Origin of the sequence: Paenibacillus sp. JJ-100 (genome assembly GCF_948329825.1) — a bacterium.
GTDB lineage: Bacteria > Bacillota > Bacilli > Paenibacillales > Paenibacillaceae > Paenibacillus.
On sequence record NZ_CAOJCM010000004.1, the window covers coordinates 173015 to 230685 of the forward strand.

The window sequence follows — 57671 nt, forward strand, 5'->3', positions numbered from 1 at the left end:
TCAGGGCTACTACGTCTATTCTACAGACGTTCGAGTGGCAGGAGAGCCGAAACCGGGAGTTATGGTGCGCAAGTCAGATGATCTGATTAACTGGACATGGGTCGGGCAGGCTCTGCCAGGTATTCCAAAAGAAGCACTGGACTGGACGGGAGCTACGAACTTGTGGGCACCGGATATTATGAAGACTGGAGATACGTACCGATTGTATTATTCAGCTTCGAGCTTTGGCAGTACACAGTCTGCCATCGGATTGCAGACCTCCAAATCCCCCGAGGGGCCGTGGAAGGATGAAGGGCTGGTGGTGAAGACGGCTGGTCAGGAGAAGGATGGTCTGAATGCCATTGATGCCAATCCGGTGTTGGATGCTGTAGGCAACCCTTGGATGGTATATGGTTCGTTTTTCGATGGAATTTACATCGCACCGCTTGACCCGGTTACAGGCAAGTTCAAAGAAGAGGGATACGGTACTCGGATCGCGGCAAGAGATCGTGCAACCGAAGAGGGCGCAGTCGAAGGGCCCTATATTGTGTATAATCCCGAGTTCAAAAAATATTACTTGTTCGTCTCGTATGATTCCCTGTTCGAAGACTATAACGTACGGGTAGCTCGTGCCGACTCGATTACAGGGCCTTATACGGATATCAATGGCAATTCCATGTTAGATACGGAACATCTCCCACAGTATGAAGTCGGCACTAAAATTCTGGGGGGATACCGATTCACTGAGGGTGAGGGCTGGGTTGCCCCGGGACATAATTCCGTGCTGAAGGATGACGACGAATATTACATCGTGCATCATGCACGGGGCGAGACTGATAAAAACTGGCCGTATCTTCATGTCCGCAAAATGCTGTGGACCAAAGATGGCTGGCCTGTCGTGTCACCTGAACGTTATGCCGGAGAGAAAGCGCAAGACATTCCGAAATCGATGATCGCCGGAACGTGGGAAGGCATGGCGTTGGATCCGGCAGTGAACGGACAGGTGCAGTCAGTACCATACACGCTAACGGCCAAAGGCAAAATCGAAAGCGAGAATGGTTCAGGCACGTGGACGTTTGATGGCAAGCAAACGTTAACGCTGACGTGGAAGGAAAGCCCATGGGGCGGTGCTTCCACGGAAGAGCTGAAGCTGCTCCCATCCTGGGATTGGGAGCGAAGTCAGCCTGCGCTGGTGGTGAGCGGCCTGAACGACCGCGGCATCGCGGTCTGGGGCAAACAGATCAGCGCAGCTGAAAAGTAGGCACTGAGCGGCGGAGGGTTGCCAGCGTGCGGGAAAATCGCGAGCAGCCCGTGCCCGGGGGCACAAGCAGTGAGGAGGAGGAAGGAGCCGCGTGTGCGAGTTTGACATCCGATTTCCACCGCTAGAGCGGTGAAGGAAGAAATCGGAGGGCAAGAAGAGCGCCAAGGCCCTGCCGTCTCCGAACGTCCGCTGTGCTTGAAGCGTTTGTGCGGGGAGAGTTGACCTGGCAGAGCGGTCAACTGCATAAGTTATCGAGCCAACCTAAAGGCACGAAGACAGATGTGTGCCAGCGAGCGGGAAAATCGTGAGCAGCCCGTGCCGGGGGCACAAGCAGTGAGGAGGAGGAAGGAGCCGCGTGTGCGAGTTTGACATCCGATTTCCACCGCTAGAGTGGTGAAGGAAGAAATCGGAGGGCAAGAAGAGCGCCAAGGCCCTACCGTCTCCGAACGTCCGCTGTGCTTGAAGCGTTTGTGCGGGGAGAGTTGACCTGGCAGAGCGGTCAACTGCATAAGTTATCGAGCCAACCTAAAGGCTCGAAGACAGATGTGTGCCAGCGAGCGGGAAAATCGCGAGCAGCCCGTGCCCGGGGGCACAAGCAGTGAGGAGGAGGAAGGAGCCGCGTGTGCGAGTTTGACATCCGATTTCCACCGCTAGAGCGGTGAAGGAAGAAATCGGAGGGCAAGAAGAGCGCCAAGGCCCTGCCGTCTCCGAACGTCCGCTGTGCCCACCGCTTCTGCTTTATTTTCCCACCCACACACATCATAAGATTCAGAGCCATACACACACATATGAAAGGGGTTCATTCTCATGACCAATACCATTACATTCACCAACCCACTACTGGAGCAGCGTGCTGATCCTTGGGTATACCGTCATACAGATGGATATTATTATTTTTCGGCTTCCGTGCCGGCTTTTGACCGGATTGAAATTCGGCGTGCCGAGACACTGGAGGGACTGAAAGAAGCTGAACCGGTTACCGCCTGGAAAAAACGGGAGACAGGACCAATGAGTGCAAACATCTGGGCACCGGAGATTCATTATATTGATGGAAAATGGTACATCTACTATGCAGCAGCACATACGAGTGAAACCAACGACGGTTTGTTCGATCATCGTATGTATGTACTCGAGAATGATTCGGCTAACCCGCTGGAAGGGAAGTGGGAGGAAAAAGGCCAGATTATAACCAAATGGGAGAGTTTTGCACTGGATGCCACAACGTTTGAACACCGAGGCGTTCGTTATCTCGTCTGGGCACAGAAAGACCCGGACATCGACGGCAATTCGAACCTTTATATCAGTGAAATGGAAAATCCATGGACCCTCCGCGGTGAACAAGTGATGATTGCTACACCGGAATACGATTGGGAGATCATCGGCTTTAAAGTCAATGAAGGTGCGGCGGTGTTACATCGAAATGGACGTCTGTTTATCAGTTACTCCGCCAGCGCCACCGATCATCATTACTGCATGGGACTGCTCACAGCAGATGAAGATGCAGACCTGCTCGATCCAGCAAGCTGGGTGAAGTCACCCGAGCCGGTCTTCCAGACCTGTGAAGAACATGGACAATATGGTCCAGGACATAACAGCTTTACCGTATCCCCGGATGGCACAACAGATATTCTGATCTATCATGCACGTAACTATAAAGAGATTGAGGGTGATCCGCTGTATGACCCGAATCGTCATGCTCGTGCTCAAGTGATTCATTGGAATGAGGGTGGAACACCTGACTTCGGTATTCCCGTTCCGGATGGTCAAGCGGTGGCAGAAGTGAAGTAGTATCTTGGAATGCATATAAGAGTCTTTTGTTAGCGAATAATGCTAATGAGAGGCTCTTTTTTGATATGATGCTGAAATAAAGCAACCGATACACTAATTTTACGTATGAAAATAAGGTCAATCCAAATGACAATCGTACTACAACCTATAGGAGGATCACATATGGAATCACGCGAGACACTGGATGGAGAACTTGAGTTAATCCTAAAATGGGAGAAGGAACAGAAGGATCTGTTCATCTGGGACAAGATTGGGCGTCTGCCATTTGCCATGCTGGATAAAGTAATGCCTAAAGCAATAAAGCAGAAGATCGGTGACGCTTTGAACGAAGTGGGTCAGTATTTGCAAACGGGTGGCAAGTTTCTTGTACAGAAGAAAAAAGTAGCCAAGCTCTTGCAAGAGGAAGCCGAGCGTTCGGGGTACCCCATGACAAAAGATCACATCTACCGCTTGGAAGAGGATGCGGAAACGGAGAAAACCGCCAAAATTCATAGTGTGGAAAAATTACCGCTTGAGGTGCTGGACCGTGTGGCGGATAGTATCACCGAGAGTCGGAGCAAATTCGCTGCGGCACAAGGGGCCGCGACTGGATTTGGGGGCATCGTCACGATTGCAGCAGACATTCCGCTGGTGATGGGGCTTTCGCTAAAAGTATTGCAAGAGATGGCACTGTGCTATGGATATGACCCGGATGACCCGCTCGAACGTATCTTTATTGTAAAATGTCTGCAATTCTCTTCAGCTGATATTGTGGGCAAAAAAGCCATTATTGAAGAGCTAGCGGACTACGATAATCCCGATAAGCAAATTGAGGTGGTCTCTCAAATGCAGGGATGGCGTGAAGTGTTCAACTCTTACAGTGAATCGTTTGGCTGGAAAAAGCTATTTCAGTTGGTGCCGATTGCAGGTATGATCTTTGGATCTGTCAGCAACAAAAATACAATTCAGGATGTAGCCGAGGCCGGTAAAATGCTGTACAAAAAACGTCTGATCCTGCATCGTTTGAAATAGATCTTTCCTTGCACATATATCTCATAAAAAGGCTCCTGCCAATCTGGATGACCAGATTCGGACAGGAGCTTCTTTTGTTTTGGGAGATGTCTCCACCGCTGCTCTAGACTAGAGAAAAACTACCAGTGAAACCACTGACCATGATGAAGAACCTCCTATGTGTCCAAAGAGTCAGAGAACATCTACCTGATAATAACCTGAATTATTAGGATTACTCCTCACTACCGTTTTCTTGTGCCCAGCGATGCAGCAATTTGTCAGATGGCAGTAGGAAGGTAAAGATGCCGATCAGCGGCAAGAAGCTGCAAATCTGCATAACCGGTGAAACTCCGAAAACATCAATCCAGTTGCCGAGAACCAGTGCCCCAAGACCGCCCATGCCAAAGGCAAGGCCCGTGATCAGCCCGGAGACCGTTCCGATTTTACCCGGAATGAGCATCTGTGCGTACACAACTGTTACCGAGAAGCTGGACAACATGATAAAGCCGATAATCGTCAGCAGTACACCCGTCCAGAACAGGTTGGCATACGGTAAAACCAACGCGAGCGGTGCGGCACCAGCCATGGATAAAAAGATCATATTACGCTTGCCGAACCGATCTGCGAGCGGGCCGCCAAAGAACGTCCCGAGTGCGCCAGCGGCAAGAAACAGGAAAATATAAATTTGTGCGTCTTCCGTGGACAAGCCAAAGGTATCTTTCAGGTTAAAGGCGTAGAAGCTGCCGATGGAAGCGACATACCATGACCGGACAAACACAAGCAGGATCAGTATCGTAATCGCGGCAGCAATCTTCTGGCGCAGTGCTGGATTAGGAGCACGACGCGCAGCCGCCTGTTTGCGCAGGTATGCCCCTGATTGGAGCATACGCCCATACCATCGTGCAACGTAGAGCTGCACAGCGATCCCCATGGCGGCAATGCCCGTAAAGCCGATCGCACCAAACAGCCCAAACGGGATGAAAATCCAGCGCGTTAGCAGTGGCGCAAGCGACTGTCCAGCATTACCCCCCACCTGAAAAATAGATTGTGCCAGTCCCCGACGCTGCCCTGCGGCCATATGAGATACCCTAGAGCCCTCCGGATGGAAAGCAGCGGACCCGAGTCCGACAAAGATAACAGAAATAAGCACCATCACATAACTGTCGGCAAATGCGAGCAGCAGCATGCCCGTAAACGTGAAACCCATGCCGATCGGCAGAATCGACGGGGTTGGTTTTTTATCCGCAAACCAGCCCACAACGGGCTGCATAATGGATGCGGTGAAGTTGATAGCAAAGGCGATCCACCCAATCTGGGTGTACGTTAGTTGCATGGAATCTTTTAAGATAGGAAAGATCGCCGGAATGACAGACTGAATGGAATCATTGAATAGATGCACCAGACTGATGGCAATAAGTATCCGGTATACGGTGCCTTGGGCATCCAATCCGGGTGGGGTTTTCGAACGCGTAGCAGCGTCCTTGGCGTATGTAGTTTGTACCGACATGGACATTTCTCCTTTGGTCGCGGTCACGAGGGATCAGCGCCTAATGTTAGATTTTATGCATTTAAGCATATTGTTACATAATAGGGCAGAATGCATGGAGCGACAAGGGGAACAGGGGAGAATGATGAATAAAGGGGATAAAATCGTATAATTATACACATCAGATGATCAGTAGCGGATATTCTGTTCAGTTATAAAATTGTGGGAACATACATTCTTATTTTGGTGTCAAATAGATGTCCACAGGTTAGGACATATGGTATAATATGTTATAACAACAGAATGGCTTGAATGGGCGGTCGGCTAGTCTCCTGTGTAAGGAGGTGATGCCTGTGGAGATAAAAGATGTATTGACGTTAATGATCAGTTTTGCTGGGTTCACAGTAACCTTAATTGGACTGATTGTAACCATCGTCATTGCATTGAATAATCAAAGCAAAAAGAAATAGGCCGCCCTCGGTAAGGTAGCAGCCTATTTCGATTACCTGTCCACAGCCACCGCCCTTGAAAGCGGCTGTTGTAGAAGAGTGAGGATGTTGACGCATCCTTGCTCTTTTTTATGTTATCCTAGTTGACTACAGTTTATCACAACATTTCCCAAAACTCCACCTTTGCAAGGTTGACTTTTGATCAGTTACACGAGGTGAGTCCTGTGGGAACACTAGCGATTATCAATCGTCTCCGGGTTCATGTCATGATTCATCATGCGATGCTCAGCCATTTGCTCGTATTTCGTTCCCGGTTTGCCGTAGTTGGTATACGGGTCGATGGAGATACCACCGCGCGGGGTGAATTTGCCCCAGACTTCAATGAAGCGAGGGTCCATCAGCTTAATCAGGTCGTTCATAATAATGTTCACGCAGTCCTCGTGGAAATCACCATGGTTGCGGAAGCTGAACAGGTACAGTTTGAGTGACTTGCTCTCAACCATTTTAATATCGGGGATGTAGCTAATGTAGATTGTGGCGAAGTCCGGTTGCCCCGTAATCGGGCAGAGACTCGTGAACTCCGGGCAGTTGAATTTGACAAAATAATCACGGTAGGGATGCTTGTTATCAAAGCTCTCCAAAATACCCGGATCATACTCAAACGTATATTTCACATTCTGGTTACCCAGTAATGTCACATCTTGCATCTCATCAGGTTGTCTCATCGGTTACAAACGCTCCTTTTATCCAGTCGAAGCCGCTGGCCTCGTCATATCTTTTTGCGTATATCATGACAGGCCGCCGAACAGCCTGTTTTTTCTGTGAATGCTTAAAGCAAACATACATCATACAGCCCATGCCGCCACTAACATCCATACGACCCAAAAGTCCATTCTAAACGTGCCCAAATGATCTACGAGTAGCACGGAAAGGGCGTTACACTCCGCGTTTATTGCCCCATACCAGCGTGTGAAGCTGCGGAAGTACGCGCACATTGTTGAGATCGTCCGAGGCACTTACTTCATCAATTAGCCACTCGTAACGAGCTAGTAGAGAAGCTGCCAGATCTGGCGTATCGGCCGAAGAAACATCCGGGTTCCCCGTTTGTAAAAATAAAGCCGTGCCCGGATATCGCTCATGCACGCGGCGGGCATAATCCAGGTCTGTCTGATCGAAGATCACGATCTTCAGACTGTGACTTCGATCCGCCGGGCCAGTAGCCAGACGGCCGATCACATCGTCCAGCACGGCCCAGTCGGTGTCCATGCCCGAGCTGGGTGGCTTGGGCGAGACCGTGACTTCGTCAATGTCCGCCAGCCATGATTGCCAGCGTGAGCCCTGCGTCTCGACCGCGGTGCGGACGCCGTTCTCACGCAACAGGGCAACCAGCCCGCCCAGCGAGGCCAGCAGGGCGGGATTGCCGCCGGAGAGGGTTACATGGGAGAAACGCGTGCCGCCCAAGCGGCGCAGTTCATCCCATACCGCCTCTGGCGTCAGCATACGAATCTGGTCCTTGCCACTACCGTCCCAGGTAAAGGCGGAGTCGCACCAGGAGCAGCGATAATCGCAGCCCGCGGTGCGCACAAACATCGTTTTTTGCCCGATCACCATGCCTTCGCCTTGAACCGTCGGACCAAAAACCTCCATTACAGGGATACGTGCTTCCCCTGCACGAGCTTGAGGGTGATCTGCAACCGATACAGCTTGCTTCTGATCTTCTAGACTACTCATCGATCATCCACTCCCGTCTTGCTTCGGCGTAGCTGGTCGGCGTTTCGAAGAGTCGAACAAATTCGGTGCGTGCACCGTCCGTGAGTCCGACATAAGGCTCCGTTTGCAGAGCATGCTCCATCTGTTCGAACAGCCAAACGACCATGTTTTCGGCCGTCGTATTCATGAGGGGCAACGTTTCATTCAAATATTGATGATCCAGATAACCTTCAATCCGGTTCTTCCAGATGTCCTTGATATGTCCAAAATCAACGGTTAGCCCGGTTTCACCCGGATAACCGCTAATGCCAAAAATGACTTTATACGTATGACCGTGCAAGTTTTTACACTTGCCTTCGTAACAATGCAGATGATGTGCTGCATCAAAAGTGAACTCTTTGCTGACCAGCACACGTTTACGGTGATATCTCAGCTGTGTGGGCAGAATATCATGGTCAATTCGCTGCAACCGTTCAACGATTCGAAATGTTCCGGGTTCTCTCATCATGCTTCCACCCCAGAGGAGGGGACAGCCGTTTGAGCCATTGTACGCTCTTGTACATAACGATCCAGTCCGGCTTTACGCAGTTTGCACGCAGGGCATTCACCACATCCATCACCGATGACACCGTTATAACAAGTCAGTGTGCGTTCCCTTACATAATCGAAAGCGCCTAGCTCGTCAGCCATTTTCCACGTTTCGGCCTTGTCTAGCCACATCAGCGGAGTATGAATGACGAATGGATAATCCATCGACAAGTTAAGGGTGACGTTCATTGACTTCACGAATGAATCCCTGCAGTCAGGATAGCCGCTAAAGTCAGTCTCACAGACACCAGTAACCAGATGACGGGCCCCTTTTTGTTTCGCTAAAATGGCTGCAAAGCTAAGGAACAGCATGTTCCGTCCATCCACAAACGTACTTGGCAGCTCGCCTTCTTCATGGGTAATCTCTACATCGGAACGTGTAAGTGCATTGGGAGCGAGCTGGCTCAGCAAGCTCATATCGAGTACCGTTTGCTGCACATCCAGATCTTTTGCAATTGACGCTGCACATTCGATCTCCAGCTTATGACGTTGCCCGTAATCAAATGTAACGACTTCAACTTCGGCGAAATGTTTTTTCGCCCAGAACAGACATGTTGTGCTGTCCTGACCGCCGCTAAATACAACGATGGCTTTTTCTTTGTTCAACATAAAAAAACCTCTCCATCTTCTTGAGATCACTCCTGCATACAAGCAGAAATGTCGAAAGAACAGAGAAGTTCATGAACTAGCATCCATCAAAAAACACACCTTCTTCAAAGCGGCTTTAAAAAAAGCTGCCATAAGCAAGTGTCCTTAGTTTTTTACGCACACCGTTAACATACCACCTTCAGCCAATCAAAGCTGCATGTACTCACGGTAATTTGTACGCAAGACTGTTGATGACCTTCACAGGTCAAGTCTTGTAGAGGGAGTTCGCGAACCTCTCCCATGCCTGAGCATGGATTTTCTTATCTAATTGTCCGGGTACAGTATAACACACAAAAGGCGTATCGGCATTGTATAATCTCTCTGGTTTACTTAATAATGACATTGCCGAAGGGAATAACCTCTTTTAATATTCGTTTGAATAGACCCTCGTCATTAACGTCTTGCTGCAACTTGTGATTTTCGCGGCCAGCTTGAAAAAGAACAGATCCTTGACCTGTCATCTTCCAATGATAATTCATATGCTGACTTGCGAGGTTGTTTCCATATACGGTTAATTCCAGATGGGCATTCTCCGGGTAGGCAATAATACTCCCGGCATCCACATAGAGCGGGGCAGTAGGATGTAACTCTTGCTGACATACCTGTCCTTGCGTGAGCAATCCGATGGTGCCTTTGCCCGAAAACTTCATTTTTACAGCATCTCGGGTAATCAGCATATTTTTGATTTTTTGTATTTTGGTCTGCATCGTGACACCATCAGAGTAGAAGAATAAGTGGCGAAAATCGTACAGCAGATCACTGTGCTCGGTAAGCTCTACTTCTTTCATGGTGAATCCCGGAGGGAGGGCAGCGACAAACTGGCATGGCCCTGTAATTTCAGATTTAATCAGCTTTCTTTTGCGATACATTCCTGAAATATTCATGAATTTATCTTGTCTGCTGCTGCTCGGACCTCGAAAAGCAACAATTTGCTGGGGATGCAGAATATGAAGACGGTCATCTTGAATCAGTGAAAAGGTGACCACTTGTCCTGCCCCACCAGCTTCAGCATGGTTCAGATGTATGTTCATGCAGTAGCTCCTGTTCTTTTATAATCGGCTGGACCTGCGGCGCATGCCCCAACGCATCACTCGAATGAGAAGAAAGTAACCTAATATGAGAGAAATAATCGTAATGATCATCGTTTGAATACGCTGTGTGGTGGCTGTTCTGGCATCCTGTTCGTTCTGCAGCTTGTTGACCATTTCAGTAAGTTTCTGATTCTGGGCTAAGAGTTGATCATTCTGCGCCTTGAATGCTTCCACATTGGCCTGGGCTTGTCCGAGCTGAGCTGAGGTCTGATTCAACTGTTCCAGCGTCTGCTTATAACTTTCTTGCAGTGCGTTCACTTCGCCAGGTAATTCCGACACGCGTTCCCAACCTTTATACATATCCGAAAATATATTGGCACTTGCTGCATTTGCAGTAGAAACTAATGTGACCATAAATAGAATACATGTGGTGAAAAACACCCGAATGAAATAACCCTGAAGGGATTTTGGCATGGGTAACACCTCTTTCTTCAGTAAGATCGATCGGTTGCCGAAATCGTCGTCATTTGTTGAAATACCGCTCTTTCATTATACGTTATAAACCGAGTATTGGGTTCAAGCGGATCATATTTTATTACCCAAAATAACTCGAAAATGAAAGAAAACTTATGTTTAGATCTAAAATTCGCTGGGTAATACAACGATAGCAGTGGCCTAGGTAGACAACTCTATTGAATAACTTCCGTTCTGTACAAACTGTTCACAAATACGAATATAAAGTCTTATACCCAATACATTTGATGAAACCTAATATACGAAATGAAGGAGAAGAATGAATATGTATACACAAAAACCGAACACATTAACGAAAACAATCGTCATTACTGTAAACGGTGAGCCGGTCGGACGAAAACTGATTATTGATAGTGTAACTTTTGCGCCTGTCTCTGAGACGGAGAGTACGTTCATAGACAAAATGGAGAGTAATCATCCCATGATTTAAGTTAGGACTTGTCGTAACAACACGATGAAAAAGCTTGGCCGAGAGCCAAGTTTTTTTGTCGTTTATTGTCGTTTTTAGGCGGATTCAGGGGGAAGAGAGTAATAGAATGGAAAAAAGTAATAAGAACATATGTTCCGTGACAATATAGTGTCCATTCACCCTGCTAACTTAGAAGATAATACATATAAATTGGGGGAGAGACTACCAGTGAACTCAGTCTTTGAAGTATCTTATTCATGGAATAAAGAGGCCATACCGACAGGGGGAACCGATCCCGTATACATGATGGTAGAGTGGCGTTACGGGTCCCCTGCCAAAAGACTTAGGAAAATAGCACCCAAAATTATGTCGAGAGATTTAGAGCTTTTGCTCAAACCGGAACATGGAGCTCAACTTAAAGCCATCTATGGATGTCGTTATAAAGAGACAGACATTGGCTGGGTTCTACGACTAGGTGATGTCTACAAAGGTGAAAGCAAGCAGGTTCTGTTGCAATTCGCTCTAGGGCCTCATTTTTCAGGTAAAACTGCTGTGTGTTCTGCATACTGGAGTACTCGCAAGTTGAAGCAAAGTCAGCGTGTGCTTCTACGCAGGGAACAGCTCTATATTCAGTATACAAGTCACTTAGGCATGCTTCGGCAGCCTGAAGATCCCAAAGTAGAGAAAACGATTAAATTAAACGAAACGGTTCCGATATTAAAGCAAGCTCTTCGTGCTTATGAACGGGGTCGTATTGAGGAAGGTAGCAATATGCTACGTCGCCACGCGGATGCATTACTGATTGAGGCTGCCCGTAAACAGGATCTGGATTATTATACAGAGGCCGAAATGATCGAGAAGCTTCGTTATCACTATGGAATTACGCATACAAAAGGGTATGCAAATCGCGAAAGAGCTGCGTTATGTGAATGATGTGTCTATCAGGTTGTAACGGTATAAAGAGCACGAGTTTACATATGTTTTCTAGGTGATGTTCCGCATTAAGTTGAGAGTATGAATCATAAATCATTAGTACATCAGGATATCAGTTAAGTATGGAGCTTTATCATACTATTTGAACCAACTTCATGGAGGGCCTGGCAAAATGACAGACCGACTAATCCGATTAATGCGCATTATCACGCTGGTACAAGCCAAGCCAGGCATTTTGGCCCGTGAACTTGCTGAGCGGTGTGAGACGACGGAAAGGACGATTTACCGCGACATGGAGGCCCTCAGTGCAATGCATATCCCCATTGCCAATATGGGACATGGAAGAGGGTATATGTTTATCAGCCATTTTGCTATGTATCCGCTGAATTGGTCTGAGGAAGAAGCTCAAGCATTCATGCAGCTTGCAGACGTTATGGAGGATATTCGCCCTCTAGTCAAGCCATCATTCGAGAGTGCGTACGAGAAAGTCATTGCTTCAAGTCAGAAACAAAGGACGGAGCGGGTGGAATGGTCGGAGCAGATCAGTAAAATGTTCAAGGAAGGCTCGATTATTTGCGAGAACAACAACGGGGATGAACCGAATCGTTCTCTTCTTACGCTGCTTCAAGCTGGGATCTCTCATAACAGTGTTGAAGGAAACTACCAATCTCAGCGAGAAATGAAAATCGTTCGTATTGATCCTTATTGCTTGATCCCAAGGGAATATCAATTTGATCTGGTAGGCTATTGTCATCTCTCCCAGAGAATAAGAACATTCCAGGTAAACCGGCTGCATGATTTAAAAATGATGTCTAACACCTTCCGCAAAAAAGATTATTTAATCCAGTCTTATTTCCGTACTGCTTCGAAACCGAAAGAAAGTACGGAAGAGACTGCTGTTAAAATTCGATTTTCTTCCCTCGTCGTGGAACGCGTGATGCAAGAGCGGTTTTTAGTGCTCCCCGTTGTAACCATGGAGCCCGAAGGTACCCTGCTGTTTGAAACGAGTGTAGGCGATCTCGAAGAGATTTTGGCATGGATATCGAAGTATGGACCAGAGGCAGAAATCCTCGAACCAGAACATTGTCGTCACTTGATGAAAGAACGATTAAGCCGCTGGCAGCAGGTGTACGGTCAGTCCTAAACGTACAAACTGCAATTTTGGTGCTGACGCTATAATTGTTTTAGTCCTTGCTTTTGAACAGATTAGCAAGATTGCCAAACGGCGACTCCTTTTCCTCATCATCCACAACGCTGGAATACACCACCTTGGAGGTAACACCTTCGTCATCTGCTGCACAGTTGTTTTCCAGTTTGAACTGATCAAATTGGTGGATAAACACCTTAGCTGTATTGATGGCATCATCCAGAGCACGGTGCTGTGTACCATCAAATTCAATTCCACAGATTTCAAGAGCTTGGGCAAGTCCGAGTTGTCGGAATTTCCCCTCTTTATGCATGGCACGTGACCATTGCTGTTGTAAATCATTATGATTGGTAATCCAAGCCACATCCAATTGATGTGTACGACAATGGGAGATGAGTTTGCTGCGGTCATCTGGTCCCCATGAGCACATATAATAAGGTTCAGAGCCCATCCACTCGATGAATTGACTCAATGCTTCCGGGAACAGTGGGGCTGCATCAATGTCCTTCTGTGTGATCCCTGTGAATTGAACGGTGTCGCTGGACAGGACGGACTTGTTAGATGGTCGAACATAGGTATGAAAGGTGTCGGTGACCGTAAGACCAGCACCTGGGACCTCACTCACTTTGACAGCACCGATATCGATGATTTCGGATGAGTACCGTGTGTTACGACTTACTGTAAATTCAAGATCATATATAATATATGGCATAAGACAAACTCCTTTATCCGGAATAAACACTTGCATTCAGAAACAAGAACCAGAACCTGAGATTTTAAAAATGTTATTTCTCTATTCTACAGTGAACTAGTGGCCATGTCAGCTATAGATACAGAAAACGGGCAAGAGGTCACTGATTATGACGTATTGGTTGACAAGTGAATGTAAATATTCTAATGTGATCAAAAATGGATAACAGCGTTTACCGGGGACATGATTACGTAAGTTAGCTTCAACAGAGAGGGGATGGATTGGTGTGACATTCCTGCTGCTACTACGCGATTCCTACCTCATTAGCTGCGAAGGGAAGGTCCTATGAATTCTGGACTGTAACCTGCGCCGGAAGGGTCCGTTATGCCCCATAGGACTGCATCTCAGCGTGCGAAGATATGAACAGATCGTTTGCGGTCAAATAAGGGTGGTACCACGACACATTCGTCCCTTGACGAATGTGTCTTTTTGCTATTTAAGACCTGATAAGATCAGGATATATCAATCAGATCAATAAGGAGTGTATCATGATGCGCCAAAGTGAAATGCTTGTTCCAACATTACGTGAAGCTCCAGCGGAAGCTGAGGCTGTAGGGCATCGTTTGCTGCTTCGTTCGGGGATGATTCGCCAACTGGCAGCGGGGATATACAGTTATTTACCGCTTGGTCGCCGTGTGCTTCTGAACGTTGAGCGAATCGTTCGGGAAGAAATGGATCGTGCGGGATGTCAGGAGGTGCTGTTGCCCATTATGCAGCCAGCTGAACTCTGGGAGGAGTCTGGTAGATATACACAGTATGGTCCAGAGTTGATGCGGCTGAAAGACCGGCATACACGAGAGTTTGCGCTAGGGCCTACACATGAAGAAGTCGTTACAGCACTGGCCCGTGATGAGGTCAATTCGTACCGTAAGCTGCCGTTCACATTATATCAGATCGGAACCAAGTTCCGAGATGAACGCCGTCCGCGTTTTGGTTTGCTACGTGGACGGGAATTTATTATGAAGGATGCTTATTCGTTCGCGGCAAACTGGGATGAACTGGATCGAACCTATAAGGCGATGAACGAGGCATATTGTCGCATTCTGGAACGCTGTGGTTTAGAGTACATTCGGGTTGAAGCGGATGCGGGAACCATTGGTGGACAAGGGGAGACACACGAGTTCATGGCTCTGGCTGATGTAGGAGAAGATACCATTGTGACGTGTAAGCACTGCGGTTACGCTGCGAACCTGGAGAAGGCGGCATTTTTACCTGCTGAATCTCCACTCCTCGCAGATAGTGAAGCAGGTGGGCGCGCAGAAGTGTTACGGATTGCAACACCAGGCGTCCGCACCATTGCGGAGTTATGCTCATTCCTGGATCGTAAGGCAGAGGACATGATCAAAACTCTGCTGTACCTAGCTGATGGGCAGCTTGTGGCAGCCCTTGTTCGTGGAGATCATGAACTGAATGACATTGCTTTAAAACAGGTGCTTGGCGCTGAAGAATTAACTTTGGCTGATGATGCAGCGATCGCTGCACATTCTAGTCTTACGGTTGGTTATATTGGACCTGTAGGGCTTGGACTGCGGATGGTTGTCGACGCGGATGTGGCTGCAATGAAACAAGCGATTACGGGAGCCAATGAACCGGATATGCACCTTTCAGGTGTCCGTCCAGGCGTTGATTTTGCATTGGATCAGGTGGAACGTATCCGTTTTGCCACAGAAGGGGACCGCTGCCAATCTTGTGGTGAAACACTGGTGTTTACCAAAGGCATTGAAGTTGGTCACATCTTCAAACTGGGTACCAAGTACAGTGATGCCATGGGGGCCTCTTTTCTAGACCATAATGGTCGACAATGTGCACCGGTAATGGGATGTTACGGCATAGGGGTATCCCGTTTGATGGCTGCCATTGCTGAACAGTATGCAACAGAAGATGGGATTCGCTGGCCTGCATCCGTGGCACCGTATGATGTTCATTTAATTGCAGTAAGCTGGAAGGATGAGCAACAGCAGAAGGTTGTGTTAGAACTGGAGCAACAGCTTCTTGACCGCGGTTTTCGTGTACTCGTTGATGACCGGAACGAACGTCCAGGTGTGAAATTCAAAGACGCCGAGTTGATTGGACTACCGATCCATATTGTTGTTGGCAGAGGGGCAGCTGAGTCACAAGTTGAAGTCGGTTCACATATGCTTGCAGCTTCAGGTGAAATGAAGCGAATCGATATGACGGCACAGGAAGCTGTTCGTTACGTGACTGAGCAACTCGTGTAAGCTCGGTCCTTATTCGATTGTAAGAGGCGATGGAATACCTGTGAAGCTTCGAGTTTGATTAGTTATATCATAGGACTGAATATGATGTCGATTGTTAAATATGGAGTGGAATTGACAATAAGCTTAAGTAAATGATGACTAAAGAAGGATAAAAAAGTACAGAGAACAAGAAGTATCCTACGAAGTAACTATAGATGAGAAGGAGACATCGAGAGACTTGTTTCTTTTCCTAATTGTAGCTGAAACAAGATTAGCTAATCGGAAAACCAGAGTGTAATTACGCAAGCTTTTTACGAAAGCGGCTGAACATTGTCTGCGCATTAAATCGCATGAAGATGGCTATTAATTGCCAATATGCACTAGTTCGGCATGAGGACAATCTATGAATTAAAGACGAAGTATTGTTGTACAGGGTTTATTTTTAAATGGAAGGGAGTCGTTGCCGATGTCTGGCAACAGACTCCCTTTTTTAGTGAATTGATAAGTGAGGGAGCTAGAGATCGGGTCGTGTTAAAAATCTTCAATATCCTATTGCAACGATGCTCGTATGTAGAATTGTAATGGGTGTGCCTTTCTTAGATCGTTGCTACTGCCGCAAATGAAACATTCTTGAACAGTAAACGAACCATTAGCAGAAGTGAAACATGTAGATATAGTAGAAAAAGATTTCAGACAAAGGAACATACGTTCTTAAATTGTGTAAAAAAAATGCTGCGCTTCACGCGGTAGTCCGGTGCGCAAGCAATATTTCTCAAGTGATTCATCGGGTTCAGGCATAAATCCAGCCGTCAATAGTTGAATGGCAAAGCGGTTCGCTTGTCTCTCCAGCTTACCTGGAGCAAAATAGGAATGCTCCTCCAAGAAGAAACGATTGATTCCTTTATGCAGTCTGTCATGACCCAACTCGTGCGCGCATACAAATCGTTGCCATTCAGGCGGAAGTTCATTGTGAATCACAATAAACCTACGGCGAAGTTTGCGGAAATACAACCCTTTGGTTGATCGGCCTAGATTGGCGAAACGAATCTGTATGCCTACAGCGCGGGCAATGCTGAACGGACAATTGGTCCGGTGTTTTCGAATCAGCTTGGTTACGATATCATCCATATGATCTCACCTGCAGTTTCAGTAAGTTGAACGCGTGTCTTGGCCTCATGGGCGTTGGTCCGATTCGCCTGACTTCTTGCGTTTGTTCATCTGTTTGGCTTCCCAGAACAGACCTGTCAGCACATCCTTAATTCGTTTCTTATCCTCTTCGTCAAGCGGGATGCCGTCAAACATCAGATCGTCATCATCCTCCAGCATTTTTTTAAAATCTCGCCGGTCTTTGTATGTTGCCCATTCAGGCACCTCCTGCAGAGATACATCCTTGGCTGGTTCTATATACCCCGCCTGCTTCATCATGTCCGTGTACGGTACGGCGAGTGCTTCAGCAATCTTGCGGATGGTGGCTGGTTTGGGAACTCCACGGACACCATTTTCAATACGTGAAATCTGCGAATTGCTTATTCCTGCTGCCTCGGCAAGCTGGTTGATGCTGAAGCCTTGTTGCTCACGCAGCTGTTTCATATAAGGACCAAAAGCGTGCTCCACAATTCATGCCATCTCCTTCGACTCGTCATATACGAGTTCTATTATTATCTGTACTATATCGTATATATACCATTAGGTAAAGAGATATGAAACAATTATGCCAAAAGGTATAGGAAATGAGAGCCTAGGTTTTATTTTATCGCTTAAACGAGCCAAAATGAAGGTTTACTTCGATCTCCAGAAAGTGGTATCCTCTAGTAGAAATACGAACAAAAGGGGAACACAGTGTAAAGATAAGCTATTTCCAAAAGGCAACATGAAGAATGAAACCAACGTTGTTGGGCTTAGAAATGATGGAGTCAACTACTGTAGAAGTCTATCTTCAATAGAAGATAGAGACAAGATGTCAACATGATATGAGATATAAATGAGCATATACAAGGAGGATAACAGTTATGGCAAATATGGAATTGATGTTACCGGAATTGGATCGTCGTAAAACACAGGCGGCAGTTGAAGCCGTTTTGGAGAAGTATCGGATATATAAAACCATTGCTTTTGAGGAACGTGAGGTGCTGGTGACGGCGAGTTACACGGAACGTTTCCATGGTTCCACCAATGTTACAAGCGATTCTACAGCAAGAACTGCGATCTTTAATGTGGATGTACAACGCGCACGACAGACGTACTGTGAAACCATTGATCAGATCGTGTCCAGACTCAGTGAAAAGGAACGTGTACTTGTGACTGAGCGTTATATGAAGGATGATGACGTATTTGACTATAAAATATATAATCATGTGTTCGATCCCCCTGTGAGCAAGGATACGTACACCAAGATTCGAACCCGTGCTTTCTACAAAATGGCGCTGGCCTTGTCCGACCGTGGGCTGATTAATATGGAGTCTCTGTCATCCACCAGAAAAGAGAGGCAGAAGCTTGGCTGATCAGATCATTCGCTAAAAAGTTGAAGCTTTAATATCCCCGCAAGATTGGTTACAATGGTTGGGATAAAATCACAGACGGAGCATCTGAGGGGGAATGCATCATGCCAGAAGAAGCTGGAATGCAGGACATGGTGACGCTGAAAACGATCGCAGAGACGCTGAATACCTCTAACGATCTTAGCTTGATGCTGGATACGGTGGTTGGCAAATTACTTGAGCTAACCGGATTAACGGCAGGATGGCTTTTCCTCATCGATGAACGTGGAGAGTATACCTGTATATCGGACTATAATCTGCCCCCCGCATTAATGCGAAGGGATAAAGAGCCAATGCGAGTAGGGACATGCTGGTGCGTTAACCGTTTTCGGGATGGAAGGCTACAACATGCGGTCAACATCATTAACTGTAAGCGTCTGGAGGATGCTGTAGAATTCAAGTGGGGAGACACGCAGGATATTACTCATCACGCAACAGTTCCACTCCGTTCAGGTGAACGAATGCTGGGATTGTTGAACGTAGCTGCACCAGGTAAAGAGCATTTCAGCGACAGTGAGCTTGCCCTTTTGCAGGCCGTAGCCTATCAGATTGGCAGTGCGATGGAGCGGATGCGACTGTACCGTGCAGAACAGCGCCGGGCTGATCTCTATGCTCGTTTAGGGGATTTCGGGGCTGCATTAAGTCTGACCGTCAATGAGTGTACAGAAACGGATGCATTGCCAGGTACGGTCATAAGAATGCTCGGAAAATATTTCGACTGGCCGTTCGCTGCGCTTGTACAACAGACTAATGGAACATGTCATATTCAGGCGATCTACACCAATAGTCAGATGTGGCTGGACTCAGTAGTAGCTCTATCCGAAGAGGGAAGACATCTTATGAATCGTATCGTTGATCATCATCGATCAGCTGTACTATCTATGGAAGAGCTCGTTGAGATGTTTGGCCAGGTCAAGCATGAATTGAATTGGGATCAGCTCGCATGGGCAATCGGTGTACCGATCTCGTTTCAAGCGCCAAGTGAAGCAGGGCTACTTGTCGTTGGTACAGGGGAGAAATCTCCAAACTTAGCCAAAGCGGACAGTGAAGTGCTTGAGGCGCTAGCCGAGCATATTATCGCTGCCAGAGAGAGCCTGAAGCTGGCTGATCATCGGCGTGAACTGGCTAGACTGGAGGAACGCAATCGGCTGGCTCGGGATTTGCATGATTCCGTCAATCAGATGTTATTCTCCTTATCGTTAACAGCGAGAGGTGTAGAGAGTATGCTCTCCGATACAGAGCCCTTACATCCGGCGGTTGAAGCGATGCAAGATATACGGGCATTATCTCAGGAAGCACTCAAGGAGATGCGCGCGTTAATTATGCAGCTTCGTCCAGTTGGACTGGAGGCCGGACTGTTAAGTGCCCTGCAGGAGTATGGTACGAAACAGGGACTACAGGTTATCGTGGATCGAAAGGGAATACGGTCCATCTCCCGTTCTGTTGAAGAAGGATTATGGCGTATTGGTCAGGAGGCTATTAACAATATACGGAAGCATTCAGGCGTGACTTCAGCAAACATACTCCTTGAATTAGATGAAAAGGAAGCCAAGCTCACCATCTCGGATCAGGGTAAGGGCGGTGCCAAAAAGCGTAAATCATCCAACCAGAATTCTTTGGGGTTATCTATTATGAGAGAGCGTGCACACTCGCTCGGAGGCAGACTGGATGTGTGGAGTTCTTCACGCAAGGGGACAACCGTAACAGCAGTAATACCACTTTCCTTGGAATCCGAATAAAGTCAGGGGGCAGGCAGCAATGTCAATTACAATTTTACTTGCCGATGATCACGCCATGGTCAGGCGAGGACTGCACGTTTTTCTGAAAACACAACAGGATATGCAGGTTGTCGGTGAAGCATCGAACGGTCAGGAGGCCTTGGATCGAGCACAGGAGCTGAAGCCGGATGTTGTGCTCATGGATCTTCACATGCCGGTCATGGATGGTATCGAAACAGCCAGACGTTTGCGCAGTCTGCTGCCCAAGACACGGATCATCGTGCTGACTTCATTCTCGGATCAAGATCATGTTGTCCCTGCTGTTCGTGCAGGCGTGAGAGGTTATCTGCTCAAAGATATCGAACCTGAGGATTTAGCGGTTGCGATTCGAAATGTATATTCAGGTCAGGTCGAATTGCATCCGGCAGCGGCAGGGCAATTAATGCATGTCATGGCGTCGATGGATATGCTGGAAGATAGACATCAGGGGGTACAAGCCTCGACAGGGGCAGCTCTTCAGCGCACCGATCAGAATGAACAGCAGATAGTGTCATGTGAATCATTAGATACAGGTCTGGAACTGCTCACTCGCCGTGAACGGGAAGTGCTCGGGTTGATTACCCACGGGCTGAGTAACAAAGAAATTGCAGCCAGACTTGTCATTACGGAGAAAACTGTCAAGACACATGTCAGTCATCTGCTGGATAAGCTTGGACTTGCAGATCGTACTCAAGCAGCGCTGCATGCCGTGCGAAATGGCTGGGAGCTATGATGGAATGGTATCGTTAAATGCAGGCAATTTCAGACTAAAGTTGTAAGAACTCAACCGAAAGGTTGAGTTTTTTTGTGCTGAAGTTAAGTCTATCAGCTGACGAGTTGACCCTAGTTATAAGGTAAAATAAGGATAATCAAAGTCGAGATGGCTAATCGAATGAGCGAAGCTAGAAGCATTTTGCAACAAAAAACAAAGGAGAGTGAATGAAATGAATATTGTGATATTAGCGGGCAGCAACCGAAAAAATGCAACAAGTACACGCCTGGCAGAATATACGGCAGAGATGATTCAGGGACAGGGACATGAGGCGACCTTATTTAATCTGTATGAAAAACCGCTCCCTTTCTACGCCCCGGATGAAAAGCAAGAGACGCACGAGAACCTGGCCGATTTAACCGTCGCGATGCTTGCAGCCGATGCAATCATCCTATCTACACCGGAGTACCATGGCAGCATAAGCGGTGTACTTAAGAATGCACTGGACCATCTAAGTCAGGCTCATTTTAGCGGAAAACTGGTTCTGTCCATCAGTTCTGCTGGAGGGGCGGTGGGTGTTAGCTCACTTACCCAGTTGCAAACGATGGTACGTAATTTGCACGGTATTAATGCTCCCGAATGGATATCTATTGGTGGTGCACAGCGCAGACGGTTTGAAGCCACGTTTGATGGATATGAGGAATATGAAGGCAGTCAGGATATAGAGGAGCGGGTGCAGCGGGTGTTGGGATCGTTTTTGAATCTGGCTCAGACGTTGACGGCAGCAAGGAAGGCACTATAAGGGATTATAGAAAAATGAGTACGTCATTGTTTGTTAACTAAATCGCATCATTGTTAATGCCATGAGAAAGAAGGAATCGATCATGATTAAAGGGATTTATGAAACACATCTGAACGTTACGGATCTCACAAGATCACATCATTTTTATGAAAATATACTAGGACTATCGCACGCTTATGGACAGCCCGAACGTGGCAACTCATTCTATTGGATTGGCGGTGAACGCCATGCCATGTTGGGGCTGTGGGAGAAGGAGCCTGCACAGGTGCAGCGTCAGCACTTTGCTTTTCACGTATCCCTGGAGGATATGGAACATGCGGTGGACTACCTGGAAAACAAGGGCATTACGACCCGTAATTTTCAGGATGATGATATTGGGGAGTTGTATGTTTTTGGCTGGATGCCTGCGGTTTCTGTTTATTTCACCGATCCGGATGGTCACTCACTTGAATTCATCGCTGTACTGCCAGACGAAGCGAAACCTGAGCTTGGCTTGGTGCCATGGAGTGAATGGGAAAGGCTGCATGGGAGGGGGAGCCTATGATGATCGAAGAGGTATTGTTTTATACCGTAAAACTGGAGGAACTGCACTATTTTTATGGAGAGACACTGGGGATGAGGGTGTCCAGCATTGATGCAACAGATGGAATCTTTACCGTGCAGGCAGGAATCACCAAGATGATTTTTAAGCAGTGGAATGATACGTTCGAAGCAGGAAGCAAGAGGATAGAGCCGTTCCCGTTCTATCATTTCGCCTGGATGATCCCGAGGAACCAGTTTCAGGAAGCGAAGCAGTGGGCGGCGTCACGTGTCACGTTAAGTACAGATGGAGAGCGGGATGAAGCCTATTCCCATAATTGGGACTCGCATTCGCTGTACTTTGAAGATCCTGCTGGCAATATTGTGGAACTGATTGCTCATCATCGGGAGCATAACGAGCAAGAAGGACCATTCTCCGTGGCGAACATCCTGCAAGTATGTGAAATAGGGCTGGTTTCAGAGGATGTACCGACTGCTGTAAAAGAACTGGAGAAGATGGGACTCGTCCGTTGGGGTGAGGGGAGTGATACGTTTTCTCCGGTTGGTGACCGAAAAGGTCTGTTTATTGTAGTTAAGAGGGAACGTGTCTGGTTTTTCTCCAATCAAAAAGCAAAGATTTATCCCCTGGAAGCAACGATCCGAGAGACAGGCAAGTTACAATTCGAGCCGGATAACAGCGAATCTTCAGGTTATTCTGTCATCCGCGTGTCCTTATAATATATCTTTAGATCTTAGATCAAATATCGTGTAAAAGGGGAATAAGTATTCAAACTTGATCATGTTATAGAAGTAAACGCTTTATTTATAGAGATCAGGGCAGTACAGCTTAGCTTATAGCGAAGCTTCATCAGTTGAAGGGGGATGGCAGACTTGGATCGACGTTTGTTAGAAGAGGGACTAGCGACAATAGCGTCCAGTCGGGAACGGACAGGTGATCTTTGGCATGCCCATTATGGTGCAGGTGCGATTGCGGCTTACTTTTGGGTACAGGAAAATCGCCTTACGGCCCTGGCCGCTGGCAGCGTTATTGCCGAAGCAAAAGCGATGCTTCGCCAGCATGGGATACGTATCAGTCCTGCCGCTTCACCTAATGAACGTCTGCCGCTGGAAGAAGCCGAAGTGCGTATTGCAGGCGCACTGGAGCACACGATGGGCGAGTTGCACTGGGTTGGGCACCAAGTCATCTATGGTGCAATAAGCCTTAAAGCTATTCGTGAATTGGAAGGATGGGGCACTGCACAAGAGATCGAACAAATCGCCCAATTCATTCTGTCTTTTGAACGCACACCACCGGGTAGATCCTGGGCCAATACAACGATGAAAGAGATCCGTCATATGCGTCTGGAAGAGAAGGGTGGTTTTCCTGAAATTATGCATCCAGTTCAGCTGTCTCAGTTCATTCTGGAGGAATGGGGTGCTATTCGAACGATCTATCAAGCGGAAGCCCATTATGATCTGATCGGTCATATGTTCACCTATGGACACGCGCTGAATATGCTTTATGAGCTGGGTTACCAAGGCTTGTTTTATCAAGGCATTCCCCCTTTTCTCAAAATAGTCAAAGCCTTGCGGCTGAGCCCTCATGTTGTTGTGACGTCAGAGGCAGCTATACTGCAATCTGCTGTGGATGTGCCGCCATTAACACAAGCTGAGCGTTCACACGCACTGCCACATGAATTGGAATATTGGCTCACGGATCGGCGCTGCCGAGACTGGTATGGCGGGCATGTATTTAAATTTCCGTTTAGCTTCTATCACCACGCTAAGAACGGGGGAGCAATGCCTGAGATTTGGGAGAACTTCCGTTATATTATTGCGTGAACGTTGATGTGTAAGAACAAAATAATAATGATTCAAAAGCATTGGCCAGATAGGCCAGTGCTTTTCGCCATTTATCCACATAAAAACCACGACAATCAACCATATTCCATCCGTAATGCCGTCTGCATGAGGGAGAAAAGACGGTAAGATGGTATTATCGGATCAGAAGCAAGGAGAGCAGAGGGAAGCACAACGGGCAAAGGATGATGGGTAAAGAATCAAAGTGTAAAAGACCAAAGTTGAACGATGCCCACACATAGAGGATCAGGCCAGCGAACTGCTGGCTTTTTTCAATTTGGTGATTGTTTCCTTGCTCTGATCGGGTATTGAAGAATATCAAAAAAACAGGAGGCTACATGAAATGAAAACAGTATTGTATGTTCCACTTGATGATCGTCCGGCCAATCTGGACGACGTTATTGTACAAGGGAAAGCAGCCGGCATTCACATTCTTACACCGAATCCGAAGGATATCAAGAATCGTTTGGATACGGAGAAAACAACCGATGGCACAACGCTTCTTGGTACTTCTACACCCATGTATGGAAACATGTCTAAAATTCATGAATTTATTGTCAAACATGCAGCCAAGGTGGATGGTTTCATTATCTCAACCGACATGCTTGCGTACGGCGGACTGATTGGCAGTCGTCAGCTACGGGAAGATGGTGGGGGGACGTATCCGGCGTATGACGATAAAACGATTCGTCTGCTGGATGTCATTCGCAGTATCAAAACCAAATATCCACGCAAACCGCTGTTTGTGATGGATACGATCATGCGGCTTGCGACAACTTCATTCGCAGACAGCCTGGCGCTGGATGCGTATAACGAGTCACGTGCTTTGATGCAGCAGCCGCGTCAGACCTACACTAATTTCGAAGATATTATCCAAGGGTATAACGTTTCTCCAGAAGGGGTTGAGTATGGGGAGACAACCTATTTTGATAAACAGAAATATTACAATACTAGGCAGCATAAGTTCAAAACCAATCGTTACATTCTGGATCAGCTCGCGCGCACAGGATATATCGATTTCCTTGCCATTGGTGTGGATGATGCCAATACGCAGGGTGTGCAGATCAATGAGATCAAGTATGTTGAAGCACGGATTAACGAATGGCTGGGCGGAACGGACGGACAGAATCCAGATCGAGCAATCATTTTGCCGGATGCAGACGGTTTGGGACATGCTCTGGTCGCTCGAATGGCGAATCAGCTATTCAGAGGCGGGGCTAAAACGAAGTATGGCGTGAAGTATTACGGACCTCACGGTTCTACCATTATTAACACTTACGAATATATGGATCTACACCAAAATGTGGTGCACCACGTCGATATTGTCGGAGGTGTATTAGTAGAGGATAACACAGACTCCAAGGTAGACATGGAGATCATTGCGATTACAGCGTTGGATCAGGTTCAAGCAGCGGTGGAGCGTCTGGCGTTTAATGGAGAACAGGGACTTCCTTCAATCCTGATTGATTTTGTAGGCAAAGGGCCTGCGAATGTCGAGGTGGCTGAAGCGTTGCTGAACAGTCCATATACTGGACGAGTGCTGGGTTACAGTGCCTGGAATACACCGGGGAACAAAATCGGTCTCGCCGTGGGTATGGCACAATCAAGATATGCTTGGATTACGACAGAAAAGCATGAACCTAAGCTGCGCGAAGCCATGAATGCACACGGTTCGCTGTTGTTCAAACGATTCCTGAAGGATTACAGCTACAAAGCCGTAGCGATCGCCGATATCCGCACATATTCACGCGCTCATGCGCTCTATACCAATGTGGAAACACTGGCGGATCAGAACATGAAGCTGTTCAACTCGAATGAAGATTATGCTCATCTGCAGAACTTACTTCGTGATCTGATGCAGACGCACACCGCTGAACTGGCAAGCAAACCGGCCTTCCAGCAGGGAAATCCAGCAATTCGCCAAATCTGTGACGGACAGCTGAAGTATGCCACATACCACGGTGCGCTTCTGGAATACAACAACCCGGATTTCACCTGGGGACGTGCATTTGAAGTTACGCTAAGCCCACAGGTGAGATTGAAGTAGTGGAGTTCCTTCTACTCTATATTTTTACAGACAATATAACCAGCAGCTGGATAAGACAAGCTACCCTTTTAGCTCGTCTTTTTACCGCCCAGACACCTCCTTTATTCGCACAGAAGTCAACCGAATCACCGTCTGCGTGAAGGGAAAAAGGTTGTAAGATTGTATTATCGGATCAATAGCAAGGGACACACCGAAAGCACATACGCTAATGTACAGACCAGCCAATACGGCTGGTCTTTTTGATGCGGTGAAGTCGTCCTTGCAATGATTTGAAGGCTTCCTGATAGCAAGAAAAAACTTAAATGTGGGAGGGTAGAGTTTAATTAAACATCATATCGAATGCATTATATTTTAAAATGGAGGTTTTTTTATGGCAAATACTATTGAAGTTCGTTTTGCAGCTTTTATTCCTCAAGCATGGATCGAATATATGCGTACATCAAAAGTGATTATTCAATACAATGGTAATAATAGGGATTTTACGTATAATACAGAAAATCAACCTGAACTTTCAAAAATGGTTCAGCATATTGTAGTCGATTTTACCAACAAGGAGATAAAATACTTTAAATCTACAGGTTCTACTACTGAAAGAACCATCGAAATTTCTAGTGGTAAAGTGTTGCGTCAAGCATATGGTCATGCTCCAGATACTGGATTAACTATTTCTAACAAAGTAATTACAAGTTCCTCAGCTTCGTTTTCGCTCCGGGCTAGTGCAGCTAATCCACTTAATAGTGATGCTCCTCCAATTGATTGGGAATATTCTGTAACAGTAACTAGTCAGGGTAAGGTGACAGTGAAGGGAAGGCATGACGGATATCCTGCTCATGAAATCTATAAACGAGTAGATAAAGGAACTCCTATCAGAATGTATTCACATGATCCTCGTGTCACTGGTGATACTCCCCTTTCTTTGTTTAGCCCAATGGAGAAAGAAGTTAATAAAACTGTATAAACACCAAAACTAAAACGAGCTACCTTCAATGGTAGCTCGCTATTTAATGCTCAATTCAAAGCGATTAAAATTATAAACACCACAATTATTACAAAAGAGAATATTAGAAATGACCTGTGATTAAATTGCTTTTGTGCAATCCATATTCCATAAGAGGACATTAGAGACGAAATTAAGAAGAATATGTAAAAAGGAAATCCTTCTTGAGAAATGGGATAAGCAATACTAGCAAAATTAAAAAATCCAGATAAAATTGGAATAATATAAACTGGAATAATCGCTACAATTGCAAATAAAATTGTCTGTGTCCAAAAAAAGTACTTCTTCATTAATTTTAAGAGAAAAATGGATAAGAGAAATAATAGCAAATTTACTGTAAAAAAAGTAGGAGCGGTCCAAGTAAACAGTTGTCCCCAACTAATCATTTTTTCATTATAAAAAAGAAATAGACTCAGGGTATAAGCAACTACTCCTGCAAAGTAACTAGAGATTAGTACCCATATATATAATAAATCAGATTTCTTCATTATTTTTCCTCCACTCTTAATATAAAGGTATCACTTTCTTCAATAGTATATTTTTACAGTTTGTTTGTCTAGTTAAATGAGAAAAAAATCACATAAGGATTGTCGTCTTTTTATCTCCCAGATATCTCCCTTATTCGCACAGAAGTCAACCGAATCATCGTCAGCGTGAAGGGGAAAAGGTTGTAAGATTGTATTATGGGATCAATAGCAAAGGGACACACCGAAAGCACATACGCTAATGTACAGACCATCAAAAGAGCTGGTCTTTTTGATGCGGTGAAGTTGTCCTTGATTTTTGATCCGGTTCCTATACCAATAAGGACAGTGGGGGAAAAGGGGGAGGGCTGAATTACCGTATGGCTGCTGCTCCATATAGGGGAAGCATTCATTTATTGTAGCTGAAGGGCGAATTGAATGATGTCCCTATAGGAGATACAGTGGCAGCTATGTTTTTCGGCAACGTATTATTTCTGGAACAATTGAATACAAGTCAGTCCGAGGGTGAACTGATTGCATTCTCAAACGACCAGGTCTGAAGGTTTATTAATAGCATGTAAGATTTGATACTATTTCTCATTAGGAAAACTAACTTGTATCAAATCTTAATCTCAAAGGAGGTGAACCATGACCACAACTCAATTTACAAATTACATTGCCGCAACACTCTCACATCACTTCCCCAATCTCTCAATTCAACCTGCTATCGGAGTCGATACTCCAAAAAACCAAGGCCTAACCTACCGCCTACTCGCTGCAAAGCTCACACGTGAGCGTAGCGATCGATTCGTGCAGTCTCACATCTATGAGATTCGGTGGCTGGATGATAACAATATTCCAGAGGACCTCCCGGACAAGCTCTTTGAAGCACTGGAGACGATTGAAGTCGAAGGAACACCGTATCGGGCGACAGAACTGCGATGGAAAGCGTGGGGAGAGACACCCAAACTGTGGGTGTATTACACGATGCGAACCACCAAAGTGTCGGAGCCCACCAGTCCAATGAAACATCTGGCACAGCGGCCAACTGCATTGAAATCGCTACAGGACTAGTATGAATGTTTAGTTTAATTTTCAGATGAATATCTAGTGTGGATATTTGGTTTCTGAACTTATGTAAGGAGGACTTATCATGAAAGGATTAGGAGGCGCAATGGCGATGTTTACCAAGAAAGAAACAGAACGCAAAAATCTTGAAACAGTGCAGCAGTCTATTGATACAAAATACAACAAAGCACAGTTTGCCGAAGCCCGGCAGTTTGACCGATTGGAGAAAGATATTTTGGCAGCTATTCTATTGGAAGAGAAGACGTACACTGTGCAAGAAGCACAGCAACATATCCAACAATTTATGAATGAGGAGGCACAATAATGGCTGGAGGAACATGGACAACTCAAAATAAGGTACGCCCCGGCGTATATATGAATTTTGCATCGGAGGGCACTTTACCGGGAACCGTCGGAGAGCGGGGAACTGTGGCGTTGGCACTTCCAATGTCTTGGGGAAAAGCAGGCAAGATCCTGACGGTGCAAGCAGGTGAAGAGGTACAAGCCACACTTGGCTATGACTGGACAGCACCAGAGCTGCTGCTGATTCGTGAGGCGTTGAAACGTGCGCAAACATTGCTACTGTACCGTCTAAACGCAGGTACAAAAGCGAAAGCTACGCTGGACACTCTTACAGTAACAGCACAGCATGGTGGCGTACGCGGCAACGATTTGGCAGTTGTCATTTCAACGAATATGAATGAGCCTGATCGATTCGATGTCTCGACTCTGCTCGCTGGCAAAGAAGTACACAAACAAACGGTGTCCAACATCAGTCAGTTGCAATCCAATGCATATGTCACCTTCACTGGCGAAGGTACACTTACGACCACTGCTTCGCTTCCGCTAACAGGTGGAGGTGATGGTACATCTACGAACCAAGAGCATGCGGATTTCCTGAGCAAACTGGAGGTACTGGATTTCAACACCGTGGGTCTAATCTCAGACGATGACACACTGAAGTCAGTGTACGCAGCTTACATCAAACGTTTGCGTGATACAGAAGGTAAGAAGGTACAACTGGTACTTTCCAACTATCCGACTGCAGATCATGAAGGCGTCATTAGTGTGAAAAATGGAGTTGTGCTCGCAGATGGTACGGCTCTTACGCCGAAACAAACCGTAGCTTGGACTGCCGGTGCGACGGCAGGGGCTAATCTGAACGAATCTCTGACCTTCCAAGCGTATGACGATGCCGTGGATGTGAATGGACGGTTGACGCATACCGAGACAGAGGCGGCACTGCGCAATGGAGAGTTTGTATTTACAGCGAGTAGCAACCGTGCATTGGTGGAGCAGGATGTAAACACCTTCCGTTCCGTAACCCCGGATAAGGCACGCCATTTTGCCAAAAACCGTGTAGTTCGTGTTCTGGATGGTATCGCAAATGACATGAAACGCATCTTTGAATCCTATTACATTGGTAAAGTCAACAACAATGAGGATGGACGCAGTCTGTTCCGCTCTCAATGTGTCACATATCTGAAGCAGCTTCAGGATATCGGAGCGATTCAGAATTTTGATTCCAAAACAGATATTACCGTGCTTCCGGGCAATGAAACCGACAGTATTTTGATCGAAGTGCAGGTACAGCCTGTGGATTCCGTTGAAAAAGTATACATGAAAGTGAAGGTGGTTTAAGATGGCATTTTTGAAAGCAAGCGACACGATCTCCGGGCAGGAGGGCCGCGCATACGCAACCATTAACGGACAGACGGAAGAGATGTTCTATGTGAAGACGCTAGAAGCAACGGTAGAGAAGCAAAAAGCAGAGGTCAAAACATTGGGCCGCCGCGGCGTGCAGCACAAAGCAACCGGCTGGTCTGGATCGGGCTCCATGACGATTTTTTATACGACCTCCCGTTTCCGTGAGCTGATGCTCGAGTACATGCAGAATGGCGTGGATACCTACTTCGACATTGAAGTGACCAATGAAGATCCATCGTCCACGATTGGCAAACAGACCGTTACCCTTAAAGGTGTTAACCTCGACAGTGTGATCATGGCATCCCTGGATACCGAGGCTGAGGCACTGGAGGAAGAAGTGAGTTTTACGTTTGAAGATGTAGATATGCCCGTATCCTTTAATCTGCCAAAGTAAGCTAAGTAAGCTAAAGCACGGACTGCGAATACAGTAAGATCGATATTTATAAATGGAGCTTCGGTTTTGTGAAAATAAACCAGTTCAACTTGCCTGTGTTACGGGCTATTTGGCGTGTTCAAATTCTTCTAGCATTCGCTTCTAACACCTGAAGAGTTACTTGGAATAAACCAATACAATAGCTCTTCGTCGCTTATGTGCGGCGGGGAGCCTTAATTTAAGAGGAGGAACAAACATGAGTGGATTGAGTATGTTTTTTGCACAAAATGTAACAGCAGATACAACGGAGGAATTTATCGTATCTCCTCGCTTTAAAGATGACAAAGGTGCACCGGTTGCCTGGAAACTACGCAGTATGACCGAAGATGAGAACCAGGAATGTCGCAAAGCGGCTACCCGCAAAATCAAAGGCAAAAATGGTGTTTACACACCTGACATTGACGCAAATGATTACATGGCTCGTCTGATGACAGCAAGCGTGGTATACCCGGACTTGAAAAATACGGAACTGCAGCGCTCTTATGGCGTGATGGGGGCGGAGTCGCTTTTGCGGAAAATGCTGTTGCCTGGGGAGTTCGCTTCGCTTGGTGAACAGGTTCAGAAGCTAAATGGCTTCAATCAGGACATGAACGAACTGGTGGATGACGTAAAAAACTAATTAAAGAGGGCGATTCCGAAGCCAATCTGGCTTATTACGCTCTCCACGAATTAAAGATTTTGCCGCATGAGCTAATGGCCTTCTCGATACGACAACGAGCAGCCATCTATGCGATGATCCAGGTCCGGGTGGAGGAAGAGAAGAAAGAGCGAGCGAAAAGCCGCTCTCGGAAAAAATAGTGTAGAAAGGAGGGAGATATGAATGTATGCCATGTTTGCAAGATTATATGTGATGTCAAACCGAATGATCCAGCAATTTCAACAAATGCCTGCGGCGATCAGCTCCGCGTTTAGCTCTGCGCGACAGAATAATATTGCAGCTGTCGGTAGTTTGCTTCGAGAGGTATCGCAGGAACAAGTTAAAGTGAACGCTGCTTTTGCTGAAGGAGCTCAGCGAGTCAAAGCCTGGCTTGGCATCATTAAGTCAGCAGGAAAAGCTGTTCTGGCTCCGGCAGCGCAGGAGGAGGATCTGAAGCATCGATATATGGCTGCAACAGGCGATGATGCTCAGGGAGAGACGATATTTAATCGTTATCGTGCAGAAGCGTTCAAGGGTGGACATAGTGTAACGGACGCTTTGCAAGGTGCCCTGTCACTTATCCCCTACGCACAGAATACTGGTCAGATGGACAAGTTGCGGGATATGGCTAAACGGTTAAGTATGTTATCTCCGGATGGCAAAAACATGTCGGATGCAACTGGTGCCTTAGTCGCCGCCATGAACGGAGATAATGGTGATCTTGCTCAGTCTTTTAATATTCCAGAAGAGTTGTTAAATGGGGCAGGGCTTGAACAAACGATTGATGCATCCAATTTGGATGAGTTTATACAAAAGCTTGATGTGATTTTGCAGAAGCAGGGCTACACTCAACAGGCTTTCGATACCATGCTAGATTCACCTCTCCAGAAATGGAATGCCCTTGTTAATCAATTCAATGGAGTTCTGGGTCAGATTGGACAGGTTGCACTTGTGGCACTTACGCCCTTATTAGATCGATTGAATGAAGCTTTTGCCAACGGGGAATTTACGGGTATCATCGAATGGATTAGCAATGCATTTATGATTGCAGCTAATGCGCTCACGATACTTGTTGATGGCATTCTGTATATTGCAAGTGTGATTCTGCAGAACTGGGACATTATTCAGCCGATCTTGATGGCGTTAGCTATAGTGGTACTCGCTTTGGTCATCGCGCAAGTTTACAGCCTCGTTGTAGCCTGGTTATTGCTAAATTGGCCGATTCTGCTTGCCATAGCCGCCATCGCAGCAGTGATTGGCATTTTGAGTATGATGGGCGTATCGGGAACCGAGATTTTGGGAGCAATTATCGGTATATTTATGCTGCTTGGAGAAATTATACGAGTTGTAATCGCCACCATGTGGAATCGCTTTGCTATTTTCGCAGATTTCATAGCTAATCTGTTTAATGAACCCGTATATGCAGGGAAGAAACTGCTCTATGATTTAGCAATGTTCGCTTTGCAGACCTTTTACAATATTATTGTAGGCATCGAGGAGTTTCTAGGCAAAGCCGCAGGGGCAATTGGAAAGGTTGCTTCTTTAATTAACGACACCTTCGGTACGAATCTGTATGTGATGTCCGAGTCGGATATTAACATTGGTAGCAGAAGTATTAAGGGTTGGATGGATGCCTTGGAATCATGGGAGCCAAAGAGTGAAAAAGAGGCTTTTCATATGAAACGGATGGACGGAGAATTCGATCCTAATGTTTTTGGCAAGGCACAGGATATTGCAGAAAATCTATTTTCTAAAACACCTCCTTTGCCCGATCCAAACTCCAAAGAAAAAGAATTACCTGGGGGCTTTGGCAAAGATCTTATTCCTAAAACACCTCCTATACCATCCGTGCCAACGACACCTGCTCCCGCTCCCACAAACATGAACAATATGAGTAATATCAACAAGATTAACAATATCGGACAAGTCGACAAGATTGGTGATGTGGATGCACTGTGGACGTAACGAGCGAAGATCTGAAACTAATGCGTGAGCTTGCCGAGATGCAGGCAATTCAGCGCTTTGTCAGTCTGACGCCAACCGTGCAGGTCACCACAGGTGACATTAACAGTGGACACGATATAGATAGTATCATCAGCAAAATTACCGATGGACTGAACAGTCAGATCGTCTCCAGTGCTCAGGGGGTGTATGGTTAAATGGACTATTCAATTCAGCTTAGTTTTAACAACCGTTCGGAATATATCTATTTCCCAGTGATTCCGGAGAGTATTGAGTTCTCAGATGCAGGAGACGGAAGTACGTTTAACGTCAGTCGTCTGGGGGAGATCAATGTAATCAAATCACCTAAACTGAGAGAAGTGAGCTTCAGCGGCATTTTTCCGGCGGATTACAGCCCATATCATTTCAAATATGATACAAGAGATCCAGGAGCGCAGAAAGGATCCTACCGCGATCCCTATGAGTATGTGAAAGATATTATTCGCTGGATGCAGACCGGACGACCTGTCAGGCTGATCTTCTCGAGTGCGAGATATACGGTCAACATGGCCGTCTCCATTGAGAGTTTCGACTGGAAGGAGACCGCAGGTACGGTTGGGGATATCCAGTATGAGATTCAGCTCAAGCAGTACGTTTTTTATGCAGCCCGAAAAGTAGTACCACTGAAGAACAGCCAGAGTAAGGCCGCAGCTTCAAAAACGAAAAGCAAACCTTCCCGTCCCGATGAAAAAGTAAAACCGAAGACCGTCACACTGAAAGCCGGAGACTCCTTATGGTCTGTTGCCAAAGCTCATCTGGGTGACGGAGCACGCTGGAAAGAGTTGCAGAAGCTCAATGGTATCAAGGACGCACAGCTCAAGAAGTTGCCGATTGGACTTGTCGTCAAGCTTCCGTGAAAGGAGAGATGATATGCAGCAGGAGATCCATCTGGACAATAGGCAGATTAGTGAGAAAGAGCAGCTATTGCTGGATGACAAACAAGGGAATATCTGGGACATTAGCGACATTGCTGGCGACATTACGTACAAAACCTCTCGAATCGGCAAGCCGTCTTCTCTGGAATTCACGTTGATTAAGGGAAGCTTGTTCCAGAGTCGGAACTTTAGCTATGAGAACGGTTATGTGGTGAGGTACACGCGTGGAAAACAGGGAATTTTTTATGGATACATTTTTTCAGTGGACCACGGCATGGACGAAAATGTAGAGATCAAAGCTTATGACCAGACACGATATCTCACCGCGAATCAGACCTACCAGTTCGTTAACGCAACGGCGGCAGACGTCATTAAGCGAATTGCAACGGATTTTCAGTTGAAAACGGGAGAGCTGAAGCAGCCCAACTATGTTATTCCGCGCATGCTTTTTGATAATAAAAAGATGATCGACATGATCTGTGAGGCTCTGGATAGAACGCTGATTTATAGTGGCAAAAACTATATCTTCTACGATGATTTCGGCAAGCTTGCCCTTCGAGATGTCGAAGAGATGCCTTATGGCTTCGTCATTGGAGATCACAGTCTGCTTACGGACTATAGTTATACACGGTCAATTGACGACGAGACCTATAATAAAATCAAGTTGTACCGGGATAACAAAGATACGGGCAAACGAGAAACGTATGTGCATCAGGATTCAGGCAGCATCCGTCAATGGGGGCTGCTTTTTTTGTACCAAAAAGCGGATGATGGTCTGAATGCAGGTCAGATTGATGACATGCTGAAGACATTGATGACGCTGCGTAACCGGGAGACACAGACGTTGAAAGTCGATGCGCTTGGCGATTTCAAGGTGAGGGCCGGAAGTTTTGTTAACATTCAGATCGAAGAATTGAAAATTAATCAATATTTTCTGGTGGACGAGTGTACGCACAAGGTACAGGGAGGTGTGCACACCATGTCCCTGGATTTGAAGGTGGTGTAGCCATTTATGATGCTTGATGTGATTAAAAAGGCGGCAGTAGCCGCCGTAGATGCCAAATCTCCCGTGCAGATTATGTACGGAAATGTGACGAGTACACAGCCTTTGGAGATTACCGTAGAACAACGGTTTGCTCTACGTGACCCTTTTCTGGTGATACCCGAATCTGCAACACAAAAAAACTGGATGATTGGTGACTCGGCTTTGATGCTACGTGTGCAGGGCGGAGACAGTTATGTTGTACTGGATCGGTTGGTGAAGCCATGATCCCGCAAGGCGCACTAATTGGCGAAGAAAATCAGGACGAAGTTTCAGTACTTCCAAGTTTGACCTATGTGCTGCACGCTTCGGGTCAACGGATCGGGAGACTTCAGTTAGATGGAAAAGAGGCAGTGAAACAAGCGGTGTACAAAGCTTTATCCACACGTCGTTATGAACATTTAATCTATTCGACCGATTACGGCATGGAATGGTCTTGGGAAGGTGTGTCCGGGAGATCTATGGTTGAATCTGAACTGGAACGATGGATTCAAGAGGCGCTCCTTCCGGATGATCGGATTTCAGAAGTCACTGCATTCGATTTTGTCCATGAACCGGATGGTGTAAAGGTTTCTTTTAACGTAGCAACGGATTTTGGCAGCTTCAGGCAGGAGACGGAGGTGAACATAAATGTATGAACAGGAGACATTTGAAACAATTTTAAACCGGATGTTGGATAGAGTGCCAGATGGTGTAGATAAGCGCGAAGGCAGCATTATCTATGATGCTCTCGCTCCAGCAGCAGTGGAGATGGCTCAACTGTATATCGAATTAGATGTGAACGCCAACCTGAAATTCGCAGATACTGCTTCCGGTGAATATCTGGATCGAGCGATAGCCTGGTCGGGTATTACTCGTAAACTTCCTACCAAGACACGTTGGGTTGCAAGCTTCGAGGATAACGAGGGCAAACCTGTGGAAATTCCGATGGAGAGTCGTTTTTCGACCGGAGAACGAGTATATAGAGCTGTGGAGCGGATAGCGACAGGGCAATTCGTACTCGAATGTGAGGTCGCAGGTGCGCAGGGGAATGAATACACAGGTACGTTGTTACCTATCGATTACATTGCAGGCCTAACCACCGCCAAATTAACCAAACTGCTTGTTCCAGGAGAGGACGAGGAGACAGATCAAACATTGTATGATCGTTATCAGGACAAGGTGTCCCGCCCGATCACAAGTGCCAACAAGTATCAGTATGAGCTGTGGGCGCGGGAGAATGCCGGAGTAGGCAAAGCAAAGGCTTTTCCACTCTGGAATGGTCCCGGCACAGTTAAGGTGGCTCTGTTGAACAATGAGATGCGCGCTCCTACTGAGGGTGTGATTGAATCTGTTCAGCAATACATCGACCCTACACAGGATGGCATGGGTGAAGGTGCTGCGCCAATCGGTCCTGTCGTCACAGTCGTAGGGGCGGAAGAAGTCCCAATTGATATTGAGGTGCAGGTCACACTTGCTTCAGGATCGACATATGAAGGTGTGAAATCGTTGATTGAAACGGGGGTTGCCACGTACCTAAAAGAGCTGGCATTTACCGATCCGTTAGTTCGCTGGACACGGATTGCCAATGTTATTCTCGATCTTCCGCCAGTTATTGATTACAGCAATCTGCTGGTCAACGGCGGCATGTCCAATCTGGAGATTGCACCGGGAGCCGTCGCTGTGCTTGGGACGGTGAAGGTGATATGACCAAAGCGGATGTATTAATGAATTTATTACCACCGCTCTACGAAAATGTACTTGAGATGCAGCTTCTGACAGAGACAGAAGGCGCTGAACTGGACAAGCTTGCCGTTGGAGTGGAAGATGCACTGCAGCAGTTTTACCCAGAGTCCGCGACTTGGGCATTAGATCGGTATGAACAGGATTTGCAGATTCCGATTAACCGTGCCAAACCGGATGATCAACGGAGATCCGTCATCATTTCCAAAATGCGCGGCAGCGGAAAAGTCTCAGGTTCCATGCTCAAAAATGTTGCTCAGGCTTATGAAAGTGGGAGCATTTATGTTTCGTTAGATGCAAGTGAGTATCGCATTTTAATACGCTTTACCGATACGTTGGGTCTACCGCCCAACTTAGACGATCTGAAAGCAGCGATTGAAGATATTAAACCGGCACACATGACCGTGGAGTATCGACTACGTTATCTGACCATTGCCGAGGTCGAGAGCATGACTCTGAGAGAAATTGAACTAATTCGACAGGATAAATTTGCAGGAGGTGGAGCTTAATGAGTGAACCAAAGACACCCAACCTAGGGTTAAATACAATTGATCGTTCTACGCCATCGACAACCTATTTTGATCTGGACAAATATTTGGATCAGAACTGGGAGAAGATTGATGATTTTGCGGAGCAGATGGGGAATAAGGCTGAAGAAACAGCAACAAAGGTAAGTGACATTCAGGAACGATTGGATGTGGCTAAACGTGCTGACATAACTCTCCAACCTGGATTACAAATAGTAAATGCCACTCAGGATGCAGCGTTTAAACTTACCGGCCTTCAAGGAAAGACGGAGCTTAACTATCATGGTCAGATTGGTATTTATGGGGTACTTAACCCGTATGTTATTCGGTATGGAGAAAATTTATTGCCTCCTTTTTATGAATGGTCAAATTTAGGCAGCAGTAAGTCAATAAACTCCCTGTATTCTATCACAATTAATAACCCAAGTGTTGGTGATGATGTTGCTGTCTATTTTAAATGTGAAGAAGGAGATACGTTTACATTATCCGTTGAACATGATGGTCGGATTGGTGTTAACGCATGGGACATCAACGGTAATACTGTTGGAACAAATTCAGTAGTCCCTTATACAGCCAATCAAAGCGTTACTTTTACAATGCCAGCGGGGACAGTAAGGGGTTCATTGCATTTTGGTAATATCGCAGGAGCGGATCAAATCCTTTCAACTTGTTCCTTTGTAAATCCAATGCTCAATATCGGCAATACAGCTTTACCGTTCGTGCCGCGCGAAGACTCCTTGCTTGCGCTGCAAACAGAGCTACACGCACATCCAGATACGGGGGCCAACCCAGATATTGTATTTGAGCGTGATGGGCAATATTTCAAGTTGGCTAAGTGGAATAAATTAACGCTTAACGGAAAACTCTCTTATTCATTTTATTCGTTTGGGAATGATAGTGGATTTAAGAGGATACGAGTAGATTCATTTCCTGCTTACAATGCTGTTAATTGGAATCCCGTAGGCACTAAGTTCAATGGGACACGTCTAAGTAGGGGGAATATTGAGGTAGCAGATGCACTCTATGGATCACCAGATGGATCTTTGATAGCGATTAATATATCAAACGTAGACAGTGGCTGGGGTGAATCATACATACCTACAGCCGACGAGATTAAGGCTTATTTCTTGGGATGGCGTATGGCGAACAGTGGTGATTGGAGTCCTTATAATGGCACAGGGAGTAAGGCATGGAAAAACATTTTGAGATACCAAGATGCGGAAGGAGAGACGTCATATAGCTTACCAACTACTAAGGTGCCAAATTGGACTCCATACCAGCTCCTATACCAGCTTGCTACGCCAGTCGTAGAGCCAATCACCTCACAGGGGCAATTAACATTTAATCAGGGTAGAAACCAAGTTGAGGTAGGAACCGGAATTGTGTTGCAAGAATCAGCGCCTGCGGCGACTAGAGACTCTTACGGACGATGGAATATAGGTAACAAATATGCTGGACCAGGTGCGGAAGAGTTTAAGAATAAATCCAAATTGGTTCTTAACGTCTATAAGAATGGGAAATTGGATCCTATGTGGTATAAATTTTCTGCCGCGCAAGAATTAATACTCGGAGTATCCTATGATCCATCAGCAGCTTACAGTGTCACATACCTGATGTCGGATCAGTATCCCGTATCAGATATTATTGGAACATATGCTGAGAACGAAAAGGCAATGCTTCTGGATACTGTCAAAATGTTGAAAGAAAACACAACGCGGATATCAGTTCTTGAAAACAAGAAAGCGGAGAAGGACACTCCTGCATGGATTACGCCTACGTTGGTAAATGGATGGGCTCAATATCCCGGTTATCCAACTGTGCAATATGTTAAGGATTCAAGCGAAAATGTACACATTAGAGGATTGATCCAAGGAGGGCTTAGGGATCCGGGTAAGAGAATATTTGTCTTGCCGCAAGGATTCCGACCAAAAACAAGACGAATCTTTAACGTACTTTCCTCCGAAACCAGAATCACTGCAGTGGGGACGACAATCGAAATAACAGAAGACGGAAACGTGTACTTAGGAACAAGTGCTTCTGAAAAATGGCTGAACCTTGAAGGAATATCATTTAATATCAATTTGTAAAGGAGGACTACTATGAAAGCCGTACCTAAAGTAAATATAGATGGACTCTATATAGAGGACGCATTAGTGGACGATTCGTTTAGTGGAGTCGTCCCTTTTTATACCGATTCTGAGCCCATGTTGCCTAGTCCGGATCAGCTTGAGCAGCCAGAAGTTAAACGTGAAGAGGAAGAAGCGGAGCGAGAAATCTCCGGATATTTAGTTGGTGTACCGGTTCCAACTGGTCTATTCTGGCCCAAATTTAATATAGCTGCTTGGAATGCATATCAGGATAGGGATACTTCTGATCAAACTTTGCCTGAACTATGGATTGAGGGATTAGGCCAGGTAGAGATTGATGAGCTGACTAAGTCGCAACCTGCAGAGTTAACAGAGATCGATATGTTAAAACTACGATTGGCTGATTCTGAAGCTGAGAACAAGCGCTTGGCGAAAGAAAGCAATGCTAACCAAATAGCGCTTATGGAATTGCACACGATGTTGCTAAGTATGACGGCCGAATCATAAAAATTGTCCTACTAGTCTATTCAACAGTAAGGTTTATGGATGTAGGAGAGGAGGTAATCCCTTGCTAGCTGTATATGTAATGATGATAAACAAAAAGTTAATTGAATTGCATCAAGTTCCTGAAACTAGTCGAAGTCAGGTGGCTGCACTACTGGAATCGGCAGACATAGACGACTAAGGAGAACCAATTCTTTATAAAAAGAAAAATACTAAGGAGGTGAAACCATGGAACGATGGGACGCCCTATGGAAATGGGGAATAGCGCTGATGAGCAGTTCGACAAACTACTTCTTCGGAGGCTGGTCTGGGGTACTCGGCATGTTGCTGGTGTTCGTCATCCTCGACTATCTAACAGGCATCGCAGCGGCGGGAATGACGGGCAAGCTTGAAAGTAACGTCGGGATGTTCGGGATCGCACGAAAGGTATTTATATTTGCAATGGTATCGGTGGCTCATCTGGTGGACGGTGTTCTGGGAGACGGACATTTGTTCAGGGATGCGGTCGCCTTTTTTTATATCGCGAATGAGCTGTTGTCTATTATTGAAAATGGGGGCAAGCTGGGTGCCCCGATCCCGCCGGTCATTCGGCAGGCGATCGAGGTACTAAAAGGGAAGGGAGGGACCGGGGAATCTCCCGGTAACCTGCCTCCGCCTTCCTCAGAGTCTATTACCCGTTTGAATTCGGATGAAATAGAAGCATTTGCAACTAAAGATAACGCTAAGAAGTAATAGATTTTCTACGTTTTTGTTTGCTAAAAAGCGGGGATGATTTTGGATAACAGAAGTAGTGTGTATTCATTTTCTTTTGCTATCTAAAAGGACACGCACACAAGCAATACGTAACCCGTCCGCATTAACTAAATACTAACGGCATTTTGCCGCATAAAGGATGTGAAAATCTTGCAAAATAGAACTCCGGGTAACACGAAGGGCATTGACGTCTCCCGGTACCAGGGGAATATTGACTGGCCTAAGGTGAAGGCAAGTGACATAACATTTGTGTTTATCAAAGCTACCGAAGGGCGGACATATATTGATCCGAATTTTAAGAAAAATGTAACGGGTGCACTCGCAGCAGGTATGATGGTGGGAACCTATCATTTCTTTCGCGGAACAACGGTTGAGATTGCGAAGGCAGAAGCCGCGCATTATGCGAATACGTTGAACTCGATCGGGGGAGCCAAAGCACTGCAATTGCCACCGGTCCTAGATTACGAGAACAACCCGGGCAATCTGAGCAAAGCACAGATGAACACAGTCGCCAAAGCTTTTTTAGCAGAATTACAGCGCCTGACAGGTGTAAAACCGATCATATATACAGGCAACGCGTTTGCCAGAAATTTCGATGCCTCCTTGGGTTCCTACGATCTGTGGATCGCGCGATACAGTAATACACGTGTGCCGGAAGATCAGTCAGCGTGGAAGCGCTGGACATTTTGGCAATATACGGACTCAGGTAAGGTGAACGGGATCAGCGGCAATGTGGATATGAATGAATTCAGTGGGACTGCGGCACAGCTTCGAGCCAAATATGCAGCAGGTGCTCCAAGCCCATTAACTCCAACGAAACCGATAGAGCCATCGAATCCGAGCAACCCGTCCGCACCTTCGGTACCATCGAATCCGAGCCAGCCAACTCTACCACCGAAAGGGGGGGGACCGATGACAGCCGAAGAAAAAGCTGCGTTTGATGCGCTTAAAGCGCAAGTTAATCAATTGCAGGCACGTCAACAGATGGAAGTTCCGGTCTGGGCAAAAGCTGCTGTAGATGCCGCGCTAGCCTATGATATGAAAAACCCGCTGTTCAGCTTGGATAACGGAGCGAGTTACGATTTTTATCGTTTTATTACCGTGATGTACCGCAGAGGGATGTTCAAAAAGTAAATTGGATCAATAAAATTCGAGAAAGAATAGATCTGATGTGGAGATAAGAATGAAGGGACACGGGCGGTTATTGTCGAGCTGTGTTCCTTTTTTGTACATAATGTCAATAACGCTGACGCGAGTCGTGAATTTAAAGGCGGTTCTTTGTAAATCTCTTGTCTATTCGGTAAATGTGATGTAAAGTAAGTTACACGAAAATATTTTTCACCACGATTTAATACAGAAACCTCCTCATCATGACAAAACCTTAACATGTAAAGTTATGTACTGTCGTTGATCCATTCCAATCCCTTTCTTTTCTTACTTACTACTCGTCACTCTAACCGTTTGATAACCTTATGAAATAAACTCACGTTACAAACTCAGACTACAAACTCTCGTAACAAACAGCTACGGCTAATGCTCACGATCTATGCTACTAGATACGCATTAAGAATCGGATAGCTTTACACTTCCAAGATCTTCATATCTTTTCAATCCTGCAGTCACTCCATCGTAGTCACTCAATTCCAATCACTCCATGTAGTCAATCCAACGTAAACCTTGGTAGGCTTCCGTAAATGAACAGATCTTTCAACCTTCTCTAGTGAAACTTGCTAACACTTATTGACCTTGGTTCAATATCTGCATTTGGTATCAGAGGCATTTACAGCCTGAAATAGATGATACAAATATTACGTAATTAAGATCTGCTGAGGTATTACCTGATGAACACGGCAGCAAGTATCGAAACCTCCACAACATCATTGCACAGACTGCCAGAGTTTCCGTTTTTTTGGGCACAAGCATCACACACATTATGAGACAGGGAAGGGTGTTGTAACGTATGCGAATGAGAAAAAAGTGGATGTCCGGTTTTCTGACTTTGGCACTGAGTACTGTACTTGTTTTATCGGGCTGCTCCAGTAGCAATGAGGGCGGCGATGGTACGCCAGCACCTGCGGAAGGCAATGAACCTCCTACAGAAACAGCTGCTCAGGATACGCTGATCATGGGTCGTGGAGGAGATTCGGTAGCGCTTGATCCTTCGATTGTAACGGATGGGGAATCCCTTAAGATTGGGCATCAGGTGTTTGATTCGCTCCTCGATTACAAGGAAGGTGGAACCGAAGTTGTACCTGGACTGGCCGAGAGTTGGGAGATTTCCGCAGACGGGCTCAAGTATGTGTTTAAGCTTAAATCCGGGGTGAAGTTCCATGATGGCACAGACTTTAACGCGGATGCCGTAGTATTCAATTTTAATCGCTGGAGTGATCCGGCAAGTGAATATAAATTCGAAGGCGATTCCTTCGACTATTATGATTCTATGTTTGGACCAGAGGGAGCTCGTGTGATCAAGGAAGTGAAGGCGCTCGATGAATCGACGGTGGAGTTTACCTTAAATCAACCACAAGCTCCTTTCCTGCAAAATATTGCCATGACCCCGTTTGGTATAGGTAGTCCAACAGCGATTCAGGAGAAAAAAGAGAACTTCAAGAGCGAGCCTGTAGGTACCGGCCCATTTGTGTTCAAAGAGTGGAAGCGGAACGACTCGATCACGCTGGAGAAGAATGCCGAATACTGGAAGGAAGGGTTCCCGAAGCTGAACAAAGTGATCGTTCGCTCCATTCCGGATAACACCGCTCGTTTCAATGCCTTGCAAAACGGCGAGATCGATATCATGGAAGATTTGAACCCGGATGATCTGAGCATTCTGGAGAGTAATAGCGAACTTCAGAAGATTGAACGTCCACCGTTCAATGTGGCTTATCTTGGCTTTAATTTTAAGAAAAAACCGTTCGATAACGTCAAAGTCAGACAAGCCCTTAACCATGCGGTGAACAAACAAGCCATCATCGATGCTTTCTTTGCCGGACAGGCGAAGCCTGCGGTGAACCCGATGCCGCCTACGCTGTGGGGATATAATGATGAGATTGAAGACTACGCCTATGACTTGGAAAAAGCAAAAGCTCTGCTGGCTGAGGCCGGCTTCCCAGATGGTCTGCCAGACCCCGTAACATTTTATGCGATGCCTGTATCCCGGCCGTATATGCCAGATGGCAAGAAGGTGGCAGAGGCAATCCAGGCCGATTTCGAGAAAATCGGTGTGAAAACAACGATTGAATCTCCGGAGTGGGCGACGTATCTGGAAGATTCCAAAGCCGGGGAGAAGGACGATATCTACATGCTCGGTTGGACCGGAGACAACGGTGATCCGGATAACTTCCTGTACACACTGCTGGACAAAGACGCCATCCCGGGCAACAACCGCAGTTATTATGTGAACGAAGAGCTGCACACCTTGCTTACGAAAGCACAGACAGAGACGGATCAGGACAAACGTGCTGAACTGTACCAACAGGCGCAAGTCATTATCAAGGAAGATGCCCCGTGGATTCCGCTTGTGCATACAACACCAATTCTGGCTGGAAAAGCTAACTTGAAAGGTTTTGTCACATCGCCGCTTGGAACTGAATCCTATGCAGGTGCATATTTCGAATAACTTGAAATGTAAGTAGCGATTGGGAATTGAAGTGGGAGGACACCTCTTGTGTTATAACGACTGAACGCACTGGCGGACATGTCATGCTTGGAGGATTATCTATCTGTAGCCACGCTAACCTAAGCAGATGTGTTCGCTGGTGCTTTTTCTCTAATCTGGAGGACTGAATCGAATACGCATGATACGTTTAGGGCAGGTGATCTGGAAGTGAACAGCTATATTGTCAAACGTGTGCTGGTATTGCTGCCCGTTTTGCTGGGCATGACATTGATCGTTTTTTCCATCATTCACGCGATACCTGGTGATCCGGCCGAGACGATTCTGGGGCAAAAAGCAACCGAACAATCCAAGCAAGCTCTTCGAGACCAGCTTGGGCTAGATAAACCCTGGTTCCAGCAATATTTCGCCTATCTGGGTGACTTGCTGAAAGGAGATCTGGGCACATCCATTCGCACCAAAGTGCCTATTGCCCAGGAAATTGTGCCTTATTTGACAGCAACGCTCGAACTCACGATGGCGAGTATGTTGTTTGCTGTCATCATTGGTGTCAATGCAGGGATTGTTAGTGCATGGAAGCACAACTCCTGGTTTGATTACTGCTGTATGGTGATTGCTCTTGTCGGAGTATCCATGCCGATCTTCTGGCTTGGTCTAATGGAACAATGGCTGTTTGCCAACAAACTGCAATGGCTGCCATCGATCGGACGAATGAACGCACGTGATCCGGTGGAAGCGATTACAGGTTTGTATGTGCTGGACACGATGCTTGCTGGACGCTGGGATCAGTTGTGGACGGTGACCAAACATCTAATTCTGCCAAGTATAGCGCTCGGTACCATTCCGATGGCTGTAATTGCAAGAATGACCCGTTCCAGTATGCTGGAAGTGATGAGCTCGGATTATATTCGTACCGCCAAGGCGAAAGGGCTGGGGCCATTTTTTGTCGTATATGGACATGCACTCAAAAATGCATTCATTCCTGTACTAACCGTTATCGGTATTCAGACCGGGTCGCTGCTGGGAGGTGCGGTGCTGACAGAAACAATCTTTGCGTGGCCGGGTGTGGGGCGCTATATATATGAAGCAATCAGTTCACGGGACTATCCTGTGATTCAGAGTGGAATCCTGATTGTGGCTTTCTTTTTCGTATTGATCAATCTGATTGTCGACCTGCTATATGCCGTATTTGATCCGAGGATCAGCTACAAGTAGAGAGGGGCAATAATATCGATGCAGTCAGCTGTTGACCTTGTAGTAATCTATTTAAGTTCAGCAAAGGAGAACCTGTATGGCCAAACTCTCAACCAATACCGGACAAACTGTTGATACAGTTCACACGAGCAGATCAGGTCCCTGGCGTGAGGCATGGAGGACGTTTCGGCGGAATCGGCTTGCCTTGGCGGGTTTGATCATTATAATATTTTTCATCCTACTGGCCTTTCTTGCACCATATATTGCGCCGTACGATTACAAGGAACAGGTGCTGCAGGACCGGCTTCAAGCACCCTCAGCAGAGCATTGGTTTGGAACGGATGACTTGGGACGAGATGTGTTTTCCCGTGTAATACATGGAGCACGAATATCGTTGTGGGTCGGTTTTTTCTCCGTAATCGGTTCGATCATTGCAGGAGCGCTGCTGGGACTGGTTGCAGGGTTTTACGGGAAATGGGCGGATATGCTGATCTCGCGTCTGTTTGATATTTTGCTGGCGTTTCCGGGCATATTGCTAGCCATTGCCATTGTTGCGATTCTGGGTCCGTCGCTGCAGAATGCGTTGCTCGCCATTGCTATCGTGAATATACCAACCTATGGTCGGTTGGTGAGGTCGCGCGTGCTTAGTTTGCGCCAAGAGGAGTTTATTACATCGGCGCGAACGCTGGGAGCAGGGAACGGACGCATCTTGTTTCGACATATTTTACCGAACAGTCTTACTCCCCTCATTGTGCAAGGCACACTGGGGATTGGTACGGCCATCATAGAGGCGGCTGCACTGGGGTTCCTGGGCATGGGGGCTCAACCTCCGGATCCCGAGTGGGGGAAAATGTTGTCGGATTCCCGTCAGTATATCCAAAAGGCCCCTTGGACATTAATTTTTCCGGGTCTCTCTATCATGCTGACTGTACTCGGCTTTAACCTGATGGGCGATGGTCTGCGTGACACACTTGATCCCAAAATGGCGAAGAAGTAATGAACGTAAAGAGAGTTAGAGAGTAAGGATCATAGAGTATAGAGTAAAGAGTATTGAGTAATCAATGAGAGAGTATATTCATTCCCTATCTACCGATCATCAAGGGACATATGTATCCGCAAATCTGAGGGCGAATGTGCTGTTCTGGCATCATACATCTCATCTGAATACGCCGTCCCGAATATCCATTCGAGACGGTTTTTTGTATTGGCAGAGGAAGTGCGATAAACTGTGAGGAGGGGTCAATTAGTGTGGAGGATTCTCTTCTTGTGACAACGTGGAATCAATCATTTTGTTAAAATAACCTTTGTCGTATTGACACCCAATTTTCCCATATGTTATATAAAAAGAAGGGTTTAGCACTCTGGTTATTCGAGTGCTAACAATAAAGCGAATACACACCACTACATCTCAGTGGTTTTACTTCTCAACCAATCATTCGATATCCAAATTTGAAAGGAGCACTTCATTCATGGCGGTTAAAAAAGAATTTCAGGCAGAATCCAAACGTTTGCTGGATATGATGATCAACTCCATTTACACTCAGAAGGAAATTTTCCTCAGAGAGCTGATCTCCAACTCCAGCGACGCGATCGACAAAATTTATTACAAAGCACTGACAGACGACACACTCGTTTTCAACAAAGAGGATTACTTCATCAAGCTTACAATCGACAAGGAAAACCGTACGCTTACGATTACCGATACTGGAATTGGTATGAGCCAGGAAGAGCTGGAGAACAACCTGGGTGTGATCGCGAAGAGTGGTTCCTTGGCATTCAAAAAAGAGAACGAAGCCAAAGACGGCCATAACATTATCGGCCAATTTGGAGTAGGTTTCTACTCCGCGTTTATGGTGGCGGACAAGCTGACCGTAACGAGTAAAACGCTCGGCAGTAATGAGGCTTGGAGATGGGAATCCGAAGGTGCGGATGGTTACACGATTACCCCTGCTGAGAAAGACACTGTAGGTACAGAGATCGTTTTAACAATCAAACAAAACACTGAAGAAGACTCCTATGATGAGTTTTTGGAAGAGTACCGCCTGAGATCCATCATCAAGAAATACTCCGACTTCATTCGTTATCCAATCAAGATGGATGTGACAAGTCAACGTCCGAAGGAAGGCACAGAGAACGAGTTTGAGGAGTACAAGGAAGAACAAACGATCAACAGCATGGTGCCGATCTGGCGCAAAAATAAAAGCGAGTTAACCGAAGAAGACTACACCAACTTCTATATGGAGAAACGGTACGGTTTTGACAAACCGCTCAAACATCTGCATATTAGCGCGGATGGCGCGGTGGTGTACAATGCGATTCTGTTTATCCCGGAGAACACGCCGTTTGACTACTACACCAAAGAGTATGAAAAAGGTCTGGAACTATACTCCAACGGTGTATTGATTATGGATAAGTGCGGCGACCTGCTGCCAGATTACTTTGGTTTTGTGAAAGGGATGGTGGATTCCGAGGATCTGTCTCTGAACATCTCCCGTGAACTGCTTCAGCATGACCGTCAGCTCAGCTTGATTGCGAAGAATATCAAAAACAAGATCAAAAGCCAGCTACTAAGCTTGCTCAAAGACGAGCGTGAGAACTATGAGAAGTTCTACAAAGCCTTTGGTCGTCAACTGAAGTATGGCGTATATAGTGATTATGGCGCAAACAAGGATACACTGCAGGATCTGCTGCTATTCACGTCCTCCAAAGAGAACAAGCTGGTAAGCCTGGACGAGTACGTCTCCAGAATGCCGGAAGATCAGAAGTACATCTATTATGCTGCGGGTGAGTCGGTCAGCCGAATTGAGAAGCTGCCACAGATCGAGGGCGTATTAGAGAAAGGGTATGAAGTGCTCTACTTCACGGACGATATCGACGAATTCGCGATCAAAATGATCATGAACTATAAAGAAAAAGAATTTAAATCAATCTCCAGCGGTGACTTGGGCATCGAAGATAGTGCAGAGAAAGAAGAGAATCAAGCACAGGACAATGACAACAAGGAATTGTTCGAAGCGATGCAGGCACAGCTCGAGGGCAAAGTTAAAGCGGTAAAAGCGTCCAAACGTCTTCGCAGCCATCCGGTGTGCTTGTCCACGGAGGGTGAACTGACGATTGAGATGGAGAAGGTGCTCAAAGCCATGCCGAACAGTGGCGACGTACAGGCAGACAAAGTGCTGGAGATCAACGTGAATCATGATGTGTTTAAATCGTTGAAAGATGCTTTTGCACAAGATAAGGAAAAACTGAGTCTGTACACGAGCTTGCTATATCACCAAGCCCTGCTGATTGAGGGATTGCCAATTCAGGACCCTGTTGAGTTTACTAATGATATCTGCAAAGTGATGGTATAAGACCGGGGTATCAAGACCTGTATGGATTCACCTGAAATATAGCTTATTTTGAAGTTAGCCCCGACAGGACATGATTGTGCCTGCGGGGTTTTCTTTTAGGTAGAGGTGTTAAATAGGCCAAGCGGTGTAGAACTTGTAATTCTATGCACAGATCATAGTCTCGCAGGGTATAATATACAGAGAGAGGGCTGTACATCACTAAAAGATGTAAGAAGAGTTGACATGACAGGCAGATTTTACTTTTGGAAACTGTAGATGTTGTGTATAATCACTCAAAATAGAGACAGCCGGCTAGGAGTGATTCACATGCAATGGAATGATTTGAGAGAACATAGACAATATCCTGAACTTACTAAGCTGGATGGCTCTCGCGCAGCATACGAACGAGACTATTCAAGATTAATTCATTCGCCAACCTTCCGGCGTTTGCAAGGTAAATCACAAGTGTTTGGAGCAGGTACGGGAGATTATTACCGGACACGCTTGACCCATTCCCTTGAGGTGGCACAGATTGCACGAGAAGCGGCAAGAAGCTTGCTGCGGAGGCACCCGGAAGTAGACTGGAGTCAAGCAGAGAGCCCCGGCCTGATCATTGATTCGGAAGTAGTCGAATGTGCGGCAATCGCACATGATTTCGGTCATCCGCCTTTTGGACATAAAGGGGAAGAAGTGTTAGATGGCATTTTGGATGATTTGATCAACAGTGAGACGAAGAAAATCATGAAGAAAAGTCGTGCAGCGAAAGCACCTAAGGCTGAATCCGACGTGCGAGCGGAGCTGAAGCGGAAATATGAACATTTTGAAGGGAACGCTCATAACTTCCGCCTGATTATGTTTTTGGAAAAACGGGAAGATATTGACGGGCTGAATCTGTCGGATGCCGTACTGCTCGGAATTAACAAGTATCCATACCCAGGAATTGAGAGCAAGAAAGGCATGTACCACCATGAATGGCAGTACATCCGTGACATACGGGAGCGTTGGAACATTCCGGCAGGCAAGAAAACGCTTGAAGCTCAGCTGATGGATCTCTGTGACGACATTGCTTATTCCGCGCATGATCTGGAGGATGGGATCAAAGCTGGTAAAATCGAGGTGCATGAGCATTTTCTGCAAGACCAGCATATCAACCGGCTCATCGTAGACAAAATTACGACACTCGATGATCTGTTCTGGAAAGGATGGACAAGAGAATCGATCTCAGAAAAAGTGGAAGAAGTCCTTGCATCGTTTCTGCGCATCTGGAATGAAAAAATGCCTTACTGTGAACACGATTACTCGCGTACCCGTCGTGAGGTCAAAGCTTACTGGGTCAGCCTTTTCGTGGGCAGTCTGGGTGTAATTGATGATGGGGATTGGAAAAAGGTAACTTTCGTCCGCGAAGGTGTGGAAGATCTCGATATGCTGCGCACCGTAAGTGTGCTCAAGAGCTTCGCCTGGGTAACCATGATCCGGGATCTACGCGTGCAGCGTTTGCAGAAACGCAGTGAATGGATGATTCAGCGACTCTGGGATGCATTTCTTGATCCGGAAACGTCGAAATCCATCATTCCTTCGGATTGGCTGCAACGGTTCGAGAAGGATCAGGCCAAAGCTCAGCCGATCTGGACGTGGGAGCACATGGTAATCGATTATATCGCAGGGATGACGGACGCATTCGCGGAGAAAATATATAATGAACTCTACGGCTTGAAGGTTGGTTCCATCTACGACCTGGATTAATAGAAGCACATGCATCCCTATCAAAGGAGTTAGAGGATTTGACTACGAGCTTCAACAAGAACTTAAATGAGAACGTAGAGCGATTCAGTCTGGGTGTGCTGGACCTTGTTCCCAGACTGAATGGTGCAAACGCTGAGCATGCCCTTCGGCAAGCAGTCCTGCTGGCTCAACAAGCGGAGGCGTGGGGTTACACACGGTATTGGACATCCGAACATCATGATATGGCTGATCTTGCTTCTGCGGCTCCGGAGGTACTGCTGGCTCATATTGGGGCGAAGACGGATACCATACAGCTTGGTTCGGGAGCGGTATTGCTTCCGCATTACAGCCCGCTCAAGGTTGCGGAGTCGTTCCGCCTGTTGGCATCACTCTATCCAGGACGTATGGAGCTAGGGCTGGGACGGGCTCCTGGTGGAGGTCCTCATGCAACGATGGCACTTAGTGGCAACTATTTGCAACACGTTTCGAATCTTCCCGCCAAGCTTGCTGCGTTAACCGAGCTGCTGGAAGACCGATATGTATATGAGGATGTTCCGGTTACTGCACGGCCTATTCCGGAGATCCCACTATCTCTGTGGATGCTGGGTACCAATGTCAAAAGTGCAGTATATGCTGCTCAGTTTGGTATGGGATATGTGTTTGGTCAATTCATGAGCGATTCAGATGGAGTAGAAGCGGTTAACCGATATCGGGAAGCATTTGTTCCAAGTGTTCATATGAAACAGCCCCAAGTCATGGTAGCGGTGAGCGCAATGTGTGCTGCTTCAGAGAGCGATGCTCTAAGCTGGAGCTGTGAGAAGGTGAGTGAACCTGAATTAAATCCGGCAGGGGATCACAAAGTTATGCGTCATGTCGCTGGAACCCCTGAACAAGTGTGGCAGTATATTCGGCAGTTAGGACAGAGACTGAATACGAATCAGATCCTTGTCGTAACAGATGGTCCTGATTATGAACGCAGGCTTGAATCCTACCGTTTACTGGTGGAGAACCGGGGGGACGGGTTTATCTAACATTTGTTAACGACTTCTCAAGAAATGAACGAAATGGATACTGAATTGAATGATGGGTAAATTGAACGAAACCTTGCTAATCTTGCGTAGATGATGCCTGGAAACCTATGAGTTGCAGATCTGAATGATTCCGGATATTGCAGCTCATTTTTTTGAGTTTGCTTGAGTCTAGCATAGACGATCTAATTAAGCATTTACAGACAAAAGAAAGCGGAAACAATCTGAGGTTGTCTGCCGCTCGCTAGAATATGGATAGTGCATTTTGCAAGAGGCAAATCGCTGGATTTAATAATGGAAATAGCACTCAATTCTAAAACTGAAGAAAGTTATGATGAGGGAGGAAAGCTATGTTCAGCAGATTTAAAATCAAAAGTCTCAGTCTGCGCATTAGCATCGCGTTTTATTTGTTTATCCTCTGTTTAATCATTCTGAGCGTCATCATCATTGGCCGAATGAATTCAATTGAGACGAACACAAATGATATTACAGGTAAATGGATGTCTTCTATTCAGGAGATTAACCGTTTGAATTATACAACAGAGCATATTTTATCTTTGAGTTATCGTTACTTTGATGCAGAATCATCCGACAAGTCAGTGATCAACGAAGAACGTACAAAATATATTCGTGAAACCGCACAGGTAATCACTATTTATGATAAACAGAGCAAGTCTGCGGTAGAGGCAGAACACTGGACATCTTTTAAAAGTAAATGGGAGACTTACCTCAAAGTTAACACACAGGCGATTCGATTAAGTGACGAGGGACAGACTCAGCTGGCTAAAGAAGTAATTGCTAAAGGCGCAGAGTCCTTTGATGCGATGCAGGTCGATCTGAATTATCTCGTCAATTATAATCAGCTACAATCGGATATTTCAGCCGCCAAAACCATTCGTTCTGTTCAAGATGGTAGACTATCTGTCATCTTTGGGTTACTTGCCATGATCATCATTACCGCAGTTTTTGTGCCCATTATCCGTGTGCAGGTCGTAAAACCGCTGCTTCGTGTGATCAGTTCTGTTAAATTGATCGCTGATGGTCAACTAAATATTCAAGATATACATATTAAATATGAAGATGAGGTTGGTGTACTGGCCAAAGCAGTCAATGAGATGAAAGGTAATCTGACTTCGATGGTGTGGAATGTGAAGCGTGTAGCGGAAACAGTGAATCGTCAGAGCAATGAATTAGCCATCGCTTCTGAAGAAGTGAAGATCGGCAGCCAGCAAATTGCTATGACGATGGAGGAATCAGCCAAAGCAGCCGAAAGTCAGGCGCAAACTGCTATAGAGTCGGCTCGTACTGTAGAAGAATTGAATAATCATATTCAGAAGCGTGCTGAGCAAGGAAATCAACTTCGTGCCTTGTCCGGCCAAGTGATTGAACAGGGGGAACGTGGCAGCAAAGCCATGGAAGAAACTGTGCAACAGATGCAGCAGATCGCCAGCACCGTGTTGTCCTCTATGAGGAAGATGGAGCAACTAAATCGTAAAAATGAGGATATCTCCAAGCTGATTCAGGTTATTCATGATATTGCTCGTCAAACGAACCTGCTGGCACTTAATGCGTCAATTGAAGCTGTACGCGCTGGAGAGAGTGGGCGTGGTTTTGCCGTTGTAGCATCGGAAGTTCGTAAACTGTCTGAAGAGGTTCAAGCATCAGTGGAAGAGATTACAACCATTACTCAGAACATTCAGCAGGATTCTCAAGGGGTAGTAAATGAATTACGTTTAGGTGTGCAGGAGACGGAACTCGGACAAAAGCGTGTATTTACTTCGGGTCAGTTGTTCAGAACTATTAATACATCGGTCGAAGGCATGGTAGAGGTGATCGGCGCCATGTCGGAAGGGCTTGTCGTTATGGGCGAGAGCAGTGGTCGCATGAATGATTTGAGTCAGCAGATTTCTGCAGTGTCGGAGCAATCAGCAGCAAGTGCGGAGCAGGTCTCCGCCTCAACGGAGGAACAGATGAGTTCAATGGAAACCATTAGCGATAACATTCAAACGCTGAAGGAACTGTCCGGCGATTTGCTTACATCAATTGAAAAGTTAAAAGTGTAGCGGCTTCTCTATAACCTTCTATATATAATAGAAGGAACAGGGTAAAACAATTGTTTGAACAAAGGTCAATTTGTCCGACAAAATTAAAATTAAGACCAGGTACTAAATTTTAGAAAATGGAATTCCTGAGATTTAAAAGCTTTTTTTGGTCAAAGTAGATGCAAGAAACGAGGTAAACGATTTGCGAACTAAATATGTATACACCTTTGCCTGTCATGAAAATGAATATGAATTATGCCAGCTTGAACTATACACACTGCTGAAGCCAGCGGAAGAGGTGGATTATACCAATAGCTCATATGTTTGGTCTGAACGTTGCATTCCTCCAGGCAGGAGCCCCTTTATTCATGGTCGACTGGATGTGATCGGTGAAGGTGCGCAGATAAAGGAACTCTTCCCGATTGCACGAGAAATCCGTTTGAAGCAGGATGAGACATTTAAGGTGGTTTGTTTGAAAGCTGGAGATCATCGGCCTGATTACGACGAGGCACGGAAAATTGAAAAAGAAATAGGTATGTGCATTAATGGAAGAGCGCAAATGAAACAACCTGAAGTGACTTTTGGCCTAATCAAAATAGGAGAAAAATGGATCTTGGGTCAGTGGACAGAATCCGACAAATCATGGCAACTTCATCAGCAGAAACCGCAAAACTACTCGACTGGATTCGGTGTCTCTTTGGCAAGAGCACTGGTTAACATTGCTGTCCCAGAGGGAGCGAACCATCGTTTGCTTGATCCCTGCTGTGGCATGGGAACCGTTGTCATTGAGGCTTTATCGATGGGGATTGATACAAAAGGTAATGACTTGAATGTCCAGGCTGTACGCGGAGCACGAGTGAATCTAGCTCATTTCGGATATGATGCAAAACGAATTACGCAGGGGGATATGAAAGAGTTAGAAGGTGAATATGATTCGTCATTATTAGACATGCCTTACAATCTATGCTCCGTCCTTCCGCCTCAAGAACAGCGACTGATGCTTGCGAAACTGCGCAAATTATCCAGACGAGCGGTTGTTGTTTCCACAGAATGGGTGCAGGAGCACATACTGGAGGCAGGCTGGAAGATAGTTCAGTATATAACTGTAAAAAAGGGTACGTTTGTACGCCATGTTTGGGTATGTAATTAGTTATACGACAGAGTGCATAAAAAAGACTCCAAAAAGGAATAATATCCCTTGTGGAGTCTTTTTGGTCTGTATTCTCTTCAGGAGTGAAATACGGTAAACTTCATTTAAAAATCTTGCGTGGGAACAAATGTTTGTGTTAGTATTTATGACTATAATCGACAAGGTTGAGCGGCAGAGTTTTACCTGCAACGTAGGATTCCAGATTGTTGATGAAAATTTGGAGGGCACGCTCGGTATAATGTTCTGTGCTGCCTGCGATATGAGGGGTAATCAACACATTGTCCATGCTCCAGAGCGGATGATCAGATGGAAGGGGTTCTTCCTCGAACACATCTAGTGCGGCGAATGCGATCTTTTTATTGAGAAGAGCATTCATTAAAGCCTCTGTACTTACACTAGGTCCTCGACCTACGTTTACGAAACAAGCATCTGCCTTGAAATGATCAAATGCATTCTGATTGTAGATATGCCGAGTATCATCGGTTAACGGTAAAATATTTATTACATAGTCACCTTGGCTCAGGGCTTCATATAGTCCGGACATATCGTACATTTGATCAACGTTAGGAACGTCTTTGCCGGAGCGCCTTACGCCAATCGTGCGCATGCCTAGAGCTTTCAGTACCCGAGCCGTTTCAGTTCCAATCTCACCAACACCGACGATAACAGCCGTTTTTCCGTATAGTTCTGGCAAGGCCTTGCCGGGGATCTTCCATTCAGCCTGTTGCTGGTACAGCATGGCTTGTCTTAGCCAGCGGCTGTGGGATAACATCATGCCTAGAATGATTTCGGTTATAGGAATGGCATGAACCCCATTTGCACTGGTGACCTGAATATTTTTATGCTGTAATTTGGCGAACGGCAGATTGTCAACGCCTGCTGACCAGACCTGAATCCATTTCAGGGGGCTGTCCTCATGAAGGGCATATTCCTCGACAAGGGGAGACCAGCCAAGAATAATTTCTGCTTCTTTTATTTCGGCCGGGTCCAGATCCTTTGCTTTACCTACTTTTAAGGTATAACCTGGTGCAGATTTCAGTATTTGTTGCTGTTGTACTTCGGACAAAGATGGAAAACATACGATTTTACCCATAATGTGTATTCCTCCTGAGATCAATGAATTAGTCATTTCAAGTGTATCAGATTCAGTATGTGAAGTGCAGGGGAATGGAAAATGCAGGAATGAAGTCTGATATGCAAAATCGACAGAGTGTGTCACTCTATATTTACCCAGCTTGAAATGATATAGCTGAATATGGAATAATAAAGCGAACTTTAGAGAGGTGTATGCAAATGAATACTCAAGGACTTCAAGAACATGTATCCAGACGTGAACGTCTGTTTATTGCTGTGCGTCTTCCTGGATCTGTTCAGCAATCACTTCATATGCAGACACAGTTAATACGAAATAAGCTTGATTTTCGCAAGTGGACAGACTACAGGGATTATCATATCACTTTGCAATTTTTAGGGGATACGTTGATGAGTGACGTTGGTCATCTGCGATCAGCACTGCATGCTACCGCGACTCAATTCAATGCATTTGATCTGAAGCTTGCCGAATGGGGAACGTTTGGCCTGGAAGAAACACCCAAAGTCCTGTGGAGAGGTGTTAGCGGAGATATAGAACGGTTACATCTTTTACAAAAACAAATTGTTAAGGCAACGACAAGTTTAGGTTTTGAAGCAGAACTAAGAGCTTATCGTCCACATGTTACAGTAGCTAGAAAATATCTCGGTCATCTTCCTGGTATGGATAATCATGGGGTTTCAGAGGTGATTTCAGATCATCATTTTCATGGGGATTCGTGGTCTGTAGAGGGAGTTGTACTTTATGTGACAAGGCTTGGACAAACGCCAATGTATGAGGTGCTGGATACGTTCCCGTTTTCCTGAAAAACTTTTTTATACCATAAACTCACATTGACATTGTGTTTATCCCTATGTAATATTAGCCATCGTTATTCAAATTCTTTTTTTTTGGTTACTTAGATTAGGGAATTGTTTCGACAGGAGGAATCTTCGAATGGAAATTATAAGTAAGAATCGTTGGGTGGCACCGATGTTATCCGTGCTGCTTGTATGTATAATGGGGATCAATGTCGTTCAGGCGGCGGGGAAGTGGAATGAAGAGAGTGATAGCAAACAAATGACGGAGCTTGCGTCTTCGGCGCACGATAACCCAGCATTGCCGCAAGATCAGAGGCCAATGACGGAAGAGGGGACAAGTCTGTCTACAGAGATGCATGTACAATCCGTGACGTGGACTGAGGCTTTGCCAGCGAATAAATGGCTGTCAGCCGCTCAGGAAGAGATAGAACAAAAGAAAGCTGAGGAGAAGCGAAAAGCTCAGGCTATAGCTGCTGCCAAAGCAAAAAAAGAAGCTGCTCTGCGACAGGCCAAATTGGAAAAAGCCAAAGCAGCTGCGGCAACTTCAACTCCCCCCCAAAAACTTTACTTTACGCGGACCGAGCTTCTGAATCAGGAAGATGCCAAACTGGCAACCTGGTCTTACAGTGTGTCCGATAAAGAACTGCTTCTGCTGCAAAAAATCGTCATGGCAGAGGCGGAAGGTGAACCGTACAAAGGCAAAGTGGCAGTTGCTAACGTTGTCTTAAACCGGCTGCGGTCAGCCAA

56 protein-coding genes (2 of these 56 running past the window's edge) are annotated in these 57671 nt (G+C 46.1%); 44 read left to right on the forward strand and 12 right to left on the reverse strand.

Features of this window, described 5'->3' with window-relative positions; genetic code table 11:
• From PQG66_RS16665 to PQG66_RS16675, 3 genes are all read left to right on the forward strand, one after another.
• Positions 1-1240: the 3' portion of an arabinan endo-1,5-alpha-L-arabinosidase gene (locus PQG66_RS16665; protein WP_272039181.1), read on the forward strand. Its footprint begins 176 nt before the window's first position; 1240 of the gene's 1416 nt are visible here — the last part of the coding sequence; its start codon lies beyond the left edge, outside the window; its stop codon occupies positions 1238-1240.
• A gap of 807 nt (positions 1241-2047) precedes the next feature.
• Positions 2048-3028, forward strand: coding sequence for a glycoside hydrolase family 43 protein (locus PQG66_RS16670; protein WP_272038872.1), 981 nt, complete (start codon positions 2048-2050; stop codon positions 3026-3028).
• A 162-nt stretch (positions 3029-3190) separates the two neighbouring features.
• Complete coding sequence (locus PQG66_RS16675) at positions 3191-4039, forward strand: EcsC family protein (RefSeq protein ID WP_272038873.1); 849 nt, start codon at positions 3191-3193, stop codon at positions 4037-4039.
• Between the two features lie 211 nt (positions 4040-4250).
• On the opposite strand, the gene PQG66_RS16680 is transcribed toward PQG66_RS16675, so the two are convergent.
• On the reverse strand, positions 4251-5525 hold the full coding sequence (locus PQG66_RS16680) for an MFS transporter (RefSeq protein WP_272038874.1): 1275 nt from the start codon (positions 5523-5525) through the stop codon (positions 4251-4253).
• A gap of 332 nt (positions 5526-5857) precedes the next feature.
• Here PQG66_RS16680 and PQG66_RS16685 point away from each other — a divergent pair, with 332 nt between their 5' ends.
• A complete protein-coding gene (locus PQG66_RS16685; protein ID WP_272038875.1) occupies positions 5858-5974 on the forward strand; it encodes a putative holin-like toxin in 117 nt (38 codons plus the stop codon).
• A 212-nt stretch (positions 5975-6186) separates the two neighbouring features.
• Here PQG66_RS16685 and queF read toward each other — a convergent pair whose 3' ends face one another.
• From queF to PQG66_RS16715, 6 genes are all read right to left on the reverse strand, one after another.
• Positions 6187-6678 carry a preQ(1) synthase gene (queF, locus tag PQG66_RS16690; protein WP_110897191.1) on the reverse strand — a complete coding sequence of 164 codons (492 nt, stop codon included), beginning with the start codon at positions 6676-6678 and terminating at the stop codon, positions 6187-6189.
• 211 nt (positions 6679-6889) lie between these two features.
• Positions 6890-7684: a 7-carboxy-7-deazaguanine synthase QueE gene (gene queE, locus PQG66_RS16695; protein ID WP_442955112.1), complete on the reverse strand. Its 795-nt coding sequence runs from the start codon at positions 7682-7684 to the stop codon at positions 6890-6892.
• On the reverse strand, positions 7677-8168 hold the full coding sequence (gene queD / locus PQG66_RS16700) for a 6-carboxytetrahydropterin synthase QueD (protein WP_272039184.1): 492 nt from the start codon (positions 8166-8168) through the stop codon (positions 7677-7679). Before queD ends, queE begins: the two co-directional genes overlap by 8 nt.
• Positions 8168-8857, reverse strand: a complete 690-nt coding sequence (gene queC / locus PQG66_RS16705) for a 7-cyano-7-deazaguanine synthase QueC (RefSeq protein WP_272039186.1) — start codon at positions 8855-8857, stop codon at positions 8168-8170. Before queC ends, queD begins: the two co-directional genes overlap by 1 nt.
• 368 nt (positions 8858-9225) lie before the next feature.
• Positions 9226-9930, reverse strand: coding sequence for an AIM24 family protein (locus PQG66_RS16710; RefSeq protein ID WP_272038876.1), 705 nt, complete (start codon positions 9928-9930; stop codon positions 9226-9228).
• An 18-nt stretch (positions 9931-9948) separates the two neighbouring features.
• Entirely contained in the window at positions 9949-10404 is a 456-nt protein-coding gene (locus PQG66_RS16715) for a hypothetical protein (protein WP_272038877.1), read from the reverse strand.
• A 325-nt stretch (positions 10405-10729) separates the two neighbouring features.
• Here PQG66_RS16715 and PQG66_RS16720 point away from each other — a divergent pair, with 325 nt between their 5' ends.
• From PQG66_RS16720 to PQG66_RS16730, 3 genes are all read left to right on the forward strand, one after another.
• Positions 10730-10894 (forward strand): hypothetical protein, encoded by a 165-nt coding sequence (locus tag PQG66_RS16720; RefSeq protein WP_272038878.1) that lies wholly within the window; start codon positions 10730-10732, stop codon positions 10892-10894.
• A gap of 207 nt (positions 10895-11101) precedes the next feature.
• Entirely contained in the window at positions 11102-11806 is a 705-nt protein-coding gene (locus PQG66_RS16725) for a hypothetical protein (protein WP_272038879.1), read from the forward strand.
• A gap of 172 nt (positions 11807-11978) precedes the next feature.
• A complete protein-coding gene (locus PQG66_RS16730; RefSeq protein WP_272038880.1) occupies positions 11979-12950 on the forward strand; it encodes a helix-turn-helix transcriptional regulator in 972 nt (323 codons plus the stop codon).
• Between the two features lie 40 nt (positions 12951-12990).
• Here PQG66_RS16730 and PQG66_RS16735 read toward each other — a convergent pair whose 3' ends face one another.
• Positions 12991-13665 (reverse strand): 3'-5' exonuclease, encoded by a 675-nt coding sequence (locus tag PQG66_RS16735; RefSeq protein WP_272038881.1) that lies wholly within the window; start codon positions 13663-13665, stop codon positions 12991-12993.
• Positions 13666-14195: 530 nt separating this feature from the next.
• On the opposite strand from PQG66_RS16735, the gene PQG66_RS16740 reads away from it, so the two are divergent.
• Positions 14196-15923 (forward strand): proline--tRNA ligase, encoded by a 1728-nt coding sequence (locus PQG66_RS16740; RefSeq protein ID WP_272039187.1) that lies wholly within the window; start codon positions 14196-14198, stop codon positions 15921-15923.
• Between the two features lie 690 nt (positions 15924-16613).
• Here PQG66_RS16740 and PQG66_RS16745 read toward each other — a convergent pair.
• Together PQG66_RS16745 and PQG66_RS16750 are read right to left on the reverse strand one after the other, a co-directional pair.
• Positions 16614-17030 (reverse strand): ImmA/IrrE family metallo-endopeptidase, encoded by a 417-nt coding sequence (locus PQG66_RS16745; protein WP_272038882.1) that lies wholly within the window; start codon positions 17028-17030, stop codon positions 16614-16616.
• Positions 17031-17075: 45 nt separating this feature from the next.
• Entirely contained in the window at positions 17076-17519 is a 444-nt protein-coding gene (locus PQG66_RS16750; protein ID WP_272039188.1) for a transcriptional regulator, read from the reverse strand.
• Positions 17520-17920: 401 nt separating this feature from the next.
• On the opposite strand from PQG66_RS16750, the gene PQG66_RS16755 reads away from it, so the two are divergent.
• From PQG66_RS16755 to PQG66_RS16795, 9 genes are all read left to right on the forward strand, one after another.
• The gene (locus tag PQG66_RS16755; RefSeq protein ID WP_272039190.1) at positions 17921-18403 is read left to right on the forward strand and encodes an ArpU family phage packaging/lysis transcriptional regulator; all 483 of its coding nucleotides are present in this window, start codon (positions 17921-17923) and stop codon (positions 18401-18403) included.
• Positions 18404-18504: 101 nt separating this feature from the next.
• Positions 18505-20178: a GAF domain-containing sensor histidine kinase gene (locus PQG66_RS16760; protein ID WP_272038883.1), complete on the forward strand. Its 1674-nt coding sequence runs from the start codon at positions 18505-18507 to the stop codon at positions 20176-20178.
• Positions 20179-20197: 19 nt separating this feature from the next.
• Positions 20198-20929 carry a response regulator gene (locus PQG66_RS16765; RefSeq protein WP_272038884.1) on the forward strand — a complete coding sequence of 244 codons (732 nt, stop codon included), beginning with the start codon at positions 20198-20200 and terminating at the stop codon, positions 20927-20929.
• Between the two features lie 211 nt (positions 20930-21140).
• Entirely contained in the window at positions 21141-21710 is a 570-nt protein-coding gene (locus tag PQG66_RS16770; RefSeq protein WP_272038885.1) for an NADPH-dependent FMN reductase, read from the forward strand.
• A gap of 82 nt (positions 21711-21792) precedes the next feature.
• Positions 21793-22254 carry a VOC family protein gene (locus tag PQG66_RS16775; RefSeq protein ID WP_272038886.1) on the forward strand — a complete coding sequence of 154 codons (462 nt, stop codon included), beginning with the start codon at positions 21793-21795 and terminating at the stop codon, positions 22252-22254.
• Complete coding sequence (locus PQG66_RS16780) at positions 22251-22967, forward strand: VOC family protein (protein WP_272038887.1); 717 nt, start codon at positions 22251-22253, stop codon at positions 22965-22967. The genes PQG66_RS16775 and PQG66_RS16780 overlap by 4 nt, the downstream gene beginning before the upstream one ends.
• A 153-nt stretch (positions 22968-23120) precedes the next feature.
• Positions 23121-24071 carry a hypothetical protein gene (locus tag PQG66_RS16785; protein ID WP_272038888.1) on the forward strand — a complete coding sequence of 317 codons (951 nt, stop codon included), beginning with the start codon at positions 23121-23123 and terminating at the stop codon, positions 24069-24071.
• A gap of 361 nt (positions 24072-24432) precedes the next feature.
• The gene (locus PQG66_RS16790; protein WP_272038889.1) at positions 24433-26136 is read left to right on the forward strand and encodes a DUF4127 family protein; all 1704 of its coding nucleotides are present in this window, start codon (positions 24433-24435) and stop codon (positions 26134-26136) included.
• Positions 26137-26506: 370 nt separating this feature from the next.
• Entirely contained in the window at positions 26507-27094 is a 588-nt protein-coding gene (locus tag PQG66_RS16795; RefSeq protein WP_272038890.1) for a DUF3238 domain-containing protein, read from the forward strand.
• A gap of 50 nt (positions 27095-27144) precedes the next feature.
• On the opposite strand, the gene PQG66_RS16800 is transcribed toward PQG66_RS16795, so the two are convergent.
• Positions 27145-27621 (reverse strand): hypothetical protein, encoded by a 477-nt coding sequence (locus tag PQG66_RS16800; protein WP_272038891.1) that lies wholly within the window; start codon positions 27619-27621, stop codon positions 27145-27147.
• 624 nt (positions 27622-28245) lie between these two features.
• Between PQG66_RS16800 and PQG66_RS16805 the strand changes: the two genes are divergently transcribed.
• From PQG66_RS16805 to PQG66_RS16925, 25 genes are all read left to right on the forward strand, one after another.
• On the forward strand, positions 28246-28671 hold the full coding sequence (locus PQG66_RS16805) for a phage tail terminator family protein (protein WP_272038892.1): 426 nt from the start codon (positions 28246-28248) through the stop codon (positions 28669-28671).
• Positions 28672-28750: 79 nt separating this feature from the next.
• Complete coding sequence (locus tag PQG66_RS16810) at positions 28751-28990, forward strand: hypothetical protein (RefSeq protein WP_272038893.1); 240 nt, start codon at positions 28751-28753, stop codon at positions 28988-28990.
• A complete protein-coding gene (locus tag PQG66_RS16815) occupies positions 28990-30306 on the forward strand; it encodes a phage tail sheath family protein (protein WP_272038894.1) in 1317 nt (438 codons plus the stop codon). Before PQG66_RS16810 ends, PQG66_RS16815 begins: the two co-directional genes overlap by 1 nt.
• Position 30307: 1 nt before the next feature.
• Positions 30308-30766: a phage tail tube protein gene (locus tag PQG66_RS16820; RefSeq protein ID WP_272038895.1), complete on the forward strand. Its 459-nt coding sequence runs from the start codon at positions 30308-30310 to the stop codon at positions 30764-30766.
• A gap of 235 nt (positions 30767-31001) precedes the next feature.
• Entirely contained in the window at positions 31002-31424 is a 423-nt protein-coding gene (locus PQG66_RS16825) for a phage tail assembly chaperone (protein WP_272038896.1), read from the forward strand.
• Between the two features lie 201 nt (positions 31425-31625).
• Positions 31626-33407 carry a hypothetical protein gene (locus PQG66_RS16830; protein ID WP_272038897.1) on the forward strand — a complete coding sequence of 594 codons (1782 nt, stop codon included), beginning with the start codon at positions 31626-31628 and terminating at the stop codon, positions 33405-33407.
• The gene (locus PQG66_RS16835; RefSeq protein WP_272038898.1) at positions 33398-33601 is read left to right on the forward strand and encodes a hypothetical protein; all 204 of its coding nucleotides are present in this window, start codon (positions 33398-33400) and stop codon (positions 33599-33601) included. The genes PQG66_RS16830 and PQG66_RS16835 overlap by 10 nt, the downstream gene beginning before the upstream one ends.
• A complete protein-coding gene (locus tag PQG66_RS16840) occupies positions 33602-34300 on the forward strand; it encodes a LysM peptidoglycan-binding domain-containing protein (protein WP_272038899.1) in 699 nt (232 codons plus the stop codon).
• Between the two features lie 13 nt (positions 34301-34313).
• Complete coding sequence (locus PQG66_RS16845; RefSeq protein WP_272038900.1) at positions 34314-35324, forward strand: XkdQ/YqbQ family protein; 1011 nt, start codon at positions 34314-34316, stop codon at positions 35322-35324.
• A 6-nt stretch (positions 35325-35330) separates the two neighbouring features.
• Positions 35331-35588: a DUF2577 family protein gene (locus PQG66_RS16850; protein WP_272038901.1), complete on the forward strand. Its 258-nt coding sequence runs from the start codon at positions 35331-35333 to the stop codon at positions 35586-35588.
• The gene (locus tag PQG66_RS16855; RefSeq protein WP_272038902.1) at positions 35585-35998 is read left to right on the forward strand and encodes a DUF2634 domain-containing protein; all 414 of its coding nucleotides are present in this window, start codon (positions 35585-35587) and stop codon (positions 35996-35998) included. The genes PQG66_RS16850 and PQG66_RS16855 overlap by 4 nt, the downstream gene beginning before the upstream one ends.
• Positions 35991-37049, forward strand: a complete 1059-nt coding sequence (locus PQG66_RS16860; protein ID WP_272038903.1) for a baseplate J/gp47 family protein — start codon at positions 35991-35993, stop codon at positions 37047-37049. Before PQG66_RS16855 ends, PQG66_RS16860 begins: the two co-directional genes overlap by 8 nt.
• The gene (locus tag PQG66_RS16865) at positions 37046-37591 is read left to right on the forward strand and encodes a putative phage tail protein (protein ID WP_272038904.1); all 546 of its coding nucleotides are present in this window, start codon (positions 37046-37048) and stop codon (positions 37589-37591) included. The genes PQG66_RS16860 and PQG66_RS16865 overlap by 4 nt, the downstream gene beginning before the upstream one ends.
• Positions 37591-39696, forward strand: coding sequence for a hypothetical protein (locus tag PQG66_RS16870; protein WP_272038905.1), 2106 nt, complete (start codon positions 37591-37593; stop codon positions 39694-39696). The genes PQG66_RS16865 and PQG66_RS16870 overlap by 1 nt, the downstream gene beginning before the upstream one ends.
• Positions 39697-39708: 12 nt before the next feature.
• Positions 39709-40203 (forward strand): hypothetical protein, encoded by a 495-nt coding sequence (locus PQG66_RS16875; RefSeq protein ID WP_272038906.1) that lies wholly within the window; start codon positions 39709-39711, stop codon positions 40201-40203.
• Between the two features lie 225 nt (positions 40204-40428).
• The gene (locus tag PQG66_RS16880; RefSeq protein WP_334220787.1) at positions 40429-40932 is read left to right on the forward strand and encodes a phage holin family protein; all 504 of its coding nucleotides are present in this window, start codon (positions 40429-40431) and stop codon (positions 40930-40932) included.
• Between the two features lie 162 nt (positions 40933-41094).
• Positions 41095-42087, forward strand: a complete 993-nt coding sequence (locus tag PQG66_RS16885) for a GH25 family lysozyme (protein WP_442955113.1) — start codon at positions 41095-41097, stop codon at positions 42085-42087.
• A gap of 832 nt (positions 42088-42919) precedes the next feature.
• On the forward strand, positions 42920-44569 hold the full coding sequence (locus tag PQG66_RS16890) for an ABC transporter substrate-binding protein (RefSeq protein ID WP_272038908.1): 1650 nt from the start codon (positions 42920-42922) through the stop codon (positions 44567-44569).
• 207 nt (positions 44570-44776) lie between these two features.
• Positions 44777-45781, forward strand: coding sequence for an ABC transporter permease (locus PQG66_RS16895; RefSeq protein WP_272039191.1), 1005 nt, complete (start codon positions 44777-44779; stop codon positions 45779-45781).
• Between the two features lie 76 nt (positions 45782-45857).
• Positions 45858-46757, forward strand: a complete 900-nt coding sequence (nikC, locus tag PQG66_RS16900) for a nickel transporter permease (RefSeq protein WP_272038909.1) — start codon at positions 45858-45860, stop codon at positions 46755-46757.
• A 472-nt stretch (positions 46758-47229) separates the two neighbouring features.
• Positions 47230-49113, forward strand: coding sequence for a molecular chaperone HtpG (gene htpG / locus PQG66_RS16905; RefSeq protein WP_272038910.1), 1884 nt, complete (start codon positions 47230-47232; stop codon positions 49111-49113).
• Positions 49114-49419: 306 nt separating this feature from the next.
• Positions 49420-50835: a deoxyguanosinetriphosphate triphosphohydrolase family protein gene (locus PQG66_RS16910; protein ID WP_272038911.1), complete on the forward strand. Its 1416-nt coding sequence runs from the start codon at positions 49420-49422 to the stop codon at positions 50833-50835.
• Positions 50836-50873: 38 nt separating this feature from the next.
• The gene (locus tag PQG66_RS16915) at positions 50874-51845 is read left to right on the forward strand and encodes an MsnO8 family LLM class oxidoreductase (protein WP_272038912.1); all 972 of its coding nucleotides are present in this window, start codon (positions 50874-50876) and stop codon (positions 51843-51845) included.
• Positions 51846-52192: 347 nt separating this feature from the next.
• A complete protein-coding gene (locus PQG66_RS16920; protein ID WP_272038913.1) occupies positions 52193-53905 on the forward strand; it encodes a methyl-accepting chemotaxis protein in 1713 nt (570 codons plus the stop codon).
• A gap of 181 nt (positions 53906-54086) precedes the next feature.
• Positions 54087-55034 (forward strand): TRM11 family SAM-dependent methyltransferase, encoded by a 948-nt coding sequence (locus PQG66_RS16925; protein ID WP_272038914.1) that lies wholly within the window; start codon positions 54087-54089, stop codon positions 55032-55034.
• A gap of 136 nt (positions 55035-55170) precedes the next feature.
• Here the strand turns inward: PQG66_RS16925 and PQG66_RS16930 are convergent, their stop codons facing one another.
• The gene (locus PQG66_RS16930; protein ID WP_272038915.1) at positions 55171-56127 is read right to left on the reverse strand and encodes a D-2-hydroxyacid dehydrogenase; all 957 of its coding nucleotides are present in this window, start codon (positions 56125-56127) and stop codon (positions 55171-55173) included.
• A 200-nt stretch (positions 56128-56327) separates the two neighbouring features.
• Between PQG66_RS16930 and thpR the strand changes: the two genes are divergently transcribed.
• Complete coding sequence (thpR, locus tag PQG66_RS16935; protein ID WP_272038916.1) at positions 56328-56930, forward strand: RNA 2',3'-cyclic phosphodiesterase; 603 nt, start codon at positions 56328-56330, stop codon at positions 56928-56930.
• 130 nt (positions 56931-57060) lie between these two features.
• Positions 57061-57671 carry the 5' portion of a cell wall hydrolase gene (locus PQG66_RS16940; RefSeq protein WP_272038917.1) on the forward strand. 247 nt of this gene lie beyond the right edge of the window, so 611 of the gene's 858 nt are visible here — the first part of the coding sequence; it begins with the start codon at positions 57061-57063; its stop codon lies beyond the right edge, outside the window.

Bases quoted from the DNA above. Each gene is read 5' to 3' on its own strand.
- PQG66_RS16820 (WP_272038895.1), top strand. From the start codon at position 30,308: ATGGCATTTTTGAAAGCAAGCGACACGATCTCCGGGCAGGAGGGCCGC.
- PQG66_RS16815 (WP_272038894.1), top strand. From the start codon at position 28,990: ATGGCTGGAGGAACATGGACAACTCAAAATAAGGTACGCCCCGGCGTA.
- PQG66_RS16860 (WP_272038903.1), top strand. From the start codon at position 35,991: ATGTATGAACAGGAGACATTTGAAACAATTTTAAACCGGATGTTGGAT.
- PQG66_RS16850 (WP_272038901.1), top strand. From the start codon at position 35,331: ATGATGCTTGATGTGATTAAAAAGGCGGCAGTAGCCGCCGTAGATGCC.
- PQG66_RS16875 (WP_272038906.1), top strand. From the start codon at position 39,709: ATGAAAGCCGTACCTAAAGTAAATATAGATGGACTCTATATAGAGGAC.
- PQG66_RS16745 (WP_272038882.1), bottom strand. From the start codon at position 17,030: ATGGATGATATCGTAACCAAGCTGATTCGAAAACACCGGACCAATTGT.
- PQG66_RS16715 (WP_272038877.1), bottom strand. From the start codon at position 10,404: ATGCCAAAATCCCTTCAGGGTTATTTCATTCGGGTGTTTTTCACCACA.
- PQG66_RS16795 (WP_272038890.1), top strand. From the start codon at position 26,507: ATGGCAAATACTATTGAAGTTCGTTTTGCAGCTTTTATTCCTCAAGCA.
- queF (WP_110897191.1), bottom strand. From the start codon at position 6,678: ATGAGACAACCTGATGAGATGCAAGATGTGACATTACTGGGTAACCAG.
- PQG66_RS16805 (WP_272038892.1), top strand. From the start codon at position 28,246: ATGACCACAACTCAATTTACAAATTACATTGCCGCAACACTCTCACAT.
- PQG66_RS16775 (WP_272038886.1), top strand. From the start codon at position 21,793: ATGATTAAAGGGATTTATGAAACACATCTGAACGTTACGGATCTCACA.
- PQG66_RS16760 (WP_272038883.1), top strand. From the start codon at position 18,505: ATGCCAGAAGAAGCTGGAATGCAGGACATGGTGACGCTGAAAACGATC.
- PQG66_RS16810 (WP_272038893.1), top strand. From the start codon at position 28,751: ATGAAAGGATTAGGAGGCGCAATGGCGATGTTTACCAAGAAAGAAACA.
- PQG66_RS16755 (WP_272039190.1), top strand. From the start codon at position 17,921: ATGGAATTGATGTTACCGGAATTGGATCGTCGTAAAACACAGGCGGCA.
- PQG66_RS16930 (WP_272038915.1), bottom strand. From the start codon at position 56,127: ATGGGTAAAATCGTATGTTTTCCATCTTTGTCCGAAGTACAACAGCAA.
- PQG66_RS16825 (WP_272038896.1), top strand. From the start codon at position 31,002: ATGAGTGGATTGAGTATGTTTTTTGCACAAAATGTAACAGCAGATACA.
- nikC (WP_272038909.1), top strand. From the start codon at position 45,858: ATGGCCAAACTCTCAACCAATACCGGACAAACTGTTGATACAGTTCAC.
- PQG66_RS16790 (WP_272038889.1), top strand. From the start codon at position 24,433: ATGAAAACAGTATTGTATGTTCCACTTGATGATCGTCCGGCCAATCTG.
- PQG66_RS16840 (WP_272038899.1), top strand. From the start codon at position 33,602: ATGGACTATTCAATTCAGCTTAGTTTTAACAACCGTTCGGAATATATC.
- PQG66_RS16830 (WP_272038897.1), top strand. From the start codon at position 31,626: ATGTATGCCATGTTTGCAAGATTATATGTGATGTCAAACCGAATGATC.
- PQG66_RS16675 (WP_272038873.1), top strand. From the start codon at position 3,191: ATGGAATCACGCGAGACACTGGATGGAGAACTTGAGTTAATCCTAAAA.
- PQG66_RS16680 (WP_272038874.1), bottom strand. From the start codon at position 5,525: ATGTCGGTACAAACTACATACGCCAAGGACGCTGCTACGCGTTCGAAA.
- PQG66_RS16845 (WP_272038900.1), top strand. From the start codon at position 34,314: ATGCAGCAGGAGATCCATCTGGACAATAGGCAGATTAGTGAGAAAGAG.
- PQG66_RS16710 (WP_272038876.1), bottom strand. From the start codon at position 9,930: ATGAACATACATCTGAACCATGCTGAAGCTGGTGGGGCAGGACAAGTG.
- PQG66_RS16890 (WP_272038908.1), top strand. From the start codon at position 42,920: ATGAGAAAAAAGTGGATGTCCGGTTTTCTGACTTTGGCACTGAGTACT.
- queE (WP_442955112.1), bottom strand. From the start codon at position 7,684: ATGAGTAGTCTAGAAGATCAGAAGCAAGCTGTATCGGTTGCAGATCAC.
- PQG66_RS16670 (WP_272038872.1), top strand. From the start codon at position 2,048: ATGACCAATACCATTACATTCACCAACCCACTACTGGAGCAGCGTGCT.
- PQG66_RS16770 (WP_272038885.1), top strand. From the start codon at position 21,141: ATGAATATTGTGATATTAGCGGGCAGCAACCGAAAAAATGCAACAAGT.
- PQG66_RS16880 (WP_334220787.1), top strand. From the start codon at position 40,429: ATGGAACGATGGGACGCCCTATGGAAATGGGGAATAGCGCTGATGAGC.
- PQG66_RS16910 (WP_272038911.1), top strand. From the start codon at position 49,420: ATGCAATGGAATGATTTGAGAGAACATAGACAATATCCTGAACTTACT.
- PQG66_RS16765 (WP_272038884.1), top strand. From the start codon at position 20,198: ATGTCAATTACAATTTTACTTGCCGATGATCACGCCATGGTCAGGCGA.
- thpR (WP_272038916.1), top strand. From the start codon at position 56,328: ATGAATACTCAAGGACTTCAAGAACATGTATCCAGACGTGAACGTCTG.
- PQG66_RS16730 (WP_272038880.1), top strand. From the start codon at position 11,979: ATGACAGACCGACTAATCCGATTAATGCGCATTATCACGCTGGTACAA.
- PQG66_RS16735 (WP_272038881.1), bottom strand. From the start codon at position 13,665: ATGCCATATATTATATATGATCTTGAATTTACAGTAAGTCGTAACACA.
- PQG66_RS16740 (WP_272039187.1), top strand. From the start codon at position 14,196: ATGCGCCAAAGTGAAATGCTTGTTCCAACATTACGTGAAGCTCCAGCG.
- PQG66_RS16870 (WP_272038905.1), top strand. From the start codon at position 37,591: ATGAGTGAACCAAAGACACCCAACCTAGGGTTAAATACAATTGATCGT.
- PQG66_RS16855 (WP_272038902.1), top strand. From the start codon at position 35,585: ATGATCCCGCAAGGCGCACTAATTGGCGAAGAAAATCAGGACGAAGTT.
- PQG66_RS16865 (WP_272038904.1), top strand. From the start codon at position 37,046: ATGACCAAAGCGGATGTATTAATGAATTTATTACCACCGCTCTACGAA.
- PQG66_RS16920 (WP_272038913.1), top strand. From the start codon at position 52,193: ATGTTCAGCAGATTTAAAATCAAAAGTCTCAGTCTGCGCATTAGCATC.
- PQG66_RS16800 (WP_272038891.1), bottom strand. From the start codon at position 27,621: ATGAAGAAATCTGATTTATTATATATATGGGTACTAATCTCTAGTTAC.
- PQG66_RS16720 (WP_272038878.1), top strand. From the start codon at position 10,730: ATGTATACACAAAAACCGAACACATTAACGAAAACAATCGTCATTACT.
- PQG66_RS16780 (WP_272038887.1), top strand. From the start codon at position 22,251: ATGATGATCGAAGAGGTATTGTTTTATACCGTAAAACTGGAGGAACTG.
- queD (WP_272039184.1), bottom strand. From the start codon at position 8,168: ATGAGAGAACCCGGAACATTTCGAATCGTTGAACGGTTGCAGCGAATT.
- htpG (WP_272038910.1), top strand. From the start codon at position 47,230: ATGGCGGTTAAAAAAGAATTTCAGGCAGAATCCAAACGTTTGCTGGAT.